The sequence below is a fragment of the Blastococcus saxobsidens genome, from assembly GCF_010682065.1.
In the GTDB taxonomy this organism is placed as follows: Bacteria; Actinomycetota; Actinomycetes; order Mycobacteriales; family Geodermatophilaceae; genus Blastococcus; species Blastococcus saxobsidens_B.
The window spans coordinates 1-54325 of sequence record NZ_JAAGWG010000004.1 but is presented as its reverse complement, the minus strand read 5'-3'; the positions used below and the strand labels follow the sequence as shown (position 1 = coordinate 54325).

The window sequence follows — 54325 nt, the reverse complement described above, 5'->3', positions numbered from 1 at the left end:
GCACCGCGGTGCTCACCGCCCTGACCGCGCAGAACACCCGCGGCGTCACCGGGGTGCACGCCGTGCCCGCCGCGTTCGTGGGCGACCAGCTGCGCACGCTGCTCGACGACGTGCCCGTGGGGGCGACCAAGCTCGGCATGCTCGGCACGGCCGACGTCGTCCGCGAGGTGGCGGCGGTGCTCGCCGAGCGGCGCCCCGGCCCGGTGGTCTGCGACCCGGTGATGGTGGCCACCAGCGGCGACCGGCTGGTCGGGCAGGACGCCGTCGACGCCATCCGCACCCACCTGCTGCCGCTGACCGCGCTGGTCACGCCCAACGTGCCCGAGGCGGCGGCGCTTCTCGACGGGCCGCCGGCGGGGACGGTGGACGCGATGGTCGAGCAGGCCCGGGCACTGCTGGCCCTCGGCCCGGCCGCGGTCCTGCTCAAGGGCGGGCACCTGGGCGGGGTGGAGAGCGTCGACGTCCTGGTCGACGCCGGCGGGGTCCTCGTGACCCGGCGTCCGCGGGTGGCGACGTCGGCCACGCACGGCACCGGGTGCACCCTCTCCTCGGCGATCGCCGCTCTGGTCGCCCGCGGGATCGGCGGGCCCGGTGCGTGGGAGCCGGTGGTCGAGCAGGCCCGCGACTACCTGCAGGAGGCGCTCGCGGCGGGGGAGTCCCTCGGCATCGGGTCCGGCCACGGCCCGGTGCACCACTTCGTCCGCTGGTGGTGAGAGGACCCCGCTGATCGCGGCGGTTCGTGCACGAATCTCCCGGGGTCAGGTGCACGAACCGCCGGGATCAGCTGACGAGGCCCAGGAGCAGGTGGCCGTTCAGGCCGATGATCAGCGCCGCGACCACGACGCCCACGGCCGTGGTGATCCGCCGGTTCACCCAACCGCCCATCAGGTCCCGGCGGCTGGTGAGCCAGAGCAGCGGGATCAGCGCGAACGGGATGCCGAAGCTCAGCACCACCTGCGACCAGACCAGCGCGGTCGTCGGGTCGCCGCCGAGCACCAGCACCGCCAGGGCCGGCGCGAGGGTGATCAGCCGGCGGGTGAGCACCGGGATGTGCCGGCGCAGGAATCCGGCCATCACGACCTGCCCGGCGTGCGTGCCCACCGACGAGGAGGCGAAGCCCGAGGCCAGCAGGGCGACGGCGAAGGCGAGCGCCGCGCCGGTGCCCAGCTGGTCGCCGAGCCCGGCGTGCACGCCCTCGAGGGTGTCGGCGCCGCTGCCGCTGGTGAACAGCTGGGCGGCGATGATCAGCATGGCCGCGTTGACCAGCCCGGCCAGGCCCATCGCCAGCAGCACGTCGAGACGCTGGGCGCGCAGCAGCCGGCGCCGTCCGGAGTGGGTGCGGCCGGCGGTGACGACGTCGCCGTAGCGGCCCGGGGTGAGCGCGGAGTGCACGTAGATGACGTGCGGCATGACCGTGGCGCCGAGGATGCCGGTGGCCAGCACGATGCTGTCGGCGCCGTCGAAGGAGGGCACCATGCCGTTCGCCACGCCGCCGACGTCCACCCCGGCGCCGATCAGCGTGTAGCCGAACCCGAGGCCGACCACGAGCAGCAGCCCGGTGATCACCCGCTCGAACGGCCGGTGCCCCCGCGACTGGGCCGCCAGCAGGATGAACGCCACCACCGCGGTGATCAGCCCGCCGATGGGCAGCGGCACCCCGAACAGCAGGTTGAGCGCGACCGCCCCGCCGACGATCTCCGCCAGGTCGGTGGCGATGGCCACCGCCTCCGCCTGCAGCCACAGCCCCCAGGTGACCGGCCGGGGGAAGCGCTCCCGGCACAGCGTGGCCAGGTCGCGCCCGGTGGCCAGCCCCAGCTTGGCGGTCAGCGACTGGATGAGCATCGCCATGAGGTTGGCCGCGACGATGACCCACAGGAGGGTGTAGCCGAAGGCGGCGCCGCCGGAGAAGTTCGTGGCGAAGTTGCCCGGGTCGACGTAGGCGACGGCGGCCACGAAGGCCGGGCCGAGCATCGACCACGTGCGCCGGCGGCCCGGTGCGGGCGCGGCCACGGCCGGCCGGGCGGCCCCGAGCGTGGTGGGCAGGACGGCTGCCTCGGTCTTCGACAGGTACACGGCGGCCTCGCAGGGGTGGGTCGGGCGGGTGGAGCGTGGCGGGAACGGTGTGGACGGTCGCTCCTGTCCTGCCCGGCCGGGGTGTCACGCCGGGGCCGACCCGTGGCCCCCGCGGGCCAAGGTCAGGCTCGCCTTGCCGGCGCCCGACGCGTGGGCCACGACCGGGGTGGGAAGGGACGGTCCGTCCCGTTCCGCGCAGCTGGAGGTCCCGTGTCCGAAGCCGTCCGTCCCCTCGCCCTCGTCACCGGCGCCTCCAGCGGCATCGGTCTCGAGCTGGCCAAGCAGTTCGCCGAGCACGGGTTCGACCTGATCGTCGTCGCCGAGGACAGCGAGCTGGACGCGGCGAAGCTCCAGCTCCAGCAGCGCGGGGCCGCCGTCTCCGACATCCGGGCCGACCTCACGAAACGGCCAGAGGTGGAGAAGGTGGTCGCGGCCGTCCGTGGTGCCGGCCGGCCGCTGGACGCCGCCGCGCTCAACGCGGGGGTCGGGGTGGCCGGCCGCTTCGCCGAGACCGACCTCGACGCCGAGATCGGCATGGTGGAGCTCAACTGCGTCTCCACGCTGCACCTGGCCAAGCGGGTCGTGCAGGACATGGTGGCCCGCGGTGAGGGGCGGATCCTGTTCACCTCCTCGGTCGCCTCGCAGGCGCCCGAGCCGTTCCAGGCGGTCTACTCCGCGACGAAGGCCTTCGTGCAGTTCCTCGCCCTCGGGATCCGCGAGGAGCTCACCGACGCCGGCGTCACCGTGACCGCGCTGCTGCCCGGCCCCACCGACACGGAGTTCTTCGACCGCGCCGACGCCACCGACACCAAGCTGGGTGCCAGCGACAGCAAGGACGACCCGGCGCAGGTCGCCCGTCAGGGGTTCGAGGGCCTGATGAAGGGCGAGGCCTCGGTGTTCGCCGGTTCGGTGACCAGCAAGCTGATGGGCAGGCTGTCCGCCGTGCTGCCCGACTCGATCGCGGGCAAGAGCCACGAGCCGATGACCCGGCCGGGGTCCGCGGAGGGCTGAGCCGCCTGCGGGACGATGGCCGGGTGGAGATCCCGGAGCTGATCGACGGCCCGCTGCGGTTGCGGCCGTGGCGGGACGACGACGTCGACGCCGTCGTCGTCGCCCAGCAGGACCCGGTCGCCCGGCTGTGGTCGGGCACCGGCGGCGTCCGGTCGCGCGAGGACGCCGTCGCGCTGCTGGAGCTGCTGCGCACGGACGCCCGCCGGGCCTCCTGGGCGGTCGTGGACGGGAGCACCGGCGAGCTGCTCGGGTCGGTGTCGGTGCACTCCATCGACCTGGCCCAGGGGGATGCGCAGGTCGGCTACTGGACGGCTCCGCCCGCCCGCGGCCGCGGCGTCGCGCCGGCGGCCGTGGACGCCGCCTGCCGCTGGGTCTTCAGCACGCTGGACGCCGAGCGGATCGAGCTGTGCCACGCCGTGGAGAACACCGCGTCGGCGCGGGTGGCGGAGAAGGCCGGGTTCACCCAGGAGGGGCGGCTGCGCCGCTCGTTCCGGTACGGCGACGGCGTGAAGCACGACGAGCTGCTCTGGGCCCGTCTCGCCGACGACCCGCTCCCGTCGAGTGTCGACCCGGCGTCGCTTCCGAAGGCCGCGAGGGGACGCTGACCCGACACCCGGCGCCGGCTACAGCGCGACGGTCAGCCCCTCGGGAGCCGGGCGGTCCTGCGCCTCCGCGACGTCGCGGCGCATCATGGCCAGCCCGGCCCCGGCCAGGACGACGTCCCGCACGAAGCCGTGCCAGCGGTGCGCGCCGCGCAGCATGCTGTGCCCACCGGGGACGGTGAAGCGAGCAACCCGGGCCCCGGCCCGCTGGGCACGGACGGCGTAGTCCTCGGACAACCGGGCCGGCACCCAGCGGTCACCGCGGCCGTGCAGGATGACCACGCTGCGACCCCGCAGGTGGTCCACCGGCTCGCCCGGCGGCGTCCAGGGCGCCAGTGCGCACACCGCGGCCACGCCGTCGTGCCCGCCGGCCCGGAGCACGGCCCGCCCGCCCATCGAGTGGCCGACCAGCACCACCGGCAGGTCCCCGTGCTCCTCCCGGATCCGGTCCAGGGCCCAGCCCACGTCGGCGAACGCGTCGGCGGCCGGCCCGTTCCAGCCGGCCACCCGGTAGCGCAGCAGGCAGGTGCCGAGCCCCTGCCCGGCCCCCGCCGCGGACACGAACTGCTCGATCGCCCGCATCCGGACCAGCGACAGCGCCCGCTCCTTGGGCGGCTCCACGCTGGCCACCGTGCCGCCGTGGCAGAACAGCGCCACCGCGCGGGGCGTCCCGGTGGCGGGGCGGGTCTCCAGGGCCGGTGAGGTCACCGGCCCCGCCCGCCTCGCCGCCCGCCGCGCAGGGTGGCGCGGGCGCGGTCCCCGAGCTCGCCGGCCTTGAGCAGGGCGCCGCTGATCCGCGTCGGCCCAACGCGCCGCTCCAGGGCGCGGCCGATCCTGCGCAGCAGGCCGGTGGCCAGCGGGACGACGACGGTGAGGAGCAGCCAGGTGCGGAGCCGGGCGGTGAGGAAGAGCCACATGGGGTGCAGCCTTCCCCGCCGGAGCGTCCCGGAACCCCCGGTCAGCCCTCCTCGGCCGCCAGCCGGACGATCATCTTGCCGGTGTTGCCGCCGCGCAGGAGGTCCAGGAACGTGTCGACGGCGTTGTCGAGCCCCTCGCGCACGGTCTCGCGGACCACCAGCTCGCCGGAGGTGACCAGCGCGGGGACCTTCCGGATGAACTCTGCGTGCAGGTCGGTGTGGTCGCCGACGATGAAGCCGCGCAGGGTCAGCTTCTTGCTCACCATCTGGAACATGTTCCGCGGCCCGGGCGCGGGCTCGGTGGCGTTGTAGGCGGAGATCGCGCCGCACAGCGCGGCCCGCCCGAACTCCTTGAAGGCGCCGATGGCCGCCTCGAGGTGCTCCCCGCCGACGTTGTCGAAGAAGACGTCGATGCCCTCGGGCGCGGCTGCCCGGAGCTGCTGGGCGACCGGGCCGTCGTGGTAGTCGAACGCGGCGGTGAAGCCGAGCTCCTCGGTCAGCCAGCGGACCTTCTCCGGCGTCCCCGCGCTCCCGATCACCGCCGACGCGCCGTTGAGCCGGGCGAACTGCCCGACCAGGCTGCCCACCGCGCCGGCGGCGCCGGACACGAACACGGTGTCGCCCTCGCGGAACTCGGCGAGCCGGAACAGGCCGGCCCAGGCGGTGAGCCCCGGCATGCCGAGCACGCCCAGGTGGTAGCTGGGCGGGATGCCGGGCAGCTCGGGCAGCACCCGCACGTGCCTGGCGTCGAGGACGGCGACGTCCCGCCAGGCGGCGTCGGCCAGCACGAGCGCACCCTCCGGGACGCCGGGGGAGCGTGACTCGACCACCCGGCCGACCGCGCCGCCCTTCATCGTCTCGCCGACCTCCCAGGCCGCGGCGTAGGACTTCCCTGCGTTCATCCGGCCGCGCATGTACGGGTCCACGCTCATGACCAGCATGCGGACGACCACCTGCCCCTCGGCCGGGTCGGGCCGGTCCAGCTCCACGAGGCGGAAGTCGTCCGGGGTGGGCTCCCCGACGGGACGGGCGGCCAGCTGCCATTCACGCGTGTGCACGGTCACGCCGCGATCATGCGCCCGACCAGGTGCATCGCGCTCCACCGGGTTGTGATCCCGTCCTACGCTCGGAGCATGTTCTTCTCCCGTGCCAAGACCGAGCTGGTCGCGCCCGAGGGCGCCCTGCCGGGCCGTCCCGACCCGCTGCCGCACGTGCCCGAGGTGCACGCGGTCAACGGCAACCGCATCCAGCCGCCGTTCCCTGACGGCATGCAGACCGCGGTCTTCGGCGCCGGCTGCTTCTGGGGTGTGGAGAAGGTGTTCTGGGAGACCCCGGGCATCTGGTCGACGGCCGCGGGCTACGCGGGCGGCTACACCCCGAACCCGACCTACGACGAGGTCTGCTCGGCGCGCACCGGGCACACCGAGGTCGTCCTCGTCGTGTTCGACCCCGCCGTCATCTCCTACGAGCAGGTGCTGAAGGTGTTCTGGGAGGACCACGACCCGACGCAGGGCATGCGCCAGGGCAACGACATCGGCACCCAGTACCGCTCGGCGATCTACTACGCATCCCCGGAGCAGGAGGCCGCGGCGCGGGCCACCCGCGACGCGTACCAGGAGCGGCTGAAGGCGGCCGGCTACGGCGAGATCACCACCGAGATCGCGCCCCTGGGGGAGTTCTTCTACGCCGAGGACCACCACCAGCAGTACCTCTACAAGGTGCCGCACGGCTACTGCCCCGTGCACTCGACGGGCGTCTCCTGCCCGATCGGGCTGGGCGTGGAGAGCACCGACTGAGCTGACGTGCGTGCGGCCGACGGCGCCGGTGGGGAGACCCGCCGGCGCCGTCGTCGTCCGCGGGCAGGCTGCGTAGCGCCCGCATGCGCATCGACGTCGGAATCGGCCGGCGGAGAACCGCGCGGATGCGCACCGGCGCGGTACCGCCGCCCCAGACACGGACGTGCAGCGGGCTGCTCGCGCCCGGTCGGGGCCGTCGGCGAGACTGGGCGGCATGGAGATCCTCCGGACGCCGGACGAGCGCTTCACCGACCTGCCCGACTTCCCCTACGAGCCCCGCTACGTCGAGGTCGACGACGGCGAGGGCGGGCGGCTGCGGGTCGCCTGCGTCGACGAGGGCCCGGCCGACGGCGAGACGGTCCTGCTGCTGCACGGCGAGCCGTCGTGGTCCTTCCTCCACCGGCGGATGATCCCGGTGCTCACCGCCGCCGGGCTGCGCGTCGTCGCACCCGATCTGGTCGGCTTCGGGCGCTCCGACAAGCCGGTCGAGCGGTCCGCCTACACCTACGCCCGGCACGTCGGCTGGATGCGCCAGGCACTGCTCGACGAGCTGGACCTGCGGGACGTCACCCTCGTCGGGCAGGACTGGGGCGGCCTCATCGGGCTCCGGCTGGTCGCCGAGAACCCGGACCGCTTCGCCCGGGTCGTCGTCGCCAACACCGGCCTGCCCACCGGTGACCAGAAGATGAGCGAGGCGTTCCTGGCCTGGCAGCGGTTCTCCCAGGAGAGCCCGGAGTTCCAGATCGGCCGGATCGTCGGCAACGGCACCGCCGGCGGGCTGGCCCCGGAGGTCGTGGCCGCCTACGACGCGCCCTTCCCCGACGACTCGTACAAGGCCGGCGCGCGGCAGTTCCCCGCGCTCGTGCCGACGTCGCCCGACGACCCCGCGGCCGCGGCCAACCGGGCGGCGTGGCAGGAGCTCGGCCGGTGGGAGAAGCCGTTCCTCACCGCGTTCTCCGACTCCGACCCCATCACCGGCGGCGGGGACCGGGTGTTCCAGAAGCTCGTCCCCGGCGCGCAGGGGATGGCGCACACGACGCTCCCCGGGGGTGGGCACTTCCTCCAGGAGGACGTCGGCCCCGAGCTGGCCCGCGTCGTCGTGGAGCTGGTCTCCGCGACCCCGCGGTGACCGCGCCCGAGGAGTTCTTCACCCGGCTCCGGCGGGGCCCCGACGTCGAGGCGCCCGAGCTGGTGGCCGTCGACGCCACCGACCGGTTGCTGCTCGACGAGGCGGCGGCCACGCTCGCGCTCTGCGGCCCCGGCGAGGTGGCCGTCGTCGACGACGCCTACGGAGCGCTCACCCTCGGCGCGGTGGGGCTGCACGGCGCGTCCGACGTGCGGGTGGCCCAGGACCTGCTCGTGGGGGAGCGGGCGCTGGCCCGCAACGCCGAGCAGCTGGGGCTGGCCGGCTCCTACCGGTCGCTGCCGCTGGGTGCGGAGCTGGCAGCCGGCGCCCGGCTGGTGCTGGTGCAGGCGCCCAAGGGCCTGGAGGCGCTGCGCGAGATCGCCGAGACGGTGGCCGCGTCCGCCGCGCCGGACGTGACGGTGCTGGTCGGTGGCCGGGTCAAGCACATGACCCATGCGATGAACGACGTCCTGCGGGAGTCGTTCGCCGACGTCTCGGCGACCCTGGCACGGCAGAAGTCGCGGGTGCTGGTGGCCCGCGGCCCCCGGCCGCACGGCTCCTCCTTCCCGCGCCGCCAGGTGCATCCCGATCCGGCGATGACCGTCTGCGCGCACGGCGCCGCGTTCGCCGGCACGAAGATCGACATCGGCACCCGCGTGCTGCTGAAATCCCTGGACCGCCCGGCGCCGGCGGACGTCGCCCTGGACCTGGGCTGCGGCACCGGCGTGCTGGCGGTCGCGCTGGCCCTGGCCCGGCCCGAGGTGCGGGTCATCGGGGTCGACCAGTCCGCCGCCGCGGTGGCCTCCGCCCGGGCGACGGCCGCTGCCAACGGGGTGGGGGAGCGGATCGAGGTCGTGCGGGACGACGCCGCGGACTCGTTGCCCGATTCGAGCGTGGACCTGGTCGTGTGCAACCCGCCGTTCCACGTCGGCGCCGCGGTGGTGACCACGGCCGCGGACCGGCTGTTCGCGGCGGCCGCCCGGGTGCTGCGGCCCGGTGGCGAGCTGTGGACGGTCTACAACAGCGCGCTGCGCTACAAGCCGGTGCTCGGCCGGGTGGTCGGCCCGACGACGCTGGTCGAGCGGGCGCCGAAGTTCACGGTCACGGTCTCGCGTCGTCGGTGAGGCCGCCCCGAGGCGGGGTCGGCGCCGAGCGCACGGACCCGTCGTCCCGGTGCAGTGCAGTGCGATTACGGAACGAGGAAGGCCCATCGTTCGGGTGATTCCGCTGTAGTAGCTCCACCGACCCGCCGATGAAGGGGGCACGGCGCCTTCCACCGGCGCCGGCAGGACTTGGTCGCGGGGCCCGGCGCAAGACGCGGCGACGGGGCGACCTGGGGGGACGGCGGCGGCGGGAGCGATCCCGCCGCCGCCGATCTGCGTCCGGGGCCCGTCCGCGGCCGGGTCGGTCGGCGGCCCGGGTCGGTCAGGCGCCGGGGGAGCCGGCCCGCCGTCGTACCGGTGGCTCGGCGGACCAGGGGAAGTCGATCCACCGGTCGGTGCGCCGCCACACGTAGTCGCAGCGCACCAGGGAGCCGGGCTTCTCGTAGACCACCGCGGTGCGGACGTCGGCGACGTAGCCGGCGCAGAACGATCGGACCAGTTCCAGGGTCTTGCCCGTGTCGGCCACGTCGTCGGCCACCAGCACGTTGGCGCCGGTCAGGTCGACGACGTCCAGGGTCGGTGGCAGCACCACCGGCAGGTCCAGCCGCTCGTCCACGCCGGTGTAGAACTCCACGTTCATCACGAAGAGGTTCTTCACGTCCAGCGCGTAGCCCAGTGCCCCGCCCAGGAACAACCCGCCCCGGGCGATGGAGAGCACCAGGTCCGGCTCGAACCCGTCGTCGACGACCTGCTGGGCCAGCTCGCGGCTCGCGGTCCCGAACATCTCGTAGGTCAGCACTTCGCGGTCGTCGCTCACGGCAGGGATGGTGCACGTGAAACATCACGGACGGGGATCGGGCCGTCCTCCGCACTTCCCAGCGGGGGCGGTGTGGGACGCGCGGGAAACATGTCCCACAATGTTCAACCATCCGGCCGGGCTCCCGGCCACGGACCCCCGAGGACGGCATGCGCGAGGCAGGGGACGTCGGCACGGCCGGTGCCGCCGTGCCGGTCGCCGGCTGCGCCCAGCCCTGCACGCACGTCGGCCTGGTGGCCGGCTCCGACGAGGAGCTGCTGGCCGGGGTGGTCCCCTTCGTCGAGGAGGGCTTCCGGGCCGGCGACCTGGTGCTGATGTCCTGCCCGCCGGCGACCGACGCGCTGATCACCTCCGCCCTGGGCGGCCGGGCGTCCGACATCGCCGCGGACGATCGCATCTGCCTGGCCGACACGCGGGTGGCCGACGGGGTCGCCGCGATGAGCGACTGGCTGCAGCGGGCGAGCGCCGCACGGTCGGGGCGGCTGCGCCTCGTCGGTCAGGTGCGGTTCGGGGCCGAGCCGCGGTACTGGCGCGAAGGGATGCGGTACGAGGCTGCCGCCAATCGGATGCTGGCGGACGCGCCGCTGTCCTTGCTGTGCCTGTTCGACCGCCGGGAGCTCCCCGCCGACGTGCTGTCCGGCGTGCCCGCCACCCATCCGCTGCTGCTCGACGAGGAGGGGCTGCGGTCGAGCGCCGGGTTCGGCGACCCGCAGGACTTCGTCCGCCGGCTGCCGGTGCCGCGCGAGCCGGTGGAGGACGCCGGCCCGGTGTTCAGCGTGGCCGACGCGCCGTCGCTGGCCGCGCTGCGCGGCGCCCTGCGCACGGTGCTGGCCGAGCGGGTGCGGGATCCGGAGCTCGCCGAGGACCTGCACTTCGCGGCCAGCGAGATCGCCTCGAATGCCTTCCGGCACGGCGCGCGCCCGGTCTCGGCCCGGGTGTGGGTCTCCGACGACCGGGTGGTGTGCGCCATCGGCGACAGCGGCCCCGGCTTCGACGACCCGTTCACGGGGTTCCGGCCGGCCCACGGCGCCGATTTGTCCCGGGGTGGCATGGGGCTCTGGCTGGCCCGCAAGCTGTGGGACCACGTGGACGTGCTGCCCCGGCCGGGGGGCGTCGTCGTCCGGCTCAGCACCCGCCTGCGCTGACCCGCGAGGGCCGCGACCCCCTCAGTGGACGCCGGAGGCGGTGTCGAGCAGGGCCCGGGAGTCCTTGCCGCCGCGCTTGGCGCTGTACATGGCGGTGTCGGCCCGGTGCAGCAGTTGCTCGGCGGTGGCACCGGGGCCGGCGAGGGCGCCACCGATGCTCGCGGTCACGCTCACCGACCGGCCGGCGATCTCCACCGGCAGCCGGACGGCGGCCAGCAGCCGGTCGGCGACGTCGCGCAGCCGGTCGGCGTCGGCGTCGGTGAGGAGGAGGGCGAACTCGTCGCCGCCCAGCCGCGCCACGACGTCCCCACCGCGGACGTCGGCGGAGAGCCGGGCGGCGACGGCGAGGAGCAGTTCGTCCCCGGCCGCGTGCCCGAGCGTGTCGTTGATGGTCTTGAAGTCGTCGACGTCGACGAAGAGGACCGCCGGCGGGCTGTCGACGTCCGCGGTCGCCGCGGCCAGCCCGGGGAGGTCCTCGGCGAGGAGGTCCGGCCGGACGCGGACGAAGCGCAGCGGATGGCGGAACACCCCGGCCTGGAGCGCCGCGTCGGCGCTCACCTCGACCACGGCGGTGGGCTCCACCCGGGTCAGCGGCACCGACAGCCGGCCGCCGCCGAATCGGCCCGTCCCGATGCGCTCGGGCCAGGGGTGGTCGGCACCCGCGGGGCGCAGGACGCCGGCCAGCTCGGCGGACTGCTCCGGTGACAGGGGGCTGGTCCGGCCGACCACCACGAGCTCGCCGTCCCGGTAGCGGCCGGCCACGAGCTGGCTGGGCCGCTCGATCGGGCCGATGACCCCGCCGGCGAGCACCTCGGTGGTCTCCCAGCTCTTCACCTTGAGCCAGTCGCGGCGGCCGGGCGCGTAGCGGGTGGCGGCGCCCTTGACGACCAGCCCCTCGACCCCGGCGGGCCGGAAGTCGTCGAACCACCGCCGGGCCTCGGCGGGGTCGGCGGTCACGGGGGAGAGCTGCAGCGGCGGGGCCCAGCGGGCGGCCAGGCGCTCCAGCTCCGCCCGGCGGCGGGTGAAGGTGCTGCGGCGGAGGTCCTCGCCACCGGCGGCGAGCAGGTCGAAGGCGACGTAGGAGGCCGGTGCGGCGGCCACCTGGGCGGCGATCCGCCCGGCGGCGGTGACCATGCGGCGCTGCAGCAGCCCGAAGTCCAGCCGGTCGTCGTGCCAGATGACGACCTCGCCGTCGACGACGGACCCCGGGGGCAGCTGGGCGACCGCGGCGGCGGCGACGTCGGGGAACCGGTCGGTGAGGTCGCGGCCCTGCTTCGACCACAGCCGGGTGGAGGTGCGGTCCCGAACGACGACCAGGCGGTAGCCGTCCCACTTGGGCTCGTACCGGCACCCGCCGGACAGCGCCGTGGGCTGCGGGATCTCCCGTACCGGCTTGGCCAGCTGCACCGCGACCGGGCCGGCCAGCTCGGGCGGCAGCGCGGGCAGACCCGGCAGGGACAGGGACACCCGGACAGCCTGCTGGGTCACCGTTCGGCGTGCACCCCGGCGGCACCGCGTCACACCCGTTCGGGGGCGGGTCGCGACCGGGTGTGGTCAGCCCAGCCGACCGGCCAGGTCGGCGGCGAACCCCTCGGCGATCGACAGCTGCTCCCGCAGGGCGAGCACCCGGGCGGTGGCCGCCTCGTGGAACATCCGCAGCCGGTCGGCCAGGACGGCGTCGCCGGGGCGCTCGGCCAGCTCGGCCAGCAGCGCCAGCAGCTCCTGCATCTCCTCGAGCGTGAAACCGAGCGGCTTCATCCGCTTGATCACCTCGAGGCGGGCGACGTCGTCGTCGCTGTAGAGGCGGAAGCCGCCGTCGCTGCGGCTGGTGGGGCGGACCAGGCCGTGCTCCTCGTAGAAGCGGATCGTGCGCAGGCTCAGGCCGGTGCGCTCGGCGACCTGGCCGATCTGCAGCAGACCGGTGCGGGCGGCCATCAGTGCCCCGCGCCCAGCTGGCCGGTGTGCCGCTCGAACCGGCTGAGCGAGTGATCGTCGAGGCCGACGATCTGCACGGTCTTCCCGCGGGTCGCGTACTTGTGGGTGATGGCGTCCAGCGCGGCGACGGTGGAGGCGTCCCAGACCTGGGCCCCGGAGAGGTCGATGACGACGTGCTCGGGGTCGTCGGCGTACTCGAACTGGGTGTAGAGGTCGTTGCTCGACGCGAAGAACAGCGCGCCGGCCACGGAGTAGCGCACCGAGCCGTCGGCCCCGACGACCCGGTCGACGTCCACCAGGTGCGCGATGCGCTGGGCGAAGAGCACGCAGGCGACCAGCACGCCGACCCCCACGCCGATCGCGAGGTTGTGGGTGAGCAGCGTGACCGCGACCGTCGACAGCATCACGGTGGTCTCGCTCTTGGGCATCCGGGGGATGGTCTGCAGGCTGTGCCAGTCGAACGTCGCGATGGACACGAAGATCATGACCGCGACCAGGGCGGCCATCGGGATGACGCTGACGATGTCGCCGAGGGCCACGACCAGCACGAGCAGGAAGACGCCGGCCAGGAACGTGGAGAGCCGGGTGCGGGCACCCGAGGCCTTCACGTTGATCATCGTCTGGCCGATCATGGCGCAGCCGCCCATGCCGCCGAAGAAGCCCGAGGCCATGTTGGCCACGCCCTGGCCCCAGGACTCCCGGGTCTTGTCGGAGTGGGTGTCGGTGATGTCGTCGACGAGCTTCGCCGTCATCAGCGACTCCATCAGCCCGACGAAGGCCACGCCGAGGGCGTAGGGGGCGATGACGCCCAGCGTCTCGAGGGTGAACGGGACGTCGGGCAGCAGGAAGAAGGGCAGGCTGTCGGGCAGCTCGCCCTCGCCGCCGACGTCGGGCAGGTCCCAGCCGACGGCCAGGGTGAGCGCCGTCAGCACGACGATCGCCACCAGGGGGGCGGGGACCACGGTGGTCAGCCGGGGGAGCAGGAAGATGATGGCCAGCCCGGCGGCGACCATCGGGTAGACCAGCCACGGCACGCCGATCAGCTGCGGGAACTGCGCGGTGAAGATCAGGATCGCCAGCGCGTTGACGAACCCGACCATGACGCTGCGCGGGATGAACCGCATGAGCCGTGCCACGCCGGCCGCGGCCAGCAGGATCTGGAAGATCCCACCGAGGATCACGGCGGCGAAAAGGAACTGGACGCCGTACTCCAGGGCCAGCGGGGCGACGACGAGGGCGATGGCGCCGGTCGCCGCGGTGATCATCGCCGGCCGGCCGCCGGTGAAGGCGATGACCACCGCCATGACGAAGGAGGAGAACAGCCCGACGCGCGGGTCCACCCCGGCGAGGATCGAGAAGCTGATCGCCTCGGGGATGAGCGCCAGTGCGACCACCAGGCCGGCCAGCACCTCGGTGCGGGCGACGCGGGGTTCCAGCCAGGTCGGGCGGGCAGGGCGGAGTGCAGGCAGGACGGACATGCTCCCGTTTCCGGTGGGGGTGGCGGCGTCTCCCCGGGCGACGGTGCGCGGGGGCGCGGATCGCCGTCCATCCTGCCGCACACCCGACTCTCACGTAAGAGGAGGGTGCTGAGTCGCCGGTCACTCGTACCGTGGGGGGTGATGGCCGAGCGGAAGCCGCCGGGGGTCTCCTACGAGACCTGGGTGGAGCACCAGATCGCCCGCGGGCAGGCCCGGGGCGCCTTCGAGAACCTGTCGGGGGCCGGCCGGCCGCTGCCGCGCGAAGCCCTGTCGGAGAACGCCTACGACTGGGCGGTCGCCAAGGCGCGGCGCGAGGGCGTCGACACCGCGGCGATGCTGCCACCGGGTCTGGCGCTGCGCCGGGAGCGCGACGAGCTGCCCCAGCGGGCCGCCAGGCTGGCGACCGAGGCGGAGGTCCGGGCGCTGGCCGAGGACTACGACGCGCGGGTGGAGGCCTTCTGGCGCCGTCCCGCGGAGAGCCGGTGGGCGCCGGTTCCCGGCCTGGCCGACGTCGACGCGCTGGTGGAGGGGTGGCGGCGGGACCGCCCACCCCCGCCGCCGGCGCCCGAACCCGCGCCGCAACGGGCGGCACGGCGCTGGTGGCGGCGCCGCCGCTGAGTTCAGTTCCGGTCGGCGTCGTCCTTCTTGGCGTCGTGCTCGCGGGTGGACATGCCTCCGTGGCCGCCCTCGTCGTGCTGGCCCGGGTGCAGGTTGTTGGTCTCGTCGTCGTCCTCGCGCGGCTCGGTCACGTGCCGAGTCTGCGGCCCGGGCGCGTTCTCCGCCCGGCCGGTCGGCTCCGGCGGAGCGCGACGAACTGGGCGGCGGCGAAGCCGGCCACGACCGCGCCCTGGAGGAGCAGCACCGCCCGGTCCGGGATCTCCCCGGGCGCCCGGGTCATGCCGGCGGACGCCGGGCGTCGTCCGGGGCGGCCGCGCGCAGCCGCTCCGCGCCGGGGACGTCGGAGAAGAGCCACGGGTCCAGCGGTTCGCCCTGCCGGATCACGCTGACCGCTCCGGTCCGCTCCAGCACGACGCAGCGCACCTCGGCGAGGTTCCGGATGCCGGCCAGACGGAGCTTCTGCCGCAGCTCGTCCTCGGCGACGTGCGCGGCCCGCAGATTGTCGGTCAGCGGCGTCGAGCCGGCCATGAGCAGCACGGGCGGGCGGTTCATCAGCCGGTCCACCCAGCGGTTCTGCCGCAGCCGGGCCAGCACGGTCTGCGTCGCGAACAGCGTGACGATCGCGACGACGCCGGTGGCCAGGGTCGGGTCGAGCAGCAGCACGGTCCGGCCGACGACCGCGCCCAGCGCGATCGCGCAGCCGAGGTCGAAGCTGGACATGGTGGCGAGGCTGCGCTGGCCCACGAGCCGGACGCAGAGCACCAGCGTCAGGTACATCGCGACCGTGGCCAGCACGACCAGTGCGGCCGTCCTCCCGTCGATCCCGAGCTGCTCCTGCATCGGACCTCCCTGGGGCGGCGACGGTCGGGCCGGCCCATTGTCGCCGGGTGGGCCGGCCCGGACCGGATCTCAGTCGGTCAGGCTGCGCAGGACCCGGGCCAGCGTCGCGCGGTCCTCGGCGCTCAGGCGGGCGAACAGCTCGGCGGAGTCCGCCGCCCGGGCGCGGCCGACCTCGCCGCGGACGCGGCGGCCCGCGTCGGTGGGCCGCAGGAGCACCGCCCGCCGGTCGCCCGGATCGGGGGACCGCTCGACCAGGCCGCGCTCCTGCAGCCCGTCGGCCACCTCGGTCGCCGAACGCGGGGCGATGTGCAGCGCCTCGGCCAGGTCCGAGAGCCGGACGCCGTCGTGCTCGCAGATCACCCGCAGGGCCCGGGCCTGGTGCGGGGAGAGGTCCCACGGGGCCAGGGCGTCGCGCCACCGGCGTCGCTGGGTACGGGCCACGCGCATGAGCAGGTCGCCCAGCTCTCCGGTCCCGTCGTCCGCCACGGGGGAATGGTAGCGAAGACGCGGCGGTTCCCACACGATGAGGTAACCTCAGCAATTGAGAGGCAGGAGGTGGCGGCATCAGCGAGATGATGACCAGCGGCGGCCGGGGCGGTGGCCCCGGTGGCGGCGGCGGAGGCCGCAGGCCCGATCCCGCCGACCGCGCCCAGCTCGAGCGCTCTCCCGTCCGCTGGAGCCGCGTCGCCGCGCTCTTCCGGCCCTACCGGTGGCAGCTCGGCGTCGTGGTGGCACTGATCGTGGCGTCCTCGGCCGTCGCCCTGGCCACGCCCTTCCTCATCCGGCTGGTCATCGACGAGGCCATTCCCGACCAGGACGTGCCGCTGCTGCTCTGGGCCGTCGGCGGGATGCTCGCCGTCACCGTGGTGACGGCGATCTTCGGCGTCGTCCAGACCTGGCTGTCCACCACCATCGGCCAGCGGGTCATGCACGGCCTCCGGACGGCGGTCTTCACGCACCTGCAGCGCCAGTCGCTGGGCTTCTTCACCCGCACCAAGGGCGGCGAGGTTCAGTCCCGCCTGATGAACGACGTGGGCAGCATGCAGTCGGTCGTCACCTCCACCGCGACGTCGTTCGCCTCCAGCGCCACGACCGTCATCGGCACCGCCGTCGCCATGGCCGTGCTGAGCTGGCGGCTGTCCCTGCTCTCGCTCGTGGTGCTCCCCCCGGCCGTGTGGCTGACCCGCCGGGTGGCCCGCATGCGCCGGGCGATCACCGCCCAGCGCCAGCGGCACCTGGCCGACCTGCACTCCCAGGTGGAGGAGGGGCTGAGCGTCAGCGGGGTGCTGCTGGGCAAGACGCTGGGCGCAGGTCCGGCGCAGTCGCAGCGGTTCGCCGGGACGTCGGAGTTCCTCGTCGACCTCGAGGTCCGCTCGCAGCTCGCCGGCCGTTGGCGCATGGCCACCATGAGCATCGTCTTCGCCGGGATCCCGGCGCTGATCTACCTGGCCGCCGGGCTGCCGGCGACGTCGGGCGGCATGACCATCGGCACCCTCGTCGCCTTCACCACGCTGCAGGGTGCGCTCTTCCGCCCGCTCATGCAGCTGCTCGACATCGGCGTCTCGCTGACCGCCTCCATGGCCCTGTTCAGCCGGGTGTTCGAGTACCTGGACCTGCCCGTCGACATCGACGACCCTCCCGCTCCGGTGCGGGTGGACGCCGCCGACGTCCGCGGCGAGGTGCGGTTCGAGCACGTCGGCTTCCGCTACCCCGACGGCGTGCGCCCCGCGCTGAGCGACGTCGACGTCGTCGTGCCGGCCGGCACGACGCTGGCGCTGGTCGGCGAGACGGGGTCGGGCAAGAGCACGCTCGCCTCGCTGGTCGCCCGGCTCAACGACCCGACCTCCGGGCGGGTGCTGATCGACGGCGTCGACGTACGCGAGATGCGGCTGGCCGATCTCGCCCGCGTCGTCGGCGTCGTCAGCCAGGAGACCTACCTGCTGCACGGCACCGTGCGGGAGAACCTGCTGCACGCCCGCCCCGACGCCACCGACGAGGAGATCGTCGACGCCGCCCGCCGCGCCCAGGTGCACGAGGTGGTCGCCGCGCTGCCCGACGGCTACGAGACCGTGGTGGGTGCCCGAGGGCACCGGTTCTCCGGCGGGGAGAAGCAGCGGCTGGCCATCGCCCGGACGCTGCTGCGCGACCCCCGGGTGCTGGTGCTCGACGAGGCCACCAGTGCGCTGGACAACGAGACCGAGCGGGCGGTGCAGGCCGCGCTGGACGAGGCGGCCCGGGGGCGGACGACGATCACCATCGCCCACCGGCTCTCCACGGTGCGGCACGCCGACTGCATCGCCGTCCTCGACGCGGGACGGGTCGTGGAGCAGGGCACGCACGAGGAGCTGATGCGGCGCGGTGGCCGCTACGCCCGGCTGGCCGGCATCGCCCAGCGGGACGCCGTCCTCAGCTCCTGAGCGGACGGCGCGGGCGTGAGGATCGCCGCATCCGGAATCCGGCCGGGACGGGGCAGGTTGCCCGCGACATGGACCTGTTCTCCCCCGTGCGGCTCGGCGACCTCGAGCTCGCCAACCGCGTCGTCATGGCCCCGCTCACCCGCATGCGCTCCGGTCGTGCCGGCATCCCCCGCGACATCGTCGTCGAGCACTACGAGCAGCGGGCCGGTGTCGGCCTGATCATCACCGAGGGCACGTTCCCCAACGACGAGTCCCGCGCCTTCGCCGGGCAGCCGGGCATCGTCACCGACGAGCAGGTCGAGGGCTGGCGGAAGGTCGCCGACGCCGTGCACGAGCGGGGCGGGCGCGTGGTCATGCAGGTCATGCACGGCGGGCGGGTCTCCCACCCCGAGCTCACCGGCACGCGGGTCGTCGCACCGAGCGCCATCGCCATCCGCGGGGAGGTGCACGTCGGCGGCGGCGTGAAGCAGCCGTTCCCCGTGCCGCACGCCCTCACCACCGAGGAGGCGCGCGCGACGATCGCCGACTTCGTCGCCGCCTCGGAGCGCGCCGTGGCGGCCGGGCTGGACGGCGTCGAGCTGCACGCCGCCAACGGCTACCTGCTGCACGAGTTCCTGTCGCCGGCGTCCAACCAGCGCGACGACGTCTACGGCGGCAGCCCGGAGAACCGCGCCCGCTTCGTGATCGAGGTGGCCACCGCCGTGGCCGAGGCCGTCGGCGCCGGCCGGGTCGGCATCCGGATCTCGCCCGAGCACAACATCCAGGACGCCCTGGGGACCGACCGCGAGGACGTGCTGGCCACCTACGGCGCGCTGATGGACGGGCTGCGGCCGCTGGGCCTGGCCTACCTCAGCGTGTTGCACGTGGAACCAGGCGGCGAGCTGGTCCAGGAGCTGCGCCGCCGGTTCGGCGGACCGCTGATCGCCAACAGCGGCTTCGGCCGGGTCACCACCCGCGGGGAGGCCGTCGCGCTCATCGACGACGCGCACGCCGAGGCCGTCGCCGTCGGCCGCCCGGTCCTCGCCAACCCCGACCTCGTCGAGCGCTGGCGCGGGGAGCACCCGGAGAACGAGCCGGACGCGTCGACCTTCTACGCGTCCGGGCCGGAGGGCTACATCGACTACCCGGCCCTCGCCGCCGCCCGCTGAGTCGCTGCGGACGGCCGGGCCCACCCCCGGCCGTCCGCGCCGTCCGCGTCCCCGTGTGCGGACCCACGTTAGGAACCCCCCGGTCACTGGGCAGCTCAGGAAGGGTCCCGCCCAGCGCACGATCGACGTACCGTCGCGGCTCCCGGGTCCGGAACAGGTCCGTCCGTCGAGCTCGAGGAGCGTCATCCGATGACTGCGCAGGGCGGCCAGGCCCCGAGCGCCGGCCCCTCGCAGGCGCGGTTGGCCCAGGCCTTCGTGGACGCCGTGGAGGCGCTCCTGTGCATCGTCGACCACGACGGCCGGATCCTGCTGACCAACCCGGCGCTGCAGCGGTTCACCGGGCAGGACGCCGAGACGCTCCGGGGCAAGCCGTTCTGGGACGTCTGGGTCGCACCGGAGGACGTGGCCCTCGCCGAGCAGGCCGTGCACCTGGCGATGGAGAGCGGGCGCGCCTACCCCCAGGAGGGCGACTGGCTCACCCGGGACGGCGAGCGGCGGCGGGTCACGATGCGCAACACCGTGCTGCGCGACGACGACGGGGTGCCCTACGGGATCGCCTGCGTCGGCCTGGACGTGACCGACGACCGGGCGCGGGAGGCACGGCTGCGCCACCAGACGCGGACCGACGTGCTCACCGGCGTCGCGAACCGCGGCGCGCTGTTCGACGCGCTGCACGCCCGGCTGGCCGATGCGGGCAGCTCCGGCTGCGGGCTGCTGTTCTGCGACCTCGACCAGTTCAAGACGGTGAACGACGAGTACGGCCACGCGACCGGGGACCGGTTGCTGGCCGAGGCCGCCGCGCGGCTGGCCGACGTGGCCGGGCCCGAGCACCTGGTGGCGCGGTTCGGCGGCGACGAGTTCGTCATCCTGTGCCCGCACGCCGACGAGGCCGAGCTGCAGGAGCTGTCCCGGCGGGTCGTCGCCCGGCTGGGGGAGCCGTTCCCCGGCCCGGAGGGGCCGCTGGCGATCGGGGTGAGCGTGGGGGTCGCGGTGGGCAGGCGGGGGGAGTCGGCCGACGCCGTCGTCGCCCGCGCGGACCGCGCGATGTACGGGGCGAAGAGCAGCCTCCGCCGCCGGAACCCGCGCGGCTGACCGGCGGGGTCAGACCTCGGCGGCGGCGCGGAGCGCTCGGCGGGGGGCCGGGACGCGGGGTGCGTCCGCGGCGCGCAGCGCCTCGGGCGGTCCCGGGCGACCGAAGTGCCAGCCCTGCCCGTGGTCGACGCCCAGCTCGCGCAGCCTGCTGTGCTCCGCGGCGGTCTCGACGCCCTCGGCGACGACCTGGACGTCGCAGCCGTGCGCGAACTCCGCCAGCGAGGCGACCAGCTTGGCCAGCACCGGGTCGGTGTCCAGACCGGTGACGATGCTGCGGTCGATCTTGATCACGTCGGGTGCGGTGACCACGATGTGCCGCAGCGAGGAGAAGCCGGCACCGACGTCGTCGATGGCCAGCCGCAGGCCGGCGGCGCGCAGCGGGGCCAGGGCGGCGGTCAGCGCCGCGTAGTCCTCGACCTGGTCGTGCTCGGAGAGCTCGAGCAGGATCCGGTGCAGCGGCAGCCGGGCCAGCAGCTCGCCGCACTCGTCGGTGAGCAGCGTGGCGGGGGAGACGTTCATGGCGACGTAGCCCTCGACCCGGTCGAGCAGGGTGGCCGCCCGCTCCAGGGCGAGCACCTCCAGCCGGTGGCCCGCGCCGATGCTGTGCGCCTCGGCGAAGCAGACGTCGGGTGCCATGCCCCAGTCCCCGGGGAAGCGGCTGAGCGCCTCGGCGCCCACGCGCTGCCCGGTGGCGAGGGCGATGATCGGCTGCAGCACGACGGTGGGCCCGCCGGCGGCGATCAGCGGGTCGAGGCGGGCGGTGATCTCCTCCCGGCGTTCCTGCGATCGGACCTCCGGCTCGATGATCACGGCGGCGGCCGAGGCGAGCACGTCCATCAGCGCCTTGTCGCGCGTGGTGAGGTCCTTGTCGGTGGTGAGCCCGGCGGCGCAGAAGGTGCCGTAGAGGCTGCCGTCGCTGAGGGTGACCGGCACCGAGACGTAGCTGCGCAGCCGCGGCATGCGGGCGGCCGGGAGCTTCATCGCCTCGGGGAAGTCCTTGAGGTTCGGCACGACCTGCGGGAGCTTCCGGTCCAGGATCGCCTGGCAGAGGGTGACCTCCTGGCGCTGCTGGTAGCCCTCCTGGAAGAGGAACGGCACCGAGGTGTCCACGACCTCCAGGTGCTGGGTGGTGCCGTCGAGCCGGCTCAGGAACGCGACGCTGAGGCGGAGGGACTTGCGCGCGGTGTGCAGCAGGTCGGCGATCTGCTGCTCCGCTGCCGAGCGTCCCCTGCTCACGTGCCTCCCTCCGTCGTGCCGTCTCCCCCTGATCGGCCGGGGCAGGTCGGCTCTGGAGCGGATTCACCCGGCCGGATGGGGCTGGCTCCCGCCGGCGGCGGTCAGCCGGGGACGACGCGGCCGTCGTGCAGCCGCACCACCCGGTCCGCGGAGGCGATGACCACCGGGTCGTGGCTGGCCAGCAGCACGCCGCAGCCGGTGGCCGCGCAGTGCTCGCGCAGCGTGCCCAGCACGTGGGCGGTGAGGTCCTCGTCCAGCCGGCCGGTGGGCTCGTCGGCCACGAGGAACGCCGGGCGGACGACGAGCGCCCGGGCCAGGGCGGTGCGCTGCTGCTCGCCGAGGGAGACCTCGTCGGGCATGCGGGCGGCCAGGTGGGCCAGCCGCAGGGTCTCCAGGGCGCCGAGCGCGGCGGCGTGCGGATCGGGCAGCCCGGCCAGCCGTGCCGGCATCGCCACGTTGTCGGCCAGCGTCAGCTCGTCCAGCAGACCGAACCGCTGGGGGACGACGGCGACCGTCGTCCACGCGGCGCTCTCCGGCGCGCCCGCGCCCGGGACGGACACCTCGCCGGCGTCGGGGGTCTCCCAGCCGAGCAGGCAGTTGAGCAGCGTGGTCTTGCCGGAGCCGGACCGGCCGAGCAGCGCGACCATCTCGCCGGCCCGCACCTCGATGCCGACCCCGCTCAGGGCGTGCACCTGCTCGCTGCCCCGCCGGTAGCTCTTGGACAGGCCGGTCCCCCGCAGCGCGGCGCTCACGAGGGCTCCCGCAGGACGACGCCGTCGTCGGTGACGTCGATGAGCACGCGCCGGGCGGCGAACCGGGCCAGCGCCTCCTCGGGCAGCTGCAGCCGGCCGTCGCCGTCGATGACCGCCAGCCGGCGGCCGGCCACCTCCTCGTGGGAGACCGCGCCCGAGCGCAGATGGATCACCTGGTCGGCGGCGGCCGCGGCCAGCGGGTCGTGCGTGGCCATGACGACGGTGGTACCGGTGCGGGTGAGCTCGGAGACGGCGCTGAGGAGGTCGGCGGTGGTGGCGCTGTCCAGCTCGCTGGTGGGCTCGTCGGCGACGACCAGCGCCGGCCGGCCGATCACCGCCTGGGCGAACGCCAGCCGCTGCTGCTCGCCGCCGGAGAGCTGGCCGGGCAGGTGGTCGGCGCGGTCGGCGATGCCGAGCAGGTCCAGCAGCTCGGCGCCCTCGCGCCGGGCCTCGGCGCGGCCGACGCCGCGGAAGCGGGCGGCCATCGCCAGGTGCTCGTGCCCGGTGAGGTGCGGCAGCAGGTTCTGCGGGGGGCGGGCGAAGACGTAGCCGATGTGCCGGCGCCGCAGCGCCCGCAGCCGCCGGGCCGACAGGCCGGTGAGCGGGTGGCCGGCCACCTCGGCGCGCCCGGCGGTGGGCCGGTCCTGCGCGGCGAGGATCTTCAGCAACGAGCTCTTGCCCGATCCCGAGGGGCCGGTGATGGCGGTCAGCCGCCCGGCGGGGACGACCGCGTCCACGCCCTTGAGCGCGTGCACCTCGCCGCTGGGCGACCAGTAGATGCGGACCAGTCCTTCACAGGTCGCCGCGGGGGTCGCGTCATGTCGCATCGCGCATCACCTGTCCTCCGGTGGCCCGCCGGGCGGTCCGGCCGACCAGCCAGGAGCCGACGACGGTGACGAGCACGACGCCGCCGCCCACCGCGGCGATGCTGCCCCACGGGACCGCGAACACCGCCTCGGGCTCGAGCGCGGGCACCGGGTCCAGCACCCGGAGCACCAGGGCCGAGGCGGGCAGCGCGACGGCGACGGCGACCAGCGCGGCGAGCCCGGCGAGCAGCCCGATCTCCAGGCCCGCGGAGACGTCGGCGGCCCGGCGCGTCATGCCCATCCGGCGCAGCAGCAGGCCGGCAACGGTGCGCCGCCGCTGCTGGGCGACGGCGTGCATCGTGACGCCGACCAGCCCCAGCACGCCGGCGGCCAGGGCGACGGCGCGCAGGTAGTCCAGCGACCAGGTCTGCGCGGTGAGCTCGGGGCGGGCGGCGAACGCGTCGGCCGTCGTCAGCCGGTCCTGGGCCGACGGCACGTAGCCCGCGGCGGCGAGCGTCTCCAGGACGCCCTCGGGCTCGCCCCGCGCCCAGGCCTCGCGGGCCAGCACCAGGGCGGGGTCGCGCCCGGCGTCCTCGACGGCGGCGAGGTAGGCGTCCCACTCGGCGACGACGAGCGGCTCGCTGGAGCTCTGCCCGGGAAAGGCCTCGGCCCGCCCGACGACCTGCGCGGGCAGCGAGTAGTAGCCGAAGTCGAGGGTGACCTCTCCCCCGGTGCCCTCCACCAGGCCGTCGGCCACGTCCCCGGCGATCAGCACCGGCACACGCGGACCGTCGGCGCCGGCCAGCGCGTCCATCAGCTCCTCCAGCGGGCGGTCGGCGAGGCCGGCGTCCCAGCGGACGACGCCGGCGACCTTCTCCGGCCGGACGACCAGCACGTTCACCCGGGCGTCGCCGGGCAGCAGCGTCGTCTCCCGCTCGACGCCGACCACCATGGCGTCGGCCGGCAGCTCCCGGCCGGTGGTGTCCGCACCCAGCGGGACGACGACGTCGCTGCCGGTGGCCACGGCCGCCTTGGTCGCGATCGTCCGGTCGGTGGAGGAGCCGAGCGCCCCGGCGTAGACGACGAGGCCCAGCGACAGCGCCGTCGTCACCACCACCAGCCGGGCGGCCCCCTGCCCGGCGAGCACCCGCCGGGCAGCGAGGAACGGGCCCACGGGCAGCCGGCGGAGGCGGTCGCCGAGCAGCTCGGCCAGCCGGGGGAGCACCGCGGTCAGCGCTCCGGCGACGACCATCGTGATCAGCAGCGGCACGACGAGGGTGAGCACGTCGACCCCGCGGCCCTCCTCCGCGGGCTCCGCGGTGAGCAGCGGCACGGCGGCGACGACGGCGAGCACGGCGGTGACCGCCAGCCACGGCACCCGGCCGAGCAGCTGGGCGGCCGGCCCGCTGCCGATGGAGTCCAGCCGGGTGATCAGGACGGCGGTCACGACGGCGACGACGGCCAGCGCGGAGACCCCGCCCGCCGCCAGGACCACCAGCGACCGCCCGAGGACGCCGGGCGGGAACGTGTCGCCCGGGCCGAGCCGCTGCACCAGCAGCCAGCCGATCGCGCCGCCGGCGGCCAGCCCCACGAGCACGGGCAGCAGGGCCTCGCGGGCGGCCACGCCGGCCCCGCGGGCGGGGGAGAGGCCGCGGGCGACCAGGGAGCGGAGCTCGTCCTCGCGGCGGCGCATGCGCTGCCCGGCCCAGGCGCCCACCAGCACCAGCGCGGCGGCGCCGCCACCGATGCCGACCGCGCGCACCGGCGGCTCGAGCAGCGTGACCGTGGTGTCGACGGTGTCCAGCACCGCTGGGAGGGCGGACCGGCCCACCGGCGTCTGGTAGCCCTCCTCCTCGACCAGTCGGGAGAGCTCGGACTCCGGCGAGGCGAGCGCGGCCTGCATCCGCTCGCCGGCGCCCACGGCGTCGCGGGCGGTCTCGACCGGCAGGCCCGGCTCCAGCGGGAGGAACCACTCCAGGAACAGGTGCTCCTCGAGGGCCGCCGCGGTGGTCACGGCGGTGTCCCGCGAGGCGAGCACGACCGGGGGTGGGTACACGAGGTTGCCGCTGCGCTCGTCGAGCCGGGGGAGGAACAGGAAGCTGTGCTGCTGCCAGCTCGCCGGCAGGGGCGCCACGAGGTCGGCGTAGACGCCGCCGACGACCAGCTCCGCCCCGCCCGGCCGCTCGGCGGGCGTGACCGGCAACCGGTCGCCGGGGCCGAGGCCGGTCCGCTCGGCCATGCGCTGCGGGATGAGCACGCCGGTGCTGCTGGCCGACCCCGCGACGACCTCCACCCCGTCGAACGCGCCGGTGCGGAACACCAGCTGGGCCGGGCCGCTCCCCTCCGGGCCGATGGCGATCATCGGGTCCATCAGGAAGCCGATGGTCTCCGGCAGCCCGAGGCCGTCCTGGTCGACGCGGGCCCGGCGGGCCGCCTGCTTGATCGCCTCGTCGAGCTCGACGGCCCGGCTGATGCGGGTGTCGGAGGTGCGCTGCCGGCGGGCCTGGGTGGTGGTGCCCAGCGTCGCGCCGAGCACGGCCTCGCTCAGCCGGTCGCGCTCCTGCTCCCAGGCACCCTGCTCGGCGGCGGCGACCATCAGCGGCGCGGACACCAGCGCGCTGGCGAGGACGACGACGAGCGCGACCAGCCCCAGCGCCTGTCCCGGCACCGGCAGCAGCCGGAGACGCAGGTGGCGCAGCGCCGACCGGATCCTGATCATCGGCGGGAACCTATCCGTGGGGCCGGACGGTTCAGGTGCCCCGGGGCGATGTCGTTGCCGAGTCGTTGCCCGGGCTCACGGCCACTCGGCGGGGGGTGTGCGCCGGCCCAGCTCGGTCGGCAGGGGAACGGCGAAGCCGTCGGGCGTCGCGTCGGTCCAGCGACCAGGGTCGGCCAGCAGGGCCCGCGCGGCCCCGGGCGGGACCAGCGGCAGGTCGGCGACGTCGTAGTCGAGGTCGACCGAGGGGTCGTAGAAGGCCTCGGGTGGGTGGTCGATGTCCTGGCGCAGCTCGACGAGGCCGGCGTCGAACCAGCGGAGCAGCACCTCCGAGCAGGCCGCCGGCTCGAACGGTCCCCACATGTCCGTGCCGTCGACGAAGTCGCCCTCGTGGACGTCGAACAGCCAGGTGTCGTGCCGCACCGCGAGGTGCATCGCCGCCCGCACGTCGGCGCCGTCCGCTGCGGGAGCCGGCGGCCGCCCCGTCCACCGGCGCCGCCCGGTGGGGACCATGCCGGGGATCTCGGGCCCGGCGTCGTCCGCTCGTCCGAACAGCCGGCCGAGGAATCCGACCACCGTCGCACCGTCCCTCCGTGTCCGTCGCGCGTCCGCGCCCGGGAATCATGCCGGGCGCGACGGTGCTGCGACGCCCCATCCGCCGTGATGTGATCGTCGGCGAGGCACGCCGACGACGTCGTGCCCGGAGCGAGGGGGGCTGATGGCCGAGGTCCACGGGCAGTGCGACGAGCGGTTCACCGGGGTGCGGGAGGCGCTCGCGCAGCAGCTGGACGGCGAGGAGCTGGGGGCGTCGGTCGCCGTCGACCTGGACGGGGAGACCGTCGTGGACCTGTGGGGCGGCTACCGGGACGAGGCGCGGACGCAGCCCTGGTCGGAGCACACGATCGTCAACGTCTGGTCGACGACGAAGTGCGTGCTGTCGCTGGCCGCACTGATGCTGGTGGAGCGCGGCGAGCTGGACCTCTACGCGCCGGTGGGCGACTACTGGCCCGAGTTCTGCGCCAAGGGCAAGAAGCACGTCCAGGTGCGGCACCTGCTCTCGCACACCTCGGGGGTCTCGGGCTGGGAGCAGCCGTTCTCCATCCGCGACATGTACGACTGGCCGTCGGCCACCGAGAAGCTGGCCCAGCAGCGGCCCTGGTGGGAGCCGGGCACGGCCTCGGGCTACCACGCCAACAACCAGGGGCACCTGGTCGGCGAGGTGATCCGGCGGATCACCAACACGACGTTCAAGAAGTTCGTGGCCGACAACATCGCCGACCCGCTGGGCGCGGACTTCCAGATCGGGGCCCGGGAGTCCGAGGTGTCCCGGATCGCGCCGGTGGTGCCCCCGCCGCCGCCCGACGTCGACCCGCGCACGCTGGACCCCGAGTCGGTGGGCGTGAAGACCTTCACCGGTCCGACGGCGAAGGCGGGCGCGGCCAACACACCGGAGTGGCGGGCCGCCGACCTCGGCGCGCTGAACGGGCACTCGAACGCCCGCGGCGTGATGAAGGTGCTGCGCACGCTCTCGCTGGGCGGCTCCGCCGGCGGCGTGCGGCTCCTGTCGCCGGAGACCGTGGAGAAGGTCTTCGACCAGCAGGCCGACGGCGTGGACCTGGTGCTGGGGGCGCCGTTCCGCTGGGGGATGGGCTTCTGCCTCGGCTCGCCGACGGTGCCCTACGTGCCGGAGGGCCGCACCTTCTTCTGGGGCGGCTGGGGTGGCTCGCTGGTGGTCTGCGACCTCGACCGGCGGCTGACGATCAGCTACATGATGAACCGGATGGGCGGCGGGCTCGTCGGTTCACCGCGCAGCGAGGCCTACGTCCGCGCCGTCTACGACGCCCTCGGCTGAGACCGGAGGGGCCGCCGCCAGGGTGACCCGTGCCGCCGCATGCGTGCCGGCTGACCAGGTGGGATAGGTAGCGGGACGTGGAACTCGACGACGTCCTGCCGCGCCCGGAGCACGTGACCCGGCAGTCGCGGTGGATCGCCGCCCCACCGCCGGTGGTGTGGGAGGCGCTGCACGCCGTCCGGCTGTCCGAGCTGCCGGTGACGCTCGCGCTCTCGGCCGCGCGGTTCCTCCCGGTGGTGCTGTCCGGTGGCGGCGTCGGCCAGCTGCACGACCGGGCCTTCCTCGACGCGCTGCCGGTGCCGCTGCTGGGCTCGGAGGCGCCGACGGCGGTGGTGTTCGGCGGCGCGCTCCAGGCCTGGCGGCCGTCCGGCGGGGAGGGCGGACCGGTCCTGGACGCCGAGCACTTCCGCCGGTTCACCCAGCGCGGGTGGGTGAAGGCGGCGATGGACTTCCGGCTGACGCCGCGGAACGGCGGCACGGAGCTGAGCTCGGAGACGCGGGTGATGTCGACCGACGCGGAGGTCCGCCGCCGCTTCGACCGCTACTGGCGGTTCGTGCGGCCGGGCAGCTCGGCGATCCGCTGGGAGGTCCTGACCGCGGTGGAGCTGAAGGCCACCGGCCGCCTGCCCTGAACCGGTTGCGCCCAGAAGTACCCCTCGGGGGCATCCAAGGGGTCTTCTCCTGCGCAATCGCCTTTGCCGGCCTCCGTCGGGGAGGATCGAGGCGTGACCTGGACCGAGAAGGACATCCCCGACCTCAACGGACGCACGGCGGTGGTGACCGGCGCCAACGGCGGGCTCGGCTTCCAGACGGCGCTCGCGCTGACCGGCGCGGGCGCGCACGTGGTGGTGGCCGCCCGCGACCCCCAGAAGACGACGGCGGCGGTGGCGCGGATCGCCGAGCGCTACCCCGCGGCCTCCCTCGAGGTGGTGCCGCTGGACCTCGGCGACCTCGCTGGCGTGCAGACCGCCGCCGAGACGGTGTTGGCGCGGCACGAGCGGCTCGACCTGCTGGTCAACAACGCCGGCGTGATGGCGATGCCGCAGCGGACGACGGTCGACGGGTTCGAGATGCAGCTCGGCGTCGACCACCTGGGGCACTGGGCGTTCACCGCGCACCTGCTGCCGGCGCTGCTGCGGAGCGACTCGGCGCGGGTGGTGACGGTGACCAGCACCGCGCGGTTCATGGGCGGCCCGCTGGACCCGGCCGACCCGCACATGACGCGGAAGTACCGGGCGTGGGGCTCCTACGCGCGGGCCAAGATGGCCAACTACCACTTCGGGCTCGGGCTGCAGCAGCAGTTCGAGCGGGCCGGGGTGGGCGCGCAGAGCCTGATCGCGCACCCGGGGCTGTCGAACACCGACCTGCAGGCGCGGACGGTGCGCGAGGGTGGCGCCGGCTGGATCGGGGCCATCGCGCACGCGATGACGGCCCGCTCGGGGATGACGCCGCTGGAGGGCGCCAGGCCGCAGCTGCGCGCCGCCACCGACCCGGGCGCCCGCGGCGGGGAGCTGTACGCGCCCCGGTTCGGCTCGCACGGCCCGCCGGTGCGCCGGCCGATCCTGCGCCGGTTCGACCTGCGGAAGCAGATCGACGTGCTGTGGCAGGTGTCCGAGCGGGAGACCGGCGTGCCGCTGCTCGTCGCCGGCTGAGGTCTCAGACCCAGGCGGCGTCGGGCGCCATGCCGGCATCGGTCGGGGCGAGGCGCAGGAAACCGTCGCCGGGGCTGCCGGTCCAGCGCGACGGGTCGGCCAGGACGGCGCGGGCGATGCCCGGCCCGTCCTCGACGCGGTAGCGGCCCTGGTGCCACGCGCGCCACTCGGCGACGTTCTGCGGGCGCGGGGCGTCGTCCGGGGGGTCGGTGTAGAGCTCGACCAGCCCGGCGTCGAACCAGGCGAGCAGCTGGCGGGAGCACTCCGCCGGGTCCCAGGGGCCGTGCTCGTAGCCGCCGTGCCCGTCGGACAGGCCCAGGGGGACCTCCCAGAGCCAGTGCTCCTCGACGACGGCGAGGTACATCTGCTCGACGAACTCCGACGGGCCGTCCCCGGGAACGGGTGCTGGGGCGGCCCCGGCTCGCGTGGGCTCGGCCATGGTGCCGAACGCTGGCAGAGGCGGCGCGGCTCGGCAACAGCAGTCGGGGCGGTAGTGCTGGTACCGGCCGGCGTTCCCGCGGGAACGCCGGCAAGGTGAGCGCCTTGCGCGGGCGTTCCCGCGGGAATGTCAGTCGGCGTTGGTGAAGCGGGCGCGCCGGTGCGCGGGCTGCTCGATCTCCTGGAGGACGAAGGCGAAACGCTCCAGGCCCACGCGCAGAGGCCACGGCTCGGACCGCGACGGACGGTGGCGTTCCCGCGGGAACGTCGGCAAGGTGCGCGCCTTGCGCGGGCGTTCCCGCGGGAACGTCAGTAGGCGACGGTGAAGCGGGCGCGCCGGTGCGCGGGCTGCTCGATCTCGTCGACGACGGCGGCACCGAAGTCCTCGCCGCCGATGAAGGAGGTGCCCTCGTCGTCGGTCAGCAGCACGTCGTCGGCGACCCGGTACGTGCCGCGGCGCTCGCCCGGCGCGAAGCCGCCGAAGGCGGCCGGCGGGCAGAGGTAGAACCAGTCGAGCGTCTCGGGCGCGGCCCGGAGGTCGTCGAGGGCGGCGGCCATCTCGAGGCTCTCGGGGCGGTACTCGGCCGGGAAGTCGGGGGTGTCGAAGAGCAGCGGGCCACCCTCGGCGACGTGCAGCGAGCCGGCGCCACCGATGACGCCGAGGCGCACCCCGGCCTGCTCGGCGTCGGCGATCAGCGCCGCGATGCCGGGCTGGACCGAGCCCGCCATGTCGCCACGGGGTGCGACGGCCACCACGACGACGTCGGCCTCGGCCAGGGCCTTCGCGCGGATGTCGGCGTCGAGCAGCGAGCCGGTCAGGTAGGTGACGCCGTCGAGCGGCTGCTCGGGGACGCTCCGGCTGACGGACGTGACCGTGTGGCCGCGCCGGACCGCCTCGGTCGCGATGTTGCTGCCTGCGTAACCGGTTCCGCCGAACACGCTGATCCGTGCCATGTCTGTGCCTCCGTCGTCGAGTGCGTGCCGGGGCAACACGGGGCAAGTGGTTGAGCATTCCACCAACCGCTCGGGTCAGCGGGGAAGCGGCCCGTGCCCCGGCTCGCTGTGGTCGGGCACGTGGCGCTCGGTCTCCCGACCGATCCGTTCGCCGCAGACGTCGCACACCCACGAGGCGGCGATGCGGTGCCCGTGGTGGTGCAGCTCGACCGGCGGGGTGTCGGCGACGTGCCGGTCGCCCCACTGCATGAGCGCCTGGAGCACCGGCAGCAGGTCGAGACCGGATCGGGTCAGGTGGTAGTCCGCGCGCGGCGGGTTCTGGCTGTACTCGCGCCGCTCCAGCACCCCGGCACCCACCAGGGCGTTCAGCCGCGCGGTCAGCCGCTCCCGGGGTGCTCCGGTTCCGCGCAGGATCTCGCTGAACCGGTGAGCGCCCAGTGAGACCTCTCGGACGATCAGCAGGGCCCACCGGTCGCCGACGACGTCGAGGGCGCCGGCGATGGAGCAGCGCCTGCCCGGGAGCTCGTCCAGTCGGGTCGCCATGCCATCAGGTTCGCATACCGAACCGACTCGTGTAGCGTCTGTCGCACCCGGTTCGAATATCGAACCAACCAGTCGTCGCCCGGAGGACCCCATGGATCTCGCCACCCCGGCCACCCTCGAGCGGACCGGCCTCGTCTTCGGCCCTACCTGGCGCTCGTTCACCAGCACCCAGGGCGGGCTGGTCGTGGGCCACCTGCTCCAGGCGGCGGCCGACCTCGCGGGCGCGGCCCCGCGCGCGGTGACCGCCCACCTGCTCGGCGGCGTGGCGACCGGCGTCGAATCGGTGGTGACGGCGGCAGCCGATCGCAGCGGCCGCACCGGGAGCATCCGCAGCGGGCTCACCCAGGACCGGGTCCTGCTCGCGTCGGCCCAGACGCTCACCCTCGCCCGCCCGGCCACCCCCGGGATCGAGCACTGGGCACCGGACGAGCTGCCGCAGGTCGCCGACGGGGAGCCGGTCGAGCTGCCGCGCGACTACGTGCCGGTCGCCGAGCACATCGAGGTCCGGGCGTTGGGCGCCACCCGGCCGCTGGGTGGGGGCACCGAGCCGCGGCTGCACGCGTGGGCGCGCATCCGGGGTGTCGAGCTGGAGCCGCTGGTGCAGCTCGGGCTGCTGCTCGACGCGCTGCCGCCGTCGCTGTTCGCCGTCCGCACCGTGCCGGCGGCCATGCCGACCGTCGAGCTCACCGCGCACCTGGCGCGTCCGGCGCCGGAGCCGGGCGCATGGGTGCGGATCGACCAGCGGACCGTGTGGTGCGACGCGGACGTGGCGATCGACGACGTCGAGCTGCGGGCCGAGGACGGAGCGCTGGTCGCCCGCGGCCGGCAGACCCGGCGGCTGCTCGGCCCCTGACCGCCTCCCGGTCGGGAGCCGCTCGGGGCGAGCGGGCCCGGCGGTCAGCCCTCCAGCAGCCCGGCCTCGTGGGCGAGGATGGCGGCCTGCGTGCGGTTGGCGAGGTCGAGCTTGGTGAGCAGCCGGGACACGTAGGTCTTCACCGTCGCCTCGCTGACGAACAGCCGCTTCCCCAGTTCGGCGTTCGACCCACCGCTGCCCAGCAGGGTGAGCACCTCCCGCTCGCGCTCCGACAGGCTTGCGACCCTGCGCAGGGCCTCCGCCCGCCGCGGCGCGGCCCGGCGGTCGACGTAGGCGTCGATGAGCGCCGCGGTCACCTTCGGGGAGAGGGTGGCGGTCCCGTCGGCGACGGACCGGACGGCGGCGGCGATCTCCCGGGGCGGCGTGTCCTTGAGCAGGAAGCCGGCGGCGCCCGCGGCCAGGGCGGCGTGGACGTACTCGTCCACGTGGAAGGTGGTGAGGACGGCGACCTGCGGCGGCTCCGGCAGGGCCAGCATGCGCCTGGTCGCCTCCAATCCGTCCATCACGGGCATGCGGATGTCGGTGAGCACGACGTCCGGGCGGAGCTCGCGGGCAGCGGTCACCCCGTCGGCGCCGTTGCCCGCCTCGCCCACCACCGTGAAGCCGCCCGCCGCCTCCAGCACCGTGCGCAGGCCGAACCGCACGAGCTCCTCGTCGTCGACGATCAGGACCCGGATGCTCACGTCGGCAGCACCGCCTCGACCCGGAAGCCACCGTCCAACCTCGGTTCCGCGGTCAGCCGGCCGCCCAGGGTGCGCACCCGTTCCCCCAGCCCCACCAGCCCGTAGCCGCCGCCGGGCGCAGGCGCGCCGATCCGCGACGCCGGCCCGTTGAGCACCTCGACGACCAGCTGACCCTCGGCGTGCGCCACGCACACCTGCACGTCCGCGCCGGGGGCGTGCTTGCCGGCGTTGGTCAGGGCCTCCTGCACGACCCGGTAGGCCGCGCGCCCCACGGCGGCGTCGACCGGCACCCCGGTCTGCCCGGTGAGCCGCACCGACAGCCCGGCCTCGCGGGCCCGGGCGAGCAGCGCGGGCAGGTCGTCGAGGCCCGGCTGCGGGCCCAGCGGCGCCTGGTCGTCGATGTCCTCCGCGCGCAGCACGCCGACCATCTGCCGCAGCTCGTCGAGCGCCTGCCGTCCGGCGTCCTGCACCTGCCGGGCCAGCTGCTCGACGCGCGCGGGATCGCCCGCGGCCATCTCGATGGCGCCGGCCTGCAACGCCATGAGGCTCACCCGGTGCCCGACGGCGTCGTGCATCTCCCGCGCGATCCGGGTGCGCTCGGTCAGCACGGCGTCGCGAGCCAGCAGCTCCCGCTCGGCCTCGGCGCGCTCGGCCCGGTCGCGCAGCGCCGCCAGGAGCTGCAGCCGGGTGCGCTGCCACACCCCCAGCGCCCCGGGGAGGACGACGAGCAGCGCGGCGGTGGCGCCGCCGGCGAGCCACTCGTTGAAGGTGTCGTGGTCCCACGGCTGCAGCGCGGCCAGGCCGCCGAGCACGCCGGCTGCCGCGCGGATGCGCCACGAGCCCACGTACCGCGCGACGGCGTAGGAGGTGACCAGCAGGCCGGTGGAGATGTCGATCGCGGCGAGCGCGGCGCCGACGCCGAAGGGGACCAGTGGAGCCCGCCGGCGCAGGAGGAGAAGGAGGAAGCCGAGCAGCACCGCGACGAGGACCAGCAGGAGCGAGCCGAGCGGGCCGGGGTTGAGGGCGGCCACCTCGAAGGCGACCACCGCCGCGCAGGAGACGGCCACGTGCAGCTCGAGCCAGACCCCGCGCGCGCCGAGACCCGGCCACAGGCGGTCGCGGACCCTCATGGCCGGAGCGTATTTCCCGGCGCGGTCCTGGCGGGTCGCCCGCGAGTGGACTCCTGGATCGACTTTCGGATGACGGCGCTCCGCCGTCCGGCGACCCCAGGTCGCTCCCCGCGGCCGACGCGCGGGGCCCCGCCTCCTCGGCAGATTCGTGGTCACCACCCGACGAGCTGCGGAGGCTCCCATGATCACGGTCAGCGGACTGACCAAGAGGTACGGCGAACGGACCGTCGTCGACGACGTCTCGTTCACCCTCGAACCCGGCACGGTCACCGGCTTCCTCGGCCCGAACGGCGCGGGCAAGACGACGACGATGCGCATGATGACCGGCCTCGTGCCGGCGTCGTCGGGCACCGCGACCGTCGAGGGGCGGCCGTATCCCGAGCTGCCCAACCCCGGGGCCGTCGTCGGCACTCTGCTCGACGCCGGTGCCGTGCACCCCGGCCGCACCGGCCGGACCCACCTGGCACTGCTGGCGACGGCGATCGGTGCGCCTGCGTCACGGGTGGACGAGGTGCTGTCGATGGTGGGGCTCGCCGACGCCGCCGGACGGCGCGTGGGCGGCTACTCGCTCGGCATGCGGCAGCGGCTCGGCATCGCCGGCGCGCTGCTGGCCGACCCGCCGGTGCTGATGTTCGACGAGCCGGTCAACGGCCTGGACCCGGAGGGCATCCGCTGGATGCGCGACCTGCTGCGCGGCCACGCGGCACGGGGCGGCACGGTGCTGCTCTCCTCGCACCTGCTGGGCGAGGTCGAGCACACGGTCGATCGGCTGCTGGTGATCGGCGGCGGCCGGATCGTCGCCGACGGCCCGGTGGCGTCCCTCCTGGGTGCCGACGGCGCGGCCGTGCGGGCGCTGGACCCCGTCGGCCTGGCGGCCGCCCTGGAGGCGGGTGGGTTCCACGTGGAACCCGGGGACGACGGCGCGCTGCTCGTCCCCGGCGCCCATCCTGCCGCCGTCGGAGCGGTGGCCGCCGCAGGCGGTCACGTCCTGGTCGACCTGCGCCCGGTGCAGCGCGGCCTCGAGGACCTCTTCTTCCAGCTCACCTCGGCCTCGTGAGGAGCCCCGACATGACCACGACCCTGACACTGACCGCCCCGCGCTCCGACGTCCCCGTGCGCCGGACCGCTCCGTCACTGCCGACGCTGGTCGGCCTCGAGATGCGCAAGTCGCTGTCCCACCGCTCGGGCAAGGCCTTCGCCACCGCCGCGGTGCTGATGGGCCCGGTCGGGCTGGCGCTGGCCGCGCTGGACGCCGAGTTCGGCTGGGTGGCCGGCCCGATGGGCGTCGTCGCGATGATGACCGGGCTGGTGATGCTGGCCCTGGGCGTCGTCTCCACCGCGGGGGAGTGGACCCACGGGACCGTGCAGACGACCTACCTGCTGGTGCCGCAGCGCGGCCGGGTGCTCACGGCGAAGGCCGGAGCCGTCGCGCTGCTGGGTGCGGCGTTCGCGGCGGTGGCGGCGGCCGCGTCCATCGGGGTGATCGCCCTGGTGGGCGTCGACGACCTCAACTGGACCGGATGGCAGCAGTCGGTGGTCGCCACCGTGGCCGCCGGTGCGGTGTTCGCGGTGATCGGCGCCGGCATCGGGGCGGCGACGGCGAACACGACGGCCGCGCTGACCACGCTCTACCTGCTGGTCCTGGGGGTGCTCCCGCTGGTGCGGGTCGGCAAGCCGGAGCTGGGCGACGCCGTCGACCCCGCCCACGCGGCCATGCTGCTGAGCCAGGGATCGGAGGAGACGCGCTCGATCCTCATCCTGACCGGCTGGGTCGTCGTCGCCTCCGTGGCCGGCTGGGTCCTCGCCCACCGCCGTCCGGTGCAGTAGCAGGTCCACGCAGGTCGAAGGCCCTCCCGGACGGATCCGGGAGGGCCTTCGACGGCGTGGGGCGAACCGGTCAGCTCGCCGGGCGTTCCGTGGAGCCGGACGTCGCCGCCACCTCGTCGCCGGGCACGTGGCCGAAGGTGGAGCCGGCCGCGGGGTGCGGGCCCTCGCGCAGCAGCGAGGCCTTCATCTCCGCTGGGGCCAGCGCCCGCGCGACGTGCCAGCCGACCACGGCGACGATCGTGCCGAGCGCGATGCCGCCCAGGGAGAAGTCGTCGCTGAACCGCAGCAGGGGGGCGTCGTTGCCCGAGTTGCCGACCGCGATGACGATCCCGGCCGCCAGCGGCACCAGGTTGATCGGGTTGGCGAAGTCGACGCGGTTCTCCTTCCAGATCTTCGCGCCGAGCAGGCCGATCATCCCGTAGAGCACCACGGTGATCCCGCCGAGCACACCGCCGGGGATCGCGTTGATCAGCGCGCCGAACTTGGGCACGAGGCCCAGGGCGATCGCCACCAGGGCGGCCACGTAGTACGCCGCCGTCGAGTACACCCGCGTCGCCGCCATGACGCCGATGTTCTCCGCGTAGGTGGTGGTGGGAGAGCCGCCGACCGAGGTGGCCACCACGGTGGTCACGCCGTCGGCGAAGACGGCCCGGCCGATCATCGGGTCCAGGTCGCGGCGGGTCATCTCGGCCACCGCCTTCACGTGCCCGGCGTTCTCCGCGACGAGCGCGATCACCGCCGGCAGCACGAGCAGCGCGAAGTTGACCGAGAAGCTCGGCGTCGTGAAGGAGGGCAGCCCGAACCACGGGGCCTCGCTCACGGCGCTGAAGTCGACCCGGTCGTGGCTGAACGCCGTCGCCAGGCAGTACGGGCCCTCCTGGTCGCAGGCGGCGCCGGCGGCGTCGCGCAGGTTCTGGCCCGGCAGCACCGAGGTGATCGGCCCGGCGGTCGCGTCGAGCAGGATCGAGAGCAGGTAGCCGAAGACCAGCCCCAGCAGGATCGAGATGCGGGCGATGAAGCCGCGCAGCAGCAGGGCGGCGACGATGACGAACGCCATGGTCGCCAGCGCCACCCACTGGTCCTGCAGCCAGTAGGTCGCCGTCGCCACCGGCGCGAGGTTGAAGCCGATGAGCATGACCACCGCGCCGGTGACCGCCGGAGGCAACACCTTGTTCACCAGGCGCACGCCGGCCAGGTGGATCAGCACACCCGCCAGCGCCAGGGCGACGCCGCTCACCAGCAGTGCGCCGAGCACGTCCGACGTCGTCCCGCCCGCGGCCCGCACGGCGACCACGCCGCCCACGAACGATGCGGAGCTGCCCAGGTAGCTGGGCACCTTCCCCTGCACGATCAGCAGGAAGATGATCGTCGCGAACCCGCTCATCATGATCGCGAGGTTGGCGTCCAGGCCCATCAGCAGCGGGAAGACGAACGTCGCCCCGAACATGGCGACGACGTGCTGCGCGCCGATCCCCACCGTGCGCGGCCAGGTGAGCCGTTCCTCCGGCGCCACGGCCTCACCCAGCGGCGGCGTCTTCCCGTCCCCGTGCAGCTTCCAGCCCAACGCCATCGTCTGCCTCCTCGACCTGCGCCAACGCCCGTGACCCCTACCGGGCGAGGCGCATCGTCCCACCGACCGGCGGGTGCGCCGGACAGGGGCGGTGAGGTGTCAGACGCGCGGGCGCGTGGGGTGCGGGGTGCGCCGGTAGAGGTGCACCGAGACCGCCGCGAGCCAGGCCCAGCCGGTCGCGACCCCGATCCAGAGCCCCAGCACGGCGAGGGCGGACGTCGCGCCGCTCGCCACGCCCAGGAATCCCGCGAGGACGACGGCGCCGGCGACCACCGAACTCCACGCCCACCCGCGCCGTCCCTCGCGGCCGAACCGGCGGGCGAGGGCGGCGGTGGCCCCGACCAGGCAGGCGAAGCCGAGCCCGCCGGCCGCCAGGTGCAGCACCCCGGCCAGCGACGTCTCCACCGGTACGCCGGCCGGTGTGCCGAGGGGGAAGCCGTCCATCGGGTCGGCCACGAAGATCCCGCCCAGGACCAGCGCTGCTCCGTAGCCGCCGAGCAGCGGGCCGGCCCAGGAGCGGCCCCCGCGCAGCGCCCGGTGGACGCCGACCGCGGCGGCGATCGTCGTGAGGCCGGTGACGATCAGAGTGGTGACGTGGATCCAGCCCAGCGGGCCGTTGGCCAGCAGGCTGAGGCTGTGTCGGCTGAACTCGAAGCCGTCGCGCGTGAGCCCCTGGATCACACCGGAGCCCAGGTACACGAGCCCCGCGAGCGGCCCGTAGCCCAGGAGCAACCGCGTCACGGCCGAGGGCCGGTCCCAGCACTCGCCGTCGGTGATCCGGACGGTGGTCGCGCTCGCCTGCATGGTCATGACCGGGTTCCTTCCCCGCTGGTGGACTCGTCAGGAGGAAGACGGGATCGGCGGGGAGAACTCATCGCTACTTCCGGGCGGGCGTCAGCGCCTGCGTGTCCGGGTGGCGACGCGGTGCTGCCAGGCGGCGAGCACCGGTGCGCCGAGCAGCTCCAGCGCCGCAGCCCCGACGAGCGCCGGCTGGGGCTTGCCGGCCTTCTGCCAGGCGAGCAGGCGGACCGCTCCGCCCAGGAAGAGCGCGCCGGAGATGCCGCGCAGCAGCGCGCCCTCCCGCTCCACCCGGGGGATCGTCGACCAGATCAGCGGGGCGGCCGCGGCGTACATGAGGTGCGTGTAGCGGTACTCGCTCTCCACGTCGGGCGCGAGCGGGCCCTCGGTGCCGGGCAGCGAGGCGGGGCCGAGCAGCGCGCCGGCGAGCCCGGAGGCCAGGGGGATGGCGGCGAACGCGCCGAGGGTGAGCTGCAGGGCGCGCCGGCCGCCGTCGGAGGAGGAGGTCATCGCAGGACCGTCGCACAGCCGGCTCGTCCCGACCAGCGGACGATCATGCAGGTCCGCAGGTCAGGAGCTCGTCGACGGCGTCGGCGAACCCGTCGGGGCCCGACAGCGGCGCCGCGAACGGCACCCGGAGGTCGTAGCAGCCCTGCCGGCCCTGCATGCGGAACCGCACCCCGAACCGGTCCAGCCCCAGGATCCGGACGTCGTCGTGCCGGCCGGCCCAGCGCTGCACCCGCGTCAGGAGCCGGCCCAGCGGTCCGCGCTGGGCGGCCAGCAGTTCGTCCTCGGCGCGGGTCACGACGTCGGGCCGCGCCTCGCGGAAGTCGTCGGGGTCGACGTAGGTCCGGGCGCCGGATTCCTCGAGCTCGACCTCGGCGAGGTCCAGGCGGACCAGGACGGCCGACCGCCCGACCTCGAACAGCGCGTCGGCCGGCGCGGCCTCCGCGAAGTCCAGCAGCAGCGCCGGGACGTCGGCGTCGGGCACCGGCACCAGCCAGCCGGTGAGGTGCACGAGCCCGCGAAGGGGGTGGCGGAGGGGAACGGGGGCGGGGTCGGTCACGGTCAGCAGGGCCGGGGCGTCGCCCAGCGAGGAGCCGCGCAGCGCCGCGACGACGCCTCCGGTGGCGGGGACGACGAGCAGCATGTCGCCGTCGGCCGTGGTCGTCGACGCCCACACCACGCAGGAGCCGATGCCTGCGACGTGCACGTCCGTGGCGGACCGCGTGGCCACGGTGCGGGCGCGCTCGGGCGCCGGGGGCTGCCGTTCGACGGCCGCGGGGGAGTGGGTCGGACCGGCCGTCATGGACCACCTCGGGATGCTCGGAGTCGAGTAGTAAGGTGAGCCTAACCAAACCCGGAGGTCCCCGTGAACACGCCCCGCCCCAAGGCCCGGCTCAGTCGAGCGCTGGGCATCCCGCTCACGCCGAAGTGCGTCCAGTACCTGGAGCGCCGGCCCTACCCGCCGGGCGAGCACGGCCGCAAGCGTCGCAAGGACAGCGACTACTCCACCCGGCTCAAGGAGAAGCAGCGGCTGCGCGCGCAGTACGACATCAGCGAGACGCAGCTGCGGGCCGCCTTCGACCGCGCGAAGCGCACCGGCGGCAAGACCGGCGAGGCGCTGATCCAGGACCTCGAGTCGCGGCTGGACGCCACCGTCCTGCGCGCCGGGTTCGCCCGCACCATCTACCAGGCCCGCCAGTTCGTCACCCACCAGCACGTGCTGGTCAACGGCAAGCGCGTCGACCGCCCCTCCTACCGGCTCCGGCCGGGCGACTTCATCCAGATCGCTGCGAAGTCGCGCGCCAAGGAGCCGTTCCAGGTCGCCGCCTCCGGCGCGCACGCCGAGCCGCCGAAGTACCTCGAGGTCCGGCTGGCCGACCTGGTCGCCCGCTACGAGCGGACGCCCACCCGCGAGGAGGTCCCGGTCGTCTGCGCGGAGCAGCTGGTCGTGGAGTACTACTCCCGCTGATCGCCGTCGAACCATGCGAACTCGTGGCCATCGCGCGCCGATCGCCACGACTTCGCATGGTTCGGCAGGGAAGGTTGCGGCTCAGGTCGCGGCGAGCAGGTCGTCGACGGCGGCGAGCAGCGTCGTCCGCGCCGTCCCCGGGTCGGCCAGGTAGCCGGCCACCATCGCGCCGTCGCGGAGCATGACGAAGCGGCGGGTCGCCTCGGCCGGGTCCGGGTGTCCGGCGGCGGCGAAGCCGTGCCGCACCACGTCCTCCAGCCAGCGGCGGTGTGCGAGGACCGCCCGGTGCACCGGGTGCGTCGCGTCCGGGAACTCGGCCGCGGCGTTGATGAACGGGCAGCCGCGGAACGCGCGGCGGCACAGCTCGTCACCGATCCCGCCGGCCAGTCCCCGCAGGAAGCCGGCGGCCGCGTTCGCCGTGGTGGGGGCCGCGCCCACCCGCTCGCGCACCCCGACGTCGACCGCCTCCAGGTAGGCGACCACCAGGTCGTCCTTGCCCGGGAAGTGCCGGTAGAAGGTCGCGCGCGTGACGCCGGCCTCCCCGATCACCCGGTCGACCCCCACGCCGCGGATGCCCTCGGCGTAGAAGGTCGCCGACGCAGCCCGCAGCAGGCGCTCCCGGGCGGCCGACGGGCGGACGGCGGTGGTCACGTCGGCCAGGCTAGCAAGAACGAACGTTCCGTCTTGCGCTTCCGGGCGGCCCGTGCTCGGCTGGAGCAGAACGGTCGTTCTGCCTACTTCTGGAGGCTCCCGTGCCCGCCGTCTACACCGCCACCGCCACTGCGACCGGGGAGGGCCGCGACGGCCACACCCGCTCCTCCGACGGCCTGATCGACCTCGACCTGGCCGTTCCGCGGGAGATGGGCGGCACGGGTGGTGCGACCAACCCGGAGCAGCTCTTCGCCGCCGGCTACGCGGCCTGCTTCCACTCCGCGCTGAAGATGGTCGCCCGCCGGCAGAAGGTCGCCCTCTCCGACTCCGCGGTCACCGCCGACGTGGGCATCGGCCCGAACGACGCCGGCGGCTTCGGCCTGGAAATCACCCTGTCGGTCGAGCTGGGCGGCATCGAGCAGTCCGCCGCCGAACAGCTGGTCGAGGCGGCGCACCAGGTGTGCCCCTACTCCAACGCCACCCGCGGCAACGTCCCGGTCACGCTGGAGACCACCGTCGCCTGAGGGCGGCCCGGGTGCGTGCCGGTTGTGTCCAATGCACCTGCCGCACCGCGGGATGGGAGGATGCCGCTGAGCACGAGGTGACATTCCGCCGTCACGGTGGCGCCGGGGCGTGCCGGGCCGTGGGGGGATCAGCGCTGAACAGTCATCTGGCGGAGCTGATCCCCGGTGGGCCGCGGACGGAACTCCAGCGGATGCTCCTCGAGCACGACTGGGCGACGACGCCCCTCGGCCCGCAGGCGGACTGGTCGCCGACGCTGCGGACGGCGATCAGCACCGCCGTGAACAGCCGGTTCCCGTTCCTGCTGATGTGGGGCCCGGAGCTCGTCATGGTCTACAACGACGCCTACGCACCCATGCTCGGCGCCCGGCACCCCGCGGCGCTGGGCCGGCCGGCGACCGAGGTCTGGTCCGACATCTGGCCCGCGCTGGCGCCCATGGTCGACGAGGTGATGGCCGGGCGGGCCACGTACTCCGAGGACCTGCCGCTGGTCATGTACCGCCACGGCTACGAGGAGGAGACCTACTTCTCCTTCTCCTTCAGCCCGGTCGTCGAGCCCGGTGGCGCGGTGGTGGGCCTGCTGGACACCGTCGTCGAGACGACCCACCGCGTGCTCGCCGCCCGCCGGCTCGGCGTGCTGCAGCGGCTGGGCAGCCTGCCGCGCGCCTCCCACGGGGACACCGCCGAGGCGGTCGCCACGGCGCTCGGGGTGCTCGCCGACGCCCGCTCCGACTGCCCCCTGGGACTGGTGTACCTGGTGGACGGGGACGGCGGACCCCCGCAGCTGGTCGCCGCGCAGGGTGTCGCCCTGCAGGACGAGCTGGCCACCAGTGTCATCTCCGAGCGGGTGCGATGGGCGACGGCCACCGGTGAGACCCAGACGGTCACCGGCCTGGCCACCCTCCTGCCCGGGTTGTCCACCGTCGGCGCGAGCGCGGTCGCACAGGCCGACGTCGACACCGCGGTGGTCCTCCCGCTCACCGCCGCCGGCGCCGAGCAGCCGGTCGGCGCGCTGGTGCTGGGCGCCAGCCCGCACCTCCCGCTCGACGAGGACTACCGCATCTTCATGACGCTGGCCGCCGGTCAGGTGGCCGCCGCGGTCGCCGACGCCCAGGCCGTGGCGGCCGAACGGCGCCGCGCGGAGGAGCGGGCCCGCTCGGACCAGGCGCGGGCGCAGTTCTTCACCGACGTCGCCGTCACGCTCCAGCGCGCGGTGCTCGGCCCCACCGCCCTGCCGGCCGGCTTCGCCGTCCACTACGAGCCCGCGACCGGGACGCTGGAGGTGGGCGGGGACTGGTACGACGTCGTCGAGCTCTCCGACGGGGCCTACGGCGTGGTGGTGGGGGACGTGGTGGGCCGCGGACTGCCCGCGGCGGCGGTGATGGGCCAGCTGCGCAGCGCCGGCCGGGCGCTGCTGCTGGAGAGCGGGTCACCGGGTCACGTCCTGTCCGCCCTCGACGGTTTCGCGGCGTTGATCCCCGGCGCGGCCGTGAGCACCGTCTTCTGCGCAATCATCGATCCCTTCACCGGCCGGATCCGCTACAGCAGCGCCGGGCACCCCCCGGCCGTCCTCGTGGACCACGGCGGCACCGTCCGGCTGCTGGAGGAGGGCAGCTCGCTGCCGCTCGCCGTCACCGACCGGCGCGAGCGGCCGGAGGCGGAGCTGACCCTGTCGCCCGGGTCGACCCTCCTGCTCTACACCGACGGCCTGGTCGAGCGACGGGACGAGGCCCTGGACGAGGGCATCGGCCGCGCCGCCGACGCGCTCGTCGAGGGGCGGCACCTCGCGCCGGCGGAGCTGAGCGCCCTGCTCACCGAGCGGCTGCTCGGCGACGCCCCGGACGACGACGTCGCCTTCGTCCTCTACCGCTGCGGCTGACCCCGACGGGCAGCGGCACGTGGACGTCGTCCGGACCAGCAAGCGGCTCTCCTACGTGCTCCGGCACCGACCGGATTCCGTGGGCCTCGAGCTGGACGGGGCCGGCTGGGTCGCCGTCGAACAGCTGCTGGCCGCGCTGCGGCTGACCCGCGCCCAGCTCGACCGCGTGGTCGCCGCCGATGACAAGCAGCGCTACGCCTTCGACGAGAGCGGTACCCGCATCCGGGCCAGCCAGGGGCACAGCGTCGTCGTCGACCTCGGCCACGTCGCGCGGCGTCCGCCCGACGTGCTGTTCCACGGCGCCGTCGGCCGGTTCCTGCCCGCGATCCTGGCGGAGGGGCTGCGGCCGGGCCGGCGGCACGCGGTCCACCTGAGCCCCGACGTGCCCACCGCGCGCGCCGTCGGCGCCCGGCGCGGCCGCCCGGTCGTCCTGCGGGTGGACGCCGGCGGGATGGCCGACGACGGCGCGCGGTTCACCCTGTCGCCGAACGGGGTCTGGCTCGTCGACTCCGTGCCGCCGGCGTTCCTCGCCGTGGTCGAGGGCGGCGCCGGCCGCTGAGTCAGCGGGGCAGCCGCACCGCCAGCAGGGCGATGTCGTCGTCGCCGCGGGAGCCCAGCGCACCCAGCAGGCCGTCGCAGACCCGGTCGACCTGCTCGCCGCCGATGCGCGAGAGGGCCCGCAGCAGCCACGCGCTGCCGTCGTCGAGAGTCATCCCGCGCCGCTCGACGAGACCATCGGTGTAGAGCATCAGCAGGTCGCCACGGCCCATGGCCACCTCGTGCTCGGTCCGCGGGCTGCCCGCCGAGGAGGCGCCCAGCAGCCGGTCGGGCGTCCGCTCCAGCAGCACGGCCTCCCCGCCGGCGCGCACGAGGATCGGTGGCGGGTGGCCGGCGTTGGACCAGCGCAGCGGCACGGTCGCGCCGCCGCCGTGCACGTCGACGGTGACGACGGTGACCGTCACCAGCGTGTCGAGGCTCAGCCCGGCGAGGACGGAGTCCAGGGCGGTGAGCAGTTCGGCGGGGCTGGTGTGACCGGAACGTGCCAGGGCCCGCAGCATGCCGCGGGTCTGCGCCATGGTCGCCGCGGCCGGGGCGTCGTGACCGGCGACGTCGCCGATGACGAGCATGGTGCAGCCGTCGGTCAGCGGGAAGGCGTCGTACCAGTCGCCGCCCACCTGGGCGCCCTGATCACCGGGGAGGTACCGGGCCGTGATCTCCAGGCCCGGCACCTGCGGCGAGTTCCCGAGCAGCGCCCGCTGCAGGGTGTCGCTCGTGCGCACGGCGGCCCGGGTGGCCGCCGCCTCGGCGCTCAGCCGGGCGATGTGCTGCTCGCGCCGCAGCCGCAGTTCGCAGGTGGCCACCGCGAGCGCGCCGGCGAGGACGACGGCGAGCAGCCGGATCGTCTGCGCCACCGCCGTCTCGGCCGTGTACTGCTGTTCGTAGAGCCCGAGCAGGGTGGCGACGATGAAGGCGGTGGCGCTGTAGGCGACCGTCGCCCGGCGGCCCAGCCAGGTGGCGGCCACCAGCGGGGCGATGGCGGCGAGCCCGAGCACCACCTGACCGCGGCCGCTCACCACCTCGGCCAGCACGACCAGGACCAGGACGACGGCGGGCAGCGCCTCGTTCACGCGCCCCCATCGGTTCACCACGTCCCCCTCGTACGGCTCCCGGCTGCGGCTCCGTGCCGAACCGCGACCAACCTAGAGCACGGGGCCGACCGTTCCCGGAGGTCAGGACCGGTCGGCGTGCTCAGCTCCCCGCGCCGGGCATCGCGTCCAGCGGGAGGCCGACGTACAGCACCCCGATCAGCGTGCCCGTGGCGTCGTGCAGCCCCGCGTACGCGGTGAAGAACTGCCGTCCGGCCACGGTCGCGGCGCCGGTGTAGACCTGCCCGGCCAGCACCGCGGCCAGCACCGGGTTCGGTCTGCCGTCGGCATCGGTGCGGGCGATGTAGGTGCCGACGTTGCGGCGGCCGGCGGGGTTGAGCACCGTGGTGGCTGCCCGCACCATGCTGCCCCGGTCGTCGAGCTGCTGGAACAGCGTGCAGCTGCCCCCGACCTGGCGGACCACCTCGTCCACCAGCGGAGCCGGCCGGCCGGGGTCGTCGCTGCGGTCGAGGACCACGTCGCCGACGAGGACGTCGCGCAGCTCGGCGGTGTGCGCGGCGCCGGTGGCCTGGTCGCGCACGGTCACCGTCGACCGTCCTTCGCCGAGGTGGACGCCGCCGAGCTCGGCCAGGTGCTGCTCGGCGACCGAGAGGGCCCGCCGGACGTAGACCACCCGCTGGCTGTCGGCGAGCTGGGCGACGGCGTCGGTGATCCGCGCGGAGCCGGTGGCCGCCCGGTCGACGTTGTCCACGACCCGCTCGGTCGCGGCCCGCTGCTGCTCGACGGCCGCGGCGATGGCGTCCTGCGCCTCGGCGATGGAGCCCAGGGTCCCGGTGATGCGCTGGATGACCTCGATCGCCTGCGCGGTCTCCTTCTGCACCGCCTTGATCTGGGCGTCGATGTCCTGGGCGGCCTGGGCCGTGCGCCCGGCCAGCTCCTTGACCTCGTCGGCGACGACGGCGAAGCCGCGGCCCAGCTCGCCGGCGCGCGTGGCCTCGACGGAGGCGTTCAGCGCCAGGAACCGGCTCTGCTGGCTGATCGCGGTGATCATGCGGACGAACTGGGTGATCGACTCGCTGGCCGTCTGCAGCGCCGCGATCCGCTCGTCGACCGCCTGCGCGTCCCGTACCGCGACCTCGGTGACGGCGGAGGCGCGGCTGGTGGTGGCGGAGATGTCGCTGATCGCCGAGCGCAGCTCCGAGAGCGACTCCGCGGCGTCCCGGGAGGTGTCGGAGACCTCGCGCGAGGCCTGCGCGAGCACGCCGGCCTGCTGTGCGGCGGCCTCCATGCTGGTGTCCCGCTCGACGCTCCGGCGGGGCGCGACGACCCGGGGCGCCGCGACCCGGGGCGCCACGGGCTCCGCGGACGCGACCGATCCCTGTGACCTCGACGAGCGCACGACGCGATTCCTCCTACGGACACCTCGGGACACGCACCTCGGTGGTCCGCGGGGCGATGGGTTCCGGAACAACCTAGGCCGCTGGTCCGGCGATCCCGGAAGGCACGCCGCACACCGCCCCGACTGTCCCTGCACGCATTAGCAGAATGGTTATCGGTCACCTTCTTTCAATTGTCGACTCGGAGACTCCAGTTTCTTTTGGGACAAGAGTTAAGAATGTGCCGGGCGTTGCCGAAGACCTGGTTGTCGAACGACAGGCCCAGTGCCGATGACCCGGGTGAACCGCATCCGGGCGGACTGGACCGCTGAGAGAACAGGACCCAGGCAATGCGCAAGTCGCGCGTTCTGCTCGCCGGAGTCGCGGTTGCCGCTGCCGGCCTCACGACCTCCGCCTTCACCGCCAGCAACAACTTCGCCACCGTCGACAACAACGTCGCCGGCTACGGGGAGATGACGGCGACGGGTGTCTCGGTCAGCAACATCGCCTACACCCCGAGCGCCACTGACAGCGGCCGCCTGCAGACCGTGGCCTTCACCGTCGGCCAGGCCGTCCCGTCGCCTGCGATGTCCGCGCGGATGACCCTCTACACCGGCACGACTCCCATCACCGACGGCGCCAACACCTGCACCTACGCGCCGGACGGCGCCGCGCACATCGTCACGTGCACCATGACGGCCGCGCAGCTGCCGCTCATCTCCCTGATCGACAAGACCTCCCTGACGGTCACCTCGAACTAAGCAGTTCCGTCCTGGGCGAGGCGGCCCCCCTGGCCGCCTCGCCCGAACCCCGATCGGTGCCTCCATGACTGCCGCATCACGAGTCGCGAGCACCAGCGCCGTCGCCGCGCTGGTGCTCGCGACCGTGTGGTTGTTCTGGCCCCTGTCGCTGGGAGGCGGCACCACGTACGTCACCACGTACGGCACCAGCATGGAGCCGGACTTCCACGCCGGGGACATCGCCGTCCTGAGCGAAGCGGCCACGTACTCGGTGGGCGACGTCGTCGCCTACCGGAGCGAGTCCCTGGACACCGTCGTGATGCACCGCATCGTCTCGGCGGACGTCGGCGGCTTCGTCACGCAGGGCGACAACAACGACTTCCTGGACCAGGACCGGCCGACCAGTGACGAGATCCTGGGCCGGCTCTTCTTCCGGATCCCCAACGGCGGCCACGTGCTCGCCACGCTCACCTCGCCGTGGACCCTGGCGGTCGTCGGCCTCTCCACGGCCCTGGTGGTGGGCGCGGCCAAGTCGGGCAGGCAGCGCACGCGGCGTTCCCGTCGGCGCCGGGTGCCGTCCTTCTCGATGCCCTCGCTCTCCCTCCCCTCCTTTCCCGCGCCGACGCTCTCCGTCCCGCGCCTGAGCGCCGGCGACGTGCCGGTGCTCGTCCGGGCGCGCGCCCGCCAGGTGGCGATGGCCTCGGCGTCCGTGGCGCTGGTCGCCGTCGTCGGTGCAGGGGTGCTGTTCCTGCTGCCCTCCACGGAGGAGGGCAGCGAGACCGTCGCGGTCACCGAGGAGGGGCAGTTCTCCTACGGGGGCACCGCCGCGCGCGGCACCACCTACCCGGGCGGCGTCATCGAGACCGGTGACACCGTCTGGACCAAGCTCGCCACCGGTCTGACCGTCTCCTACGCGAGCACCGTCACCGGGCCGGACCTCGCCGCCGTGCAGGGCGTGGTGCGCCTGGACGTCTCGGTCGAGGCGCCGGACGGCTGGGCCACCTACCTGAACAGCGGTCCGGTCGTCGCGCTGCAGAACGGCACCGCGACGGCGACCGTGGCCGTCGACACCGCCCGCGCATCCGCGGTGCTGGAGGACCACTACGCGGAGGTCGGCAGCGCCGCTGGCGGCGCGGTCCTGCGGATCACGCCCACGACGGCGACCTCGGGAACCGTACGGGGGATCCCGTTCCAGGCCACGGGACCCGCGAGCCTGGCCTTCGCGCTCGACCCGACGGCCCTGCGCCTGGCCGGCGAGCTCGACGTGCTGAGCACCCGCACCGAGACCGAGGTGACGACCGACGAGGTCGTCCCACGGGCCTTCCCGGTCCTCGGCATCTCCGTCCCGATCGGCGTGGCCCGCGGCCTCGCCGTCGCCGTCCTGGCCCTCGCGCTGCTCACCGCCGGCGCCGCTGCATGGCTGAGCCGGGTCGGCGGCCGCGACGCCGCCGACGACTTCGTGCTCAAGCACGCCGACCGCATCGTGCCGGTCGCCGCCTTCGCGGCCGGTGGCACCGTCATCGACGTCTCCGACGCCGAGTCCCTGCACCGGGTCGCGGAGCGGTTCGACACGGTGGTCCTGCACCACGTCGGCGAGGACGAGGACACCTTCGCCGTCAGGGACGTGGACGCGACCTACCGGTTCGTCGTCCCGGGCGGGGCCGATCGCCGGCCCGGGAAGCCCCCGGTGCCCGCTCCGCGCGCAACGGCTGCCCATGCCTACGAGCCGGACCTCACCTCGCCGCTGCCGCGAGCGGGGAGCTTCCGCCGCCGCGTGGCCTGATCCGCGTCAGGCCGGCGGCGTCGGGTCGTCGTCGTAGGGGCCGAGCGCCCGCTGCGCCCACAGCACGTCGCGCCACTGCCCGTGCTTGAAGCCGATCCGCCGGTAGGTGCCGATCGGCTCGAACCCCAGCGCGGTGTGCAGCCCGGTGCTCGGCCCGTTCGGCAACGTCATGCCGGCGACCGCCGTGCGGTAGCCGCGGTCGGCCAGCGTGGCGAACAGCGCCTCGTACAGCGCCCGTCCACCGCCCCGTCGTCGTCGTCCGCCGTCGAGGTAGACGCTCACCTCGCACGACCAGCGGTAGGCGGCGCGCTCCTTGTAGGGACCGGCGTAGGCGTAACCGACGACCACACCGTCGTCCTCGAGCACCAGCCACGCGTGCGCCCGCTGGGCGGCGGCGATCCGCTCGGCCATCTGCTCCTCGGAGGGCGGCTCGAGCTCGAAGGTGATCGCCGTGCCGGTGACGTACGGCGCGTAGATCGCCGCGCAGGCCGCGGCGTCGTCGGTCGTGGCGTCGCGCACGACCGGATCGGGGGCACCCATGATCACGAACGGTAGAGGGAGGCTCCGCTAGCGTCGCGCGGCGTGCCCGCAGCCCCGTCGTCGACGACCGTCGCGGGGCTGGTGACCGCACTCGTCGGGTTCCTCAGCTCCTTCGCCGTCGTCATCACCGGGCGCCGGGCCGTCGGGGCGACGCCGGGTCAGGCCGCCTCGGGCCTGCTCGTCCTGTCCCTGACCATGGGCGTGGCCACCGTGCTGCTGGCCCAGCGGACCCGGATGCCGATCACCGTGGCCTGGTCGACGCCGGGTGCGGCCCTCCTGGCGACGGCGTTCGCGCCGTCCTGGCCGGTCGCCGTCGCCGCCTTCCTGGTCGTCGGCGGCCTGATCCTGCTCACCGCGGCCTGGCCCGGACTCGGGCGGGCGATCGGCGCCATCCCGCCGGTGCTGGCCCAGGCCATGCTGGCCGGCGTCCTCGTGCCGCTGTGCCTGCAGCCGGTCCGGTCGGCGCTCGAGATGCCCTGGCTCGTGGTCCCGGTGGTCCTCGTCTGGGCCGCGCTGCTGCGGTACTCGCCGCGCTGGGCCGTGCCGGCGGCCTTCGCGGTCACCCTCGCCATCATCGGCTGGCTGGCCCACCGCGAGGGCGGGGTGGCCGCGTCCGCCCTGGTCCCCCGCCTGGACTGGACGACGCCGGACTTCACCTCCCCCGCCGTGCTCGGGCTGGCGCTGCCACTGTTCCTGGTCACGATGGCCTCGCAGAACGTCCCGGGCATGGCGGTGCTGGCGTCCTTCGGCTACCGGGCGCCGTGGCGGCCGGCCATGGCGGTGACCGGCGCCGGCACCGTGCTCGGCGCCCCGTTCGGCGGGCACGCGATCAACCTGGCCGCCATCAGCGCCGCGCTCGCGGCCGGTCCCGAGGCCGACGCCGACCCGGGGCGCCGGTACCTGGCAGCCCGCACGGCGGGGATCGCCTACGTCGGGTTCGCGCTCGTCTCGGTCGCCGTCGCCGCCCTCGTCGCCACCGCGCCGGCCGGCTTCGTCGCCGCCGCGGCCGGACTGGCCCTGTGGCCGGTGCTGGCGTCGTCCCTGAGCGGCGCGCTCGCCCGCCCCGAGGACCGGATCCCCGTCGTCGCCACCCTGCTGGTCGCGATCAGCGGCATCACCGTGGGCGGAATCGGGTCGGCGTTCTGGTCGCTGGCCGTGGGCCTGGCCTTCTGGGCCTGGTACCGGCCCCGGCCGGTCGAGGCGTCCGGGCCGGTGTGACGGGACGGTCCGTCAGCGACGCCAGAAGTCGAAGCGGTCCCGGCCGGGGCGGAACCCCGCGGCCTCGGCGACGGCGACGGCGAGCTCGAACTTCTGCCCGACCGCCGTGGGCGCGTGCGCGTCGCTGCCGAAGCTCACCGCCTCGCCGCCCGCCTCGTGGAACCAGCGCACCTGGTCGGCCGACGCCAGCGGGCTGCTGGTGTTGATCTCCAGCGCCCGGCCGCTGCCGGCCAGGGCGCGGAACACCGCCCGGTACTCCTCCTCGTAGTCCTTCTCCACGTACCGCGAGCTGCCGCCGGGCCAGTACCGCCGGGGGAAGTCCACGTGCGCCAGGACCTGGAAGACGTCGCTGCTCTCGATCATCCCGACCATCTCGCCGAGGTAGCGGCGCATGGTGGCGTCGGCGTCCACGTGCAGCAGCCGCCCCACCCCGATCAGCCGGCCCTCGTCCGACAGCGAGTGCAGCGAGCCGAGCACGCGGTCGACCGGGGAGTCCTCGAGGTGGCGGGCGATGCTCGCGGCGAACAGGTGCGGCTCGCCGGTCTCGATGCCCGACCAGATGCGCAGCTCCGGGAACCGGTCGCGCACCTCCGCGAGCTCGGCGAAGTACCCCTCGACGTCGATCGGCAGCTGGTGGGCCGGGTGGCGGTCGACCAGCCCCTCCTCGGTCGCCCGGTCCTCGTCGTGCCACACCGTGAAGTCCAGGTGCTCGGTGAAGGCGATCGCCGGCAGGCCCTGGGCGATCGCGCGTTCGCAGGCCCGGCGCATCGTCGAGGAGTCGGGGGTGTCCCACGACCAGTGGGTGTGCACGTGGTTGTCGGCCGGAAGCTGCCCCTGGTGGTCCATCGCCTGTGGATTCTCCACCGTCGTCCCCGGGTCGCGCTCGGCCACCCGTCCTGTCGCCGGGCGCACCTAGTGTCGTCGGCATGAGCACCGCTGCACCGACGTCCTCGATCGCCGGCTCGGTCCACGAGGAAGCCCTTGCGATCCTGCGCGAGCTCACCGGCCGTCCCGACGCCGTCTTCCGCGAAGGGCAGGACGCCGCCGTCGCCGCGCTGGTCGAGCGTTCCGCCCGCGCGCTGGTCGTGCAGCGCACCGGCTGGGGCAAGTCGGCCGTGTACTTCGTCTCCACGGCGCTGCTGCGCCGCCGCGGCAAGGGCCCGACCCTGCTGGTGAGCCCGCTGCTCGCGCTGATGCGCGACCAGGTGGCCGCCGCCGCCCGCGCCGGCATTCGCGCGGTGGAGATCTCCAGCGCCAACATGACCGAGTGGGACGACATCGCCGCCCGCCTGGCTGGTGACGACGTCGACGTCCTGCTCGTCTCGCCCGAGCGGCTGACCAACCCGCGGTTCCGCGAGGAGCAGCTGCCCGGCCTGGTCGCCCGGTGCGGGCTGGTCGTGGTCGACGAGGCGCACTGCGTCTCCGACTGGGGTCACGACTTCCGCCCCGACTACCGCCGGATCCGGGACCTGCTGGGCACGCTGCCGGCCGGGACACCCGTCCTGGCCACCACGGCGACGGCGAACGAGCGCGTGGTCGACGACGTCGCCGAGCAGCTCGGCGCCGGCGGCGTCGAGGTGACGACGGTGCGCGGCCCGCTGTCCCGCGACTCGCTGCGCCTGGGCGTGCTCCGGCTGCCCTCGGACCGCGCGCGGCTGGCCTGGCTCAGCACGCACATCGGCGACCTGCCGGGCAGCGGCATCGTCTACACGCTCACCGTCGCCGCTGCGGAGGAGACGGCCAACCTGCTGCGCGACGCCGGCCACGAGGTCCGCTCCTACACCGGCCGGCTCGACGACGCCGACCGCAAGGCCGCCGAGGAGGCGCTGCGGAACAACGAGGTGAAGGCACTGGTCGCCACGTCCGCGCTCGGCATGGGCTTCGACAAGCCCGACCTCGGCTTCGTCGTCCACCTGGGCGCCCCGTCCTCGCCGGTCAGCTACTACCAGCAGGTGGGCCGTGCCGGCCGCGCCGTCGAGCACGCCGACGTCCTGCTGCTCCCCGGCCCCGAGGACATCGCGATCTGGCAGTGGTTCGCCACCTCCTCCATGCCGCGGGAGGACCACGCGTCCGCCGTGCTGACGGCGATGGCCGACGGCAAGGCGTGGTCGGTCGCCCGGCTGGAGACGGTCGCCGACGTGCGCCGCTCCCGGCTGGAGCTGCTGCTCAAGGTGCTCGCCGTCGACGGAGCGGTCGAGCGGGTGCAGGGCGGGTGGCGCTCCACCGGCCGGCCCTGGGTCTACGACGCCGACCGCTACGCCCGGGTCACCCGCACCCGGGAGGCCGAGCAGCGGTCGATGCTCACCTACGCGAAGCCGGTGGACGAGGCCGAGTGCCGGATGGCGTTCCTCCAGTCCGCCCTCGACGACCCGACCGCCGCCCCCTGCGGCCGCTGCGACGTGTGCGCCGGCCCCTGGTACGCCACCGACGTCCCCGAGGCCGCGGCCGAGAAGGCGTCGGCCGCGCTCGACCGGCCCGGCGTGGAGCTCGCCCCCCGGGCTATGTGGCCCACGGGCGCCGACCGGCTCGGCGTGGACGTCAAGGGCAAGATCGCGCCGTCGGAGCAGCTGGAGACCGGCCGGGCGGTGGCCCGGCTGACCGACCTCGGCTGGGGTCAGCGGCTGCGCACCCTCCTGGGTGACGACGGCGTCGGCGGTGTCGTGGAGCTCGACCTGGAGGCGCCGGGCATCGAGGAGGACCCGGACGCCGCCTTCGAGGTCCCGGTGCGGCGCTCGGTCTCCGACGTGCCCCCCGACGAGGAACTGCTGCGGGCCTGCGGCCGGGTGCTCGGCGCCTGGGACTGGAAGGAGCGCCCCGCGGCCGTCGTGGCGATCCCCTCGCGTCGGCGTCCGAACCTGGTGACCGGCGTGGCCCAGGGGCTGGCGCGGATGGGCCGGCTGCCCTACCTGGGGGAGCTCTCCCTCGCCCACGGCGGCCCGACCGGGCAGCCGGGCGGCAACAGCGCCTTCCGCCTGGCGGCGGTGTGGGACCGGATCGTCGTGGGGCCGGAGCTCCGCGAGCGGCTGGCCGGCCTGACCGGGCCGGTCCTGCTCGTCGACGACCTGGCCGACTCCCGCTGGACGATGACGGTCGCCGGCCGGGAGCTGCGTCGCGCGGGCGCCCCGGCGGTCCTGCCGTTCGCGCTCGCGCTCACTGCCTGATCCCGGGCCCGGTGGGCTTCGTCCACAGCTTTTCGCACACATGTGCGAAAAGTGGGGGTAGCGTGCCGGCATGACGCTGGCGCACCAGCCTTCGATGTGGGATCTCGCCGACGAGGCCACGCTCGGCCCCCTCGCCGGCCTCGTCCGGCACGACCTCGGCCGCGGCGCCTGGGTGGACCATCTGCCTGGCTGGGTGTCGGGGTCGGACGAGGTGCTCGAGGTGCTGCTCGGGGACATCGGCTGGCGGGAGGACCGCCGCCAGATGTACGAGCGCGAGGTGGCCGTCCCGCGGCTGCTCCGCTGGTACGGAGGGGCCGAGCGCCTCCCGCACCAGCTCCTGACCGACGCCCGCGAGGCGCTGAACCGGCACTACGCGCCTGAGCTCGGTGAACCGTTCGTCTCCGCCGGCATGTGCCTGTACCGGGACGGGCGCGACAGTGTGGCCTGGCACGGCGATCGGATCGGCCGCGGTCGCTCCACCGACACGATGGTCGCCATCGCCTCTTTCGGCTCGCCGCGTCCGCTGCTGCTGCGCCCGGTGGGTGGAGGCGAGTCCCTCCGCTTCCCGCTCGGTCACGGGGACCTCGTCGTGATGGGTGGCTCCTGCCAGCGGACGTGGGAGCACTGCATCCCCAAGACGACGAAGCCCGTGGGCCCCCGGGTGAGCGTCCAGTTCCGGCCCCGAGGCGTCGCCTGACCTGCGCATTCGTGCACCCGGGGGTGGCTTCCGGGGGGTCGGGGGGGCCCCCCTGCAGGACCCCCAAAACGTCGTGTAATGTTCTCTCTGCGCCCCACGGAAGCCCGCAAGGGCCACCGAGGAGCCCCTCCACGGAGGAAGCTCTGGAAGCGGCGTAGAGTTGGACATCCAGCCAGGGACGAAGCCCGGAAGGGTCGAGTTTCTGCGCGTCCGCTCCTTGAGAACTC

The 54325-nt window shown here is 74.7% G+C and carries 58 protein-coding genes (1 of these 58 cut by a window edge); 26 read left to right on the top strand and 32 right to left on the bottom strand.

Annotation, left to right across the window (positions count from 1 at the left end):
• Positions 1–713 carry the 3' portion of a bifunctional hydroxymethylpyrimidine kinase/phosphomethylpyrimidine kinase gene (thiD, locus tag GCU60_RS03415; protein ID WP_163202247.1) on the top strand. Its footprint begins 97 nt before the window's first position, so 713 of the gene's 810 nt are visible here — the last part of the coding sequence; its start codon lies beyond the left edge, outside the window; the stop codon is at positions 711–713.
• Positions 714–780: 67 nt separating this feature from the next.
• Here thiD and GCU60_RS03410 read toward each other — a convergent pair whose 3' ends face one another.
• Positions 781–2073, bottom strand: a complete 1293-nt coding sequence (locus GCU60_RS03410; protein WP_163202245.1) for an Nramp family divalent metal transporter — start codon at positions 2071–2073, stop codon at positions 781–783.
• 210 nt (positions 2074–2283) lie between these two features.
• On the opposite strand from GCU60_RS03410, the gene GCU60_RS03405 reads away from it, so the two are divergent.
• Positions 2284–3084, top strand: a complete 801-nt coding sequence (locus tag GCU60_RS03405; RefSeq protein ID WP_163202243.1) for an SDR family NAD(P)-dependent oxidoreductase — start codon at positions 2284–2286, stop codon at positions 3082–3084.
• Positions 3085–3107: 23 nt separating this feature from the next.
• Positions 3108–3689 (top strand): GNAT family N-acetyltransferase, encoded by a 582-nt coding sequence (locus tag GCU60_RS03400; RefSeq protein WP_163202242.1) that lies wholly within the window; start codon positions 3108–3110, stop codon positions 3687–3689.
• 18 nt (positions 3690–3707) lie between these two features.
• On the opposite strand, the gene GCU60_RS03395 is transcribed toward GCU60_RS03400, so the two are convergent.
• The 3 genes from GCU60_RS03395 to GCU60_RS03385 are packed head-to-tail and all read right to left on the bottom strand — an operon-like array spanning position 3708 to position 5667.
• The gene (locus GCU60_RS03395) at positions 3708–4394 is read right to left on the bottom strand and encodes an alpha/beta fold hydrolase (RefSeq protein ID WP_163202240.1); all 687 of its coding nucleotides are present in this window, start codon (positions 4392–4394) and stop codon (positions 3708–3710) included.
• The gene (locus GCU60_RS03390) at positions 4391–4603 is read right to left on the bottom strand and encodes a hypothetical protein (protein ID WP_163202239.1); all 213 of its coding nucleotides are present in this window, start codon (positions 4601–4603) and stop codon (positions 4391–4393) included. The genes GCU60_RS03395 and GCU60_RS03390 overlap by 4 nt, the downstream gene beginning before the upstream one ends.
• Before the next feature lie 41 nt (positions 4604–4644).
• Entirely contained in the window at positions 4645–5667 is a 1023-nt protein-coding gene (locus GCU60_RS03385; RefSeq protein WP_345770364.1) for an NADP-dependent oxidoreductase, read from the bottom strand.
• A 69-nt stretch (positions 5668–5736) separates the two neighbouring features.
• Here GCU60_RS03385 and msrA point away from each other — a divergent pair, with 69 nt between their 5' ends.
• The 3 genes from msrA to GCU60_RS03370 all read left to right on the top strand — a co-directional run bounded on the left by msrA (position 5737) and on the right by GCU60_RS03370 (position 8649).
• The gene (msrA, locus tag GCU60_RS03380; protein WP_163202238.1) at positions 5737–6399 is read left to right on the top strand and encodes a peptide-methionine (S)-S-oxide reductase MsrA; all 663 of its coding nucleotides are present in this window, start codon (positions 5737–5739) and stop codon (positions 6397–6399) included.
• Between the two features lie 214 nt (positions 6400–6613).
• Entirely contained in the window at positions 6614–7528 is a 915-nt protein-coding gene (locus tag GCU60_RS03375; RefSeq protein ID WP_163202236.1) for a haloalkane dehalogenase, read from the top strand.
• Entirely contained in the window at positions 7525–8649 is a 1125-nt protein-coding gene (locus GCU60_RS03370) for a methyltransferase (RefSeq protein ID WP_163202235.1), read from the top strand. Before GCU60_RS03375 ends, GCU60_RS03370 begins: the two co-directional genes overlap by 4 nt.
• A gap of 301 nt (positions 8650–8950) precedes the next feature.
• Here GCU60_RS03370 and GCU60_RS03365 read toward each other — a convergent pair whose 3' ends face one another.
• On the bottom strand, positions 8951–9445 hold the full coding sequence (locus GCU60_RS03365; RefSeq protein ID WP_163202233.1) for a phosphoribosyltransferase family protein: 495 nt from the start codon (positions 9443–9445) through the stop codon (positions 8951–8953).
• 149 nt (positions 9446–9594) lie between these two features.
• On the opposite strand from GCU60_RS03365, the gene GCU60_RS03360 reads away from it, so the two are divergent.
• On the top strand, positions 9595–10590 hold the full coding sequence (locus GCU60_RS03360) for a sensor histidine kinase (RefSeq protein WP_163202231.1): 996 nt from the start codon (positions 9595–9597) through the stop codon (positions 10588–10590).
• 21 nt (positions 10591–10611) lie between these two features.
• On the opposite strand, the gene GCU60_RS03355 is transcribed toward GCU60_RS03360, so the two are convergent.
• From GCU60_RS03355 to GCU60_RS03345, 3 genes are all read right to left on the bottom strand, one after another.
• A complete protein-coding gene (locus GCU60_RS03355; protein ID WP_163202229.1) occupies positions 10612–12057 on the bottom strand; it encodes a diguanylate cyclase domain-containing protein in 1446 nt (481 codons plus the stop codon).
• Between the two features lie 87 nt (positions 12058–12144).
• Positions 12145–12525, bottom strand: coding sequence for a MerR family transcriptional regulator (locus GCU60_RS03350; protein WP_163202227.1), 381 nt, complete (start codon positions 12523–12525; stop codon positions 12145–12147).
• Positions 12525–14003 (bottom strand): SulP family inorganic anion transporter, encoded by a 1479-nt coding sequence (locus GCU60_RS03345; protein ID WP_163202225.1) that lies wholly within the window; start codon positions 14001–14003, stop codon positions 12525–12527. Before GCU60_RS03345 ends, GCU60_RS03350 begins: the two co-directional genes overlap by 1 nt.
• A 141-nt stretch (positions 14004–14144) precedes the next feature.
• Between GCU60_RS03345 and GCU60_RS03340 the strand changes: the two genes are divergently transcribed.
• The gene (locus tag GCU60_RS03340; protein ID WP_163202223.1) at positions 14145–14621 is read left to right on the top strand and encodes a DUF1992 domain-containing protein; all 477 of its coding nucleotides are present in this window, start codon (positions 14145–14147) and stop codon (positions 14619–14621) included.
• A gap of 2 nt (positions 14622–14623) precedes the next feature.
• On the opposite strand, the gene GCU60_RS20885 is transcribed toward GCU60_RS03340, so the two are convergent.
• The 4 genes from GCU60_RS20885 to GCU60_RS03325 all read right to left on the bottom strand — a co-directional run bounded on the left by GCU60_RS20885 (position 14624) and on the right by GCU60_RS03325 (position 15947).
• A complete protein-coding gene (locus GCU60_RS20885; RefSeq protein ID WP_275585405.1) occupies positions 14624–14752 on the bottom strand; it encodes a hypothetical protein in 129 nt (42 codons plus the stop codon).
• Complete coding sequence (locus GCU60_RS03335; protein WP_163202222.1) at positions 14749–14901, bottom strand: hypothetical protein; 153 nt, start codon at positions 14899–14901, stop codon at positions 14749–14751. Before GCU60_RS03335 ends, GCU60_RS20885 begins: the two co-directional genes overlap by 4 nt.
• Positions 14898–15461 carry a DUF421 domain-containing protein gene (locus GCU60_RS03330; protein ID WP_163202221.1) on the bottom strand — a complete coding sequence of 188 codons (564 nt, stop codon included), beginning with the start codon at positions 15459–15461 and terminating at the stop codon, positions 14898–14900. Before GCU60_RS03330 ends, GCU60_RS03335 begins: the two co-directional genes overlap by 4 nt.
• 69 nt (positions 15462–15530) lie before the next feature.
• Positions 15531–15947: a MarR family winged helix-turn-helix transcriptional regulator gene (locus tag GCU60_RS03325; RefSeq protein ID WP_345770363.1), complete on the bottom strand. Its 417-nt coding sequence runs from the start codon at positions 15945–15947 to the stop codon at positions 15531–15533.
• An 86-nt stretch (positions 15948–16033) separates the two neighbouring features.
• Here GCU60_RS03325 and GCU60_RS03320 point away from each other — a divergent pair, with 86 nt between their 5' ends.
• From GCU60_RS03320 to GCU60_RS03310, 3 genes are all read left to right on the top strand, one after another.
• A complete protein-coding gene (locus GCU60_RS03320; RefSeq protein WP_239520381.1) occupies positions 16034–17878 on the top strand; it encodes an ABC transporter ATP-binding protein in 1845 nt (614 codons plus the stop codon).
• A gap of 68 nt (positions 17879–17946) precedes the next feature.
• On the top strand, positions 17947–19026 hold the full coding sequence (locus GCU60_RS03315; RefSeq protein ID WP_163202220.1) for an alkene reductase: 1080 nt from the start codon (positions 17947–17949) through the stop codon (positions 19024–19026).
• Between the two features lie 189 nt (positions 19027–19215).
• Positions 19216–20118, top strand: coding sequence for a GGDEF domain-containing protein (locus GCU60_RS03310; RefSeq protein ID WP_163202219.1), 903 nt, complete (start codon positions 19216–19218; stop codon positions 20116–20118).
• A gap of 9 nt (positions 20119–20127) precedes the next feature.
• Here GCU60_RS03310 and GCU60_RS03305 read toward each other — a convergent pair whose 3' ends face one another.
• The 5 genes from GCU60_RS03305 to GCU60_RS03285 all read right to left on the bottom strand — a co-directional run bounded on the left by GCU60_RS03305 (position 20128) and on the right by GCU60_RS03285 (position 26204).
• Entirely contained in the window at positions 20128–21354 is a 1227-nt protein-coding gene (locus tag GCU60_RS03305) for an EAL domain-containing protein (RefSeq protein WP_163202218.1), read from the bottom strand.
• A gap of 101 nt (positions 21355–21455) precedes the next feature.
• Positions 21456–22106: an ATP-binding cassette domain-containing protein gene (locus GCU60_RS03300; protein ID WP_204261369.1), complete on the bottom strand. Its 651-nt coding sequence runs from the start codon at positions 22104–22106 to the stop codon at positions 21456–21458.
• Complete coding sequence (locus GCU60_RS03295) at positions 22103–22933, bottom strand: ABC transporter ATP-binding protein (protein ID WP_163202217.1); 831 nt, start codon at positions 22931–22933, stop codon at positions 22103–22105. Before GCU60_RS03295 ends, GCU60_RS03300 begins: the two co-directional genes overlap by 4 nt.
• Positions 22923–25631 (bottom strand): FtsX-like permease family protein, encoded by a 2709-nt coding sequence (locus GCU60_RS03290; protein WP_163202216.1) that lies wholly within the window; start codon positions 25629–25631, stop codon positions 22923–22925. The genes GCU60_RS03295 and GCU60_RS03290 overlap by 11 nt, the downstream gene beginning before the upstream one ends.
• A gap of 75 nt (positions 25632–25706) precedes the next feature.
• Positions 25707–26204, bottom strand: a complete 498-nt coding sequence (locus GCU60_RS03285; protein ID WP_163202215.1) for a hypothetical protein — start codon at positions 26202–26204, stop codon at positions 25707–25709.
• Positions 26205–26346: 142 nt separating this feature from the next.
• Between GCU60_RS03285 and GCU60_RS03280 the strand changes: the two genes are divergently transcribed.
• From GCU60_RS03280 to GCU60_RS03270, 3 genes are all read left to right on the top strand, one after another.
• Complete coding sequence (locus GCU60_RS03280; protein WP_163202214.1) at positions 26347–27480, top strand: serine hydrolase domain-containing protein; 1134 nt, start codon at positions 26347–26349, stop codon at positions 27478–27480.
• Between the two features lie 77 nt (positions 27481–27557).
• A complete protein-coding gene (locus tag GCU60_RS03275; RefSeq protein ID WP_163202213.1) occupies positions 27558–28112 on the top strand; it encodes a hypothetical protein in 555 nt (184 codons plus the stop codon).
• Between the two features lie 93 nt (positions 28113–28205).
• On the top strand, positions 28206–29132 hold the full coding sequence (locus GCU60_RS03270; RefSeq protein ID WP_163202212.1) for an oxidoreductase: 927 nt from the start codon (positions 28206–28208) through the stop codon (positions 29130–29132).
• 4 nt (positions 29133–29136) lie between these two features.
• Here GCU60_RS03270 and GCU60_RS03265 read toward each other — a convergent pair whose 3' ends face one another.
• From GCU60_RS03265 to GCU60_RS03250, 4 genes are all read right to left on the bottom strand, one after another.
• A complete protein-coding gene (locus GCU60_RS03265; protein WP_163202211.1) occupies positions 29137–29571 on the bottom strand; it encodes a hypothetical protein in 435 nt (144 codons plus the stop codon).
• A gap of 129 nt (positions 29572–29700) precedes the next feature.
• On the bottom strand, positions 29701–29844 hold the full coding sequence (locus GCU60_RS03260) for a hypothetical protein (RefSeq protein ID WP_163202210.1): 144 nt from the start codon (positions 29842–29844) through the stop codon (positions 29701–29703).
• Positions 29845–29879: 35 nt separating this feature from the next.
• On the bottom strand, positions 29880–30524 hold the full coding sequence (locus GCU60_RS03255) for an NAD(P)-dependent oxidoreductase (protein ID WP_163202209.1): 645 nt from the start codon (positions 30522–30524) through the stop codon (positions 29880–29882).
• A gap of 75 nt (positions 30525–30599) precedes the next feature.
• Positions 30600–31067 carry a winged helix-turn-helix transcriptional regulator gene (locus GCU60_RS03250; RefSeq protein WP_163202208.1) on the bottom strand — a complete coding sequence of 156 codons (468 nt, stop codon included), beginning with the start codon at positions 31065–31067 and terminating at the stop codon, positions 30600–30602.
• Positions 31068–31158: 91 nt separating this feature from the next.
• On the opposite strand from GCU60_RS03250, the gene GCU60_RS03245 reads away from it, so the two are divergent.
• The gene (locus GCU60_RS03245) at positions 31159–31920 is read left to right on the top strand and encodes an acyl-CoA thioesterase domain-containing protein (RefSeq protein WP_163202207.1); all 762 of its coding nucleotides are present in this window, start codon (positions 31159–31161) and stop codon (positions 31918–31920) included.
• A 44-nt stretch (positions 31921–31964) separates the two neighbouring features.
• Here GCU60_RS03245 and GCU60_RS03240 read toward each other — a convergent pair whose 3' ends face one another.
• The gene (locus GCU60_RS03240; RefSeq protein ID WP_163202206.1) at positions 31965–32624 is read right to left on the bottom strand and encodes a response regulator; all 660 of its coding nucleotides are present in this window, start codon (positions 32622–32624) and stop codon (positions 31965–31967) included.
• Complete coding sequence (locus tag GCU60_RS03235; RefSeq protein WP_163202205.1) at positions 32621–33754, bottom strand: sensor histidine kinase; 1134 nt, start codon at positions 33752–33754, stop codon at positions 32621–32623. Before GCU60_RS03235 ends, GCU60_RS03240 begins: the two co-directional genes overlap by 4 nt.
• Before the next feature lie 181 nt (positions 33755–33935).
• On the opposite strand from GCU60_RS03235, the gene GCU60_RS03230 reads away from it, so the two are divergent.
• A complete protein-coding gene (locus GCU60_RS03230; protein ID WP_163202204.1) occupies positions 33936–34811 on the top strand; it encodes an ABC transporter ATP-binding protein in 876 nt (291 codons plus the stop codon).
• 11 nt (positions 34812–34822) lie between these two features.
• A complete protein-coding gene (locus GCU60_RS03225; protein WP_163202203.1) occupies positions 34823–35581 on the top strand; it encodes an ABC transporter permease subunit in 759 nt (252 codons plus the stop codon).
• 70 nt (positions 35582–35651) lie between these two features.
• On the opposite strand, the gene GCU60_RS03220 is transcribed toward GCU60_RS03225, so the two are convergent.
• The 4 genes from GCU60_RS03220 to GCU60_RS03205 all read right to left on the bottom strand — a co-directional run bounded on the left by GCU60_RS03220 (position 35652) and on the right by GCU60_RS03205 (position 39258).
• Complete coding sequence (locus GCU60_RS03220) at positions 35652–37151, bottom strand: uracil-xanthine permease family protein (protein WP_163202202.1); 1500 nt, start codon at positions 37149–37151, stop codon at positions 35652–35654.
• A gap of 99 nt (positions 37152–37250) precedes the next feature.
• Positions 37251–37961 carry a DUF998 domain-containing protein gene (locus tag GCU60_RS03215; RefSeq protein WP_204261367.1) on the bottom strand — a complete coding sequence of 237 codons (711 nt, stop codon included), beginning with the start codon at positions 37959–37961 and terminating at the stop codon, positions 37251–37253.
• 84 nt (positions 37962–38045) lie between these two features.
• Positions 38046–38459 carry a DUF4345 domain-containing protein gene (locus tag GCU60_RS03210; protein WP_163202201.1) on the bottom strand — a complete coding sequence of 138 codons (414 nt, stop codon included), beginning with the start codon at positions 38457–38459 and terminating at the stop codon, positions 38046–38048.
• A gap of 43 nt (positions 38460–38502) precedes the next feature.
• The gene (locus GCU60_RS03205; RefSeq protein WP_163202200.1) at positions 38503–39258 is read right to left on the bottom strand and encodes a DUF2470 domain-containing protein; all 756 of its coding nucleotides are present in this window, start codon (positions 39256–39258) and stop codon (positions 38503–38505) included.
• 63 nt (positions 39259–39321) lie between these two features.
• Between GCU60_RS03205 and rpsD the strand changes: the two genes are divergently transcribed.
• Positions 39322–39924, top strand: coding sequence for a 30S ribosomal protein S4 (gene rpsD / locus GCU60_RS03200; RefSeq protein ID WP_163202199.1), 603 nt, complete (start codon positions 39322–39324; stop codon positions 39922–39924).
• 81 nt (positions 39925–40005) lie between these two features.
• On the opposite strand, the gene GCU60_RS03195 is transcribed toward rpsD, so the two are convergent.
• Entirely contained in the window at positions 40006–40575 is a 570-nt protein-coding gene (locus GCU60_RS03195) for a TetR/AcrR family transcriptional regulator (protein WP_345770362.1), read from the bottom strand.
• Positions 40576–40676: 101 nt separating this feature from the next.
• Here GCU60_RS03195 and GCU60_RS03190 point away from each other — a divergent pair, with 101 nt between their 5' ends.
• From GCU60_RS03190 to GCU60_RS03180, 3 genes are all read left to right on the top strand, one after another.
• Positions 40677–41099: an Ohr family peroxiredoxin gene (locus tag GCU60_RS03190; RefSeq protein WP_163202198.1), complete on the top strand. Its 423-nt coding sequence runs from the start codon at positions 40677–40679 to the stop codon at positions 41097–41099.
• A gap of 191 nt (positions 41100–41290) precedes the next feature.
• Positions 41291–42976 (top strand): SpoIIE family protein phosphatase, encoded by a 1686-nt coding sequence (locus GCU60_RS03185; RefSeq protein WP_163202197.1) that lies wholly within the window; start codon positions 41291–41293, stop codon positions 42974–42976.
• Positions 42977–42995: 19 nt separating this feature from the next.
• Complete coding sequence (locus tag GCU60_RS03180) at positions 42996–43535, top strand: RNA 2'-phosphotransferase (protein WP_163202196.1); 540 nt, start codon at positions 42996–42998, stop codon at positions 43533–43535.
• A gap of 1 nt (position 43536) precedes the next feature.
• Here the strand turns inward: GCU60_RS03180 and GCU60_RS03175 are convergent, their stop codons facing one another.
• Together GCU60_RS03175 and GCU60_RS03170 are read right to left on the bottom strand one after the other, a co-directional pair.
• Positions 43537–44625: a PP2C family protein-serine/threonine phosphatase gene (locus GCU60_RS03175; protein WP_345770361.1), complete on the bottom strand. Its 1089-nt coding sequence runs from the start codon at positions 44623–44625 to the stop codon at positions 43537–43539.
• Between the two features lie 100 nt (positions 44626–44725).
• Positions 44726–45937: a Cache 3/Cache 2 fusion domain-containing protein gene (locus GCU60_RS03170; RefSeq protein WP_345770360.1), complete on the bottom strand. Its 1212-nt coding sequence runs from the start codon at positions 45935–45937 to the stop codon at positions 44726–44728.
• Positions 45938–46309: 372 nt separating this feature from the next.
• Between GCU60_RS03170 and GCU60_RS03165 the strand changes: the two genes are divergently transcribed.
• On the top strand, positions 46310–46720 hold the full coding sequence (locus GCU60_RS03165) for a hypothetical protein (protein ID WP_163202195.1): 411 nt from the start codon (positions 46310–46312) through the stop codon (positions 46718–46720).
• A gap of 64 nt (positions 46721–46784) precedes the next feature.
• Entirely contained in the window at positions 46785–48482 is a 1698-nt protein-coding gene (locus GCU60_RS03160) for a signal peptidase I (RefSeq protein ID WP_163202194.1), read from the top strand.
• Between the two features lie 6 nt (positions 48483–48488).
• Here GCU60_RS03160 and GCU60_RS03155 read toward each other — a convergent pair whose 3' ends face one another.
• Positions 48489–49022 carry a GNAT family N-acetyltransferase gene (locus GCU60_RS03155; RefSeq protein ID WP_163202193.1) on the bottom strand — a complete coding sequence of 178 codons (534 nt, stop codon included), beginning with the start codon at positions 49020–49022 and terminating at the stop codon, positions 48489–48491.
• A 42-nt stretch (positions 49023–49064) separates the two neighbouring features.
• Between GCU60_RS03155 and GCU60_RS03150 the strand changes: the two genes are divergently transcribed.
• On the top strand, positions 49065–50240 hold the full coding sequence (locus tag GCU60_RS03150) for a benzoate/H(+) symporter BenE family transporter (protein WP_163202192.1): 1176 nt from the start codon (positions 49065–49067) through the stop codon (positions 50238–50240).
• A 12-nt stretch (positions 50241–50252) separates the two neighbouring features.
• Here GCU60_RS03150 and GCU60_RS03145 read toward each other — a convergent pair whose 3' ends face one another.
• Positions 50253–51131, bottom strand: a complete 879-nt coding sequence (locus tag GCU60_RS03145; RefSeq protein ID WP_345770359.1) for a PHP domain-containing protein — start codon at positions 51129–51131, stop codon at positions 50253–50255.
• A gap of 35 nt (positions 51132–51166) precedes the next feature.
• Between GCU60_RS03145 and GCU60_RS03140 the strand changes: the two genes are divergently transcribed.
• On the top strand, positions 51167–53401 hold the full coding sequence (locus GCU60_RS03140; protein ID WP_163202191.1) for a RecQ family ATP-dependent DNA helicase: 2235 nt from the start codon (positions 51167–51169) through the stop codon (positions 53399–53401).
• Positions 53402–53471: 70 nt separating this feature from the next.
• Positions 53472–54098 (top strand): alpha-ketoglutarate-dependent dioxygenase AlkB, encoded by a 627-nt coding sequence (locus GCU60_RS03135; protein ID WP_163202190.1) that lies wholly within the window; start codon positions 53472–53474, stop codon positions 54096–54098.
• Positions 54099–54325 lie beyond the last annotated feature (227 nt).

Excerpts from the sequence above, each read along its gene's own strand:
- GCU60_RS03390 (WP_163202239.1), bottom strand. The coding sequence starts at position 4,603 with ATGTGGCTCTTCCTCACCGCCCGGCTCCGCACCTGGCTGCTCCTCACC.
- msrA (WP_163202238.1), top strand. The coding sequence starts at position 5,737 with ATGTTCTTCTCCCGTGCCAAGACCGAGCTGGTCGCGCCCGAGGGCGCC.
- GCU60_RS03375 (WP_163202236.1), top strand. The coding sequence starts at position 6,614 with ATGGAGATCCTCCGGACGCCGGACGAGCGCTTCACCGACCTGCCCGAC.
- GCU60_RS03360 (WP_163202231.1), top strand. The coding sequence starts at position 9,595 with ATGCGCGAGGCAGGGGACGTCGGCACGGCCGGTGCCGCCGTGCCGGTC.
- GCU60_RS03350 (WP_163202227.1), bottom strand. The coding sequence starts at position 12,525 with ATGGCCGCCCGCACCGGTCTGCTGCAGATCGGCCAGGTCGCCGAGCGC.
- GCU60_RS03345 (WP_163202225.1), bottom strand. The coding sequence starts at position 14,003 with ATGTCCGTCCTGCCTGCACTCCGCCCTGCCCGCCCGACCTGGCTGGAA.
- GCU60_RS03340 (WP_163202223.1), top strand. The coding sequence starts at position 14,145 with ATGGCCGAGCGGAAGCCGCCGGGGGTCTCCTACGAGACCTGGGTGGAG.
- GCU60_RS03335 (WP_163202222.1), bottom strand. The coding sequence starts at position 14,901 with ATGACCCGGGCGCCCGGGGAGATCCCGGACCGGGCGGTGCTGCTCCTC.
- GCU60_RS03330 (WP_163202221.1), bottom strand. The coding sequence starts at position 15,461 with ATGCAGGAGCAGCTCGGGATCGACGGGAGGACGGCCGCACTGGTCGTG.
- GCU60_RS03320 (WP_239520381.1), top strand. The coding sequence starts at position 16,034 with ATGATGACCAGCGGCGGCCGGGGCGGTGGCCCCGGTGGCGGCGGCGGA.
- GCU60_RS03315 (WP_163202220.1), top strand. The coding sequence starts at position 17,947 with ATGGACCTGTTCTCCCCCGTGCGGCTCGGCGACCTCGAGCTCGCCAAC.
- GCU60_RS03310 (WP_163202219.1), top strand. The coding sequence starts at position 19,216 with ATGACTGCGCAGGGCGGCCAGGCCCCGAGCGCCGGCCCCTCGCAGGCG.
- GCU60_RS03295 (WP_163202217.1), bottom strand. The coding sequence starts at position 22,933 with ATGCGACATGACGCGACCCCCGCGGCGACCTGTGAAGGACTGGTCCGC.
- GCU60_RS03290 (WP_163202216.1), bottom strand. The coding sequence starts at position 25,631 with ATGATCAGGATCCGGTCGGCGCTGCGCCACCTGCGTCTCCGGCTGCTG.
- GCU60_RS03280 (WP_163202214.1), top strand. The coding sequence starts at position 26,347 with ATGGCCGAGGTCCACGGGCAGTGCGACGAGCGGTTCACCGGGGTGCGG.
- GCU60_RS03265 (WP_163202211.1), bottom strand. The coding sequence starts at position 29,571 with ATGGCCGAGCCCACGCGAGCCGGGGCCGCCCCAGCACCCGTTCCCGGG.
- GCU60_RS03255 (WP_163202209.1), bottom strand. The coding sequence starts at position 30,524 with ATGGCACGGATCAGCGTGTTCGGCGGAACCGGTTACGCAGGCAGCAAC.
- GCU60_RS03250 (WP_163202208.1), bottom strand. The coding sequence starts at position 31,067 with ATGGCGACCCGACTGGACGAGCTCCCGGGCAGGCGCTGCTCCATCGCC.
- GCU60_RS03245 (WP_163202207.1), top strand. The coding sequence starts at position 31,159 with ATGGATCTCGCCACCCCGGCCACCCTCGAGCGGACCGGCCTCGTCTTC.
- GCU60_RS03235 (WP_163202205.1), bottom strand. The coding sequence starts at position 33,754 with ATGAGGGTCCGCGACCGCCTGTGGCCGGGTCTCGGCGCGCGCGGGGTC.
- GCU60_RS03230 (WP_163202204.1), top strand. The coding sequence starts at position 33,936 with ATGATCACGGTCAGCGGACTGACCAAGAGGTACGGCGAACGGACCGTC.
- GCU60_RS03225 (WP_163202203.1), top strand. The coding sequence starts at position 34,823 with ATGACCACGACCCTGACACTGACCGCCCCGCGCTCCGACGTCCCCGTG.
- GCU60_RS03220 (WP_163202202.1), bottom strand. The coding sequence starts at position 37,151 with ATGGCGTTGGGCTGGAAGCTGCACGGGGACGGGAAGACGCCGCCGCTG.
- GCU60_RS03215 (WP_204261367.1), bottom strand. The coding sequence starts at position 37,961 with ATGACCATGCAGGCGAGCGCGACCACCGTCCGGATCACCGACGGCGAG.
- GCU60_RS03210 (WP_163202201.1), bottom strand. The coding sequence starts at position 38,459 with ATGACCTCCTCCTCCGACGGCGGCCGGCGCGCCCTGCAGCTCACCCTC.
- GCU60_RS03205 (WP_163202200.1), bottom strand. The coding sequence starts at position 39,258 with ATGACGGCCGGTCCGACCCACTCCCCCGCGGCCGTCGAACGGCAGCCC.
- GCU60_RS03185 (WP_163202197.1), top strand. The coding sequence starts at position 41,291 with ATGCTCCTCGAGCACGACTGGGCGACGACGCCCCTCGGCCCGCAGGCG.
- GCU60_RS03165 (WP_163202195.1), top strand. The coding sequence starts at position 46,310 with ATGCGCAAGTCGCGCGTTCTGCTCGCCGGAGTCGCGGTTGCCGCTGCC.
- GCU60_RS03160 (WP_163202194.1), top strand. The coding sequence starts at position 46,785 with ATGACTGCCGCATCACGAGTCGCGAGCACCAGCGCCGTCGCCGCGCTG.
- GCU60_RS03155 (WP_163202193.1), bottom strand. The coding sequence starts at position 49,022 with ATGGGTGCCCCCGATCCGGTCGTGCGCGACGCCACGACCGACGACGCC.
- GCU60_RS03140 (WP_163202191.1), top strand. The coding sequence starts at position 51,167 with ATGAGCACCGCTGCACCGACGTCCTCGATCGCCGGCTCGGTCCACGAG.
- GCU60_RS03135 (WP_163202190.1), top strand. The coding sequence starts at position 53,472 with ATGACGCTGGCGCACCAGCCTTCGATGTGGGATCTCGCCGACGAGGCC.